Below are 57,436 nucleotides of genomic sequence, written 5' to 3'. Positions count from 1 at the left end.
CAGAAGGCCGCGCTGGCCGGGCTCCCGCTGCTGGCGGCGGTCTCCGCGCCGTCCTCGCTCGCGGTGGATCTCGCCGAGGAACTCGGCCTCACTCTGCTCGGCTTCCTGCGCGGCGAGTCGGCGAACGTCTACACCCGGGCGGACCGCGTCCACGCGAAGGCCTAACCCGGGGGCGGCGAGGACGGGCCGGAGAGCGCGACGGCGACCAGGGCGCGCAGGGCCGGGGCGATCTGACCGAGCGGCAGGGTGGCGTCGTCCGCGAAGAGTTCGAGCAACCAGCCGCCCGCCGGGTTGGCCCCGCCGGCCGCGACCATGCCCTTGTAACCACCGACCACCAGGACGGCCTCCTCCGCCGGGTCGTTGCCCGCCGAGCCGGTCCGCAGCGCGAAGGCGCCGCCGCGCACCGCCGTCGCGGTGAAGGGGTAGTGCTCCAGGTCGAAGACCGCGTCCGGCGCCTCGATCCGGGCGCGCTGGTTCTCCGCGCGGCGGGCCGCCCCCGGCGAGACCGCTCCCTCACCACGGGTGCCCGGGCCCTTGGTCATCCGGTACACCGCGTGCTGGGCCGTGTGCATCAGCTGCGAGCCGGGCGGGACGTAACTGATCCACCAGGCGACCGCGTCCAGCAGCCGCGCGGAGGTCTCGGCGACCGACGCCAGCCGGCCCAGCGTGTCGGCGGGGTGACTGGCCCGGCCGCCGCTCTGCTGGTCCAGCACGCCGAGGACGGCGGTGAGCAGCTGCCCGGGGTCGGCGCTGTGCGCGGCGCCGCGGAACCGGCGGCGGTCGCCGTGCGTGCCGCGGGCCCCCGAGCCGCCGCGGCCACGGCCGTCGGCCCGGTGGTGCGGGTCCGCGGCGTCGGCCAGCAGCACGGTGGGGTCGGGGGCCAGGCCCGGGCCGTGGCTGCGGCCGGCCACCACCGGGTGGGCGGCGCGGGCGGCCTTGGCCCGGTACTGGGCCGCGTCGGCCAGCCGGAAGAGCCGGTCGGGGGTGCTGACCGGGCCGATCGAGTCGCCGGTGGAGGCGATTCCGCAGGCCACCCCCTCGCCGTCGGCGAGTTGCAGCGCCCGGGCGCACAGCTCCTCGGCCACCGCGACCACCTCGTCGGACTTCTGACCCTCCGCCAGCAGGCAGAACTCGTCGCCGCCGAGCCGGGCGGCGAGGCTGCCGGGCAGCTTGGCGCCGGCCATCGAGAGCTGGTTGGCGAACCGTTCCAGCAGCCGGTCGCCCATCTCGTGGCCGTGTTGGTCGTTGATCCGCTTGAGACCGTTGACGTCGCAGACCACCAGCGAGACCACCGTGTTGTCCCGGTTGTGGGCGGCCAGCGCGCTCTCCAGCCGGGCGTCCACGGCCCGGCGGTTGGCCAGGCCGGTGAGCGGGTCGGTGAAGGCCAGCCGGCGCAGGTCGGCCAGCCGCTCGCTCTGCGCAAGGCCCGCCGAGATCTGGGCGGCCAACAGGGTGGCGTACTGGGCGTCGGCGTCGGTGAAGACCGGCAGGCCCTCGCCGCGGGCCAGGTAGAGCTCACCCCAGGCCTGGCCGTGCAGCACGATCGGGGCGACCAGGCAGCAGGACCGGCCGCGACGGCGCAGCCCGGCGGCGCGCTGGCGGCAGAACGCGCCGTTGTCGGCGTGCAGGTGCGCGGCGAGGCCGGCGTGCTCGCCCGGCAGCAGGTCTTCGGCGGTCTGCACCCAGGCGCGGGGCAGCCGGCTGGTGGACCAGTGTTCGTCGAGGAAGGTGACGATCTCGGGGAAGTCGGCGACCGGGTAGGACTCGTCCTCCGGGATCTCCTCCTCACCGGCGGCCAGTTCGCCGTGGTTGACCAGCACGCGCAGCCGCCCCGACTCGCGGTCCCAGACCGAGACGGCGGTCATCGAGGCACCCAGCGCCGTGGTCGCCCGTGCGGCCGCCGCCCGGACGGCCTCCAGCGCGCTCTGCGCACCGGCCATGTCCTGGGCCATCTCCACGACGGCCTGGAGGCGCTGGTCGAGGCCCGTGGCCATCGCGTCCCCCGAGCCCGCCGAGCCCGTCCCGGGATGTCCGAGTTCCGCCATCAGCTGCGCACCACCCACGCTCGCCCCAACCGTCGATTCGGCCTCGTGTCCCGTCTGAGGTCAAGATTAGGGGTGATTGCCGAGGATATGCCCGGTTTGTCGGAAAAGTACTGCCAACCGGCTCAGACTGATCGTAAACCGGTCGAGCGACCGGTTTACCGCATCGGGCCCACCCGCACCGGGCTCAGCCGTTCGGTGTACGGCTGCGCCGGCTGAGCAGCCAGGGCTCCACCAGCCCGAGCCCGCGCACCGGGCGGCGCCACATCGGCTGGAGCTGGAAGCGCGGCCCGCCGCCGGCGGCCTGCGGCTGCGCACCCATGCTGCCCAGCGGGGCACCGGAGGCGGCGGCCAACGCCTCCGCGAGCTGGGCCTGGGCCGAGCCCGAACCGTCCACGGCCCCCTGCGTCCCGGCCCCCGCCTGCTCCAGCGCGATGGCGAACTCGCCGTCGATCAGCACCGCGTCGCGCTGGGCGATCGAGGTGAGCCGGCTGGCCAGGTTGACCGTGGTGCCGAAGACGTCGCCCATCCGCGAGGTCACCGCGCCGAAGGCCATCCCGACCCGCAGCGCGGGCATGGTGTCGTCCTTGGTCAGCGTGTCGACCAGGCTGAGCGCGATCTCGGCGGCGGTCACCGGGTCCTCGGAGACGTAGAGAATCTCGTCGCCCAGGGTCTTGATCAGCCGGCCGCCCTGCCCGGCGATCAGGTCGGAGCAGGTGGACTCGAAGGTCTCCACCAGCTCACCGAGCTCCTCCTCCTCCAGCCGGCGGGAGAGCCGGGTGAAGCCGACCAGGTCGGCGAAGCCCACCGCGAGCCGGCCGCTGATGATCTCGGTGTCCTCGGCCGCCTGCACGACCCGCCCGGTGACGGCGGCCAGCTGGCGCCGCCAGACGTAGACGAGGAACTGCTCCAGCTCCGGCAACAGCAGCTCGACCAGCGGGTAGGCGACGTCGGCCCGGGTCAGGCCGGGCTCGACGGCCTGGGTGAGGTTGTCCAGGAAGGTGTCCATCTGCCAGCCCGCGAGCCGCGCGGTGGTCTGGCCGGTCGAGCGGGCCACCTGGATCGCCATCGGCTCGCTCAGCAGCCCGGACTCCACCAGGCCGGCCAACCGGCGCAGCGCGATCACGTCGCTGTCGTTCAGCGCCCGGGACTGTCCGATGTCGGGGAACCCCATGGCGCGCCAGAAGCGGGTGGCGAGCTCCATCGGGACCTCGGCGGCGCGGGCCGCCTGGTACGGGGTGTAGCGGCGCGGCGCGTCCAGGATCAGCCGCTCCAGGTCGAGGGCGACGGTGCCGTCCGCGTCCTCGGGCTCGGCGCCGTGGTGCTGAGCTTCGGCGCTGCCGTGCGGGCTTTCCTCCGGCGCCCCACCGTCGTCGTCTGCCACCGGTCCGTCCCCGTGCGGTCGTCGCACTTGCCTTGAGGTCCTGCCCTGTGCGGGACAGCGCACCGTCGCATCGACAGTGGCGCGCCTCACACCGTTGCCAGGTGGAATGGTCGCACGGAATCGCCGGATCCGGGGCATCAGGTGCCGATCGGGGCGGCTGACGCCGGGACACGCGCTACCCCGCGGGCTCCGGCCTGACGTGCACGACGTCGCCCGCGCCGACCGGCTGCCGGGTCCCGTCGGCCTTGCGCACCACCAGGCGGCCGTCCCCGTCGACCGCGACCGCCTCGCCGCGCAGCTCACGATCGCCCGGCAGCTGCACCAGGACCTGACGGCCCAGCGTGGTGCAGCGCGCCGCGTAGGCCGGCAGCAGCCCGCTGGCGTGCGGGTCGCCGGCGGCGGCCTGCCACTCGCCGTACAACTCGGCGAACTGGCGCAGCACCGCGCGCAGCAGCGTGGTCCGCTCGGTGACCTCGGCGCCGGCCAGGGCCAGCGAGGCGGCGGTCGGGACGGGCAACTCGTCGGCGCGCAGCGACACGTTCAGGCCCAGACCCGCCACCACGGCCTCGCCGGTCAGCTCGGTGAGGATGCCGCCGAGCTTGCGCTCGGCGCCGTCCACCGTGACCTGGAGGTCGTTGGGCCACTTCAGGCCGACCTCGATGCCGCCGACCCGGCTGACCGCGCCCGCGGCCGCCACCCCGACCAGGATCGGCAGCCAGCCGAGCCGCTCACGCGGCACGGTCGGGCGCAGCAGCATGGAGAGGAAGAGGCCCGACCGGGCGGGGGCGCTCCACTGCCGGTCAAGCCGGCCACGCCCGGCGCTCTGCCGCTCGGCGACCAGCACCGCTCCCTCCGGTGCCCCGGCGGCGGCCCGGGCGGTGAGGTCGCTGTTGGTCGAGCCGGTCTCGGTGACCACGTCCAGCGCCGTCCACAGGCTGCCGGGCAGCACGAGGTCGCGGCGCAGCGCGTCGGCGTCCAGCGGCGGGCGTTCGAGGTCGGTCCAGGGGGACGGGCCGTCGTGGCCGAAACCACGCAGTCCACTGCGTCGGGGGCGATCCGGCTCGGTCATGATTCCTACCCTAGGGCGAACCGCGGGTGGCCGTAGGCCGACCCATGGTCCCGCAGAAGTCCGGTGAACACACTGTGTCGCTGGCCATAACGACAGACCCGCCCGGCTGGCTACGCTACTGCGCAGTAGTTCGCGGTACCGTCCTGCCCGGACTCCCCTCGTCCACCGCGACTCTTTCGAGTGAGGAACTCCACGGGATGACCGAGGCCGTATCTCTCCCCCAGCCCGCAGCCGCGCCCCACACCACCGCCGGCAAGCTGGCCGACCTGCGCCGCAGGCTCGACGAGGCGGTGCACTCCGGCTCCGCCGCCGCCGTCGAGAAGCAGCACGCCAAGGGCAAACTGACGGCCCGTGAGCGGGTGCTGGAGCTGATGGACGAGGACTCCTTCGTGGAGTTCGACGAGTTCGCCCGCCACCGCTCGGTGAACTTCGGCCAGGAGAAGAACCGGCCGTACGGCGACGGCGTGGTGACCGGTTACGGCACCGTCGACGGCCGTCAGGTCGCCGTCTTCGCCCAGGACTTCACCGTCTTCGGCGGCTCGCTGGGCGAGGTCTTCGGCGAGAAGATCGTCAAGGTGATGGACTTCGCCCTGAAGACCGGCTGCCCGGTCATCGGCATCAACGACTCCGGCGGCGCCCGGATCCAGGAGGGCGTGGTCTCGCTCGGCCTGTACGGCGAGATCTTCCGCCGCAACGTGCACGCCTCCGGGGTCATCCCGCAGATCTCGCTGATCATGGGCCCCTGCGCCGGCGGCGCGGTGTACTCCCCCGCGATCACCGACTTCGTGGTGATGGCCGACCAGACCTCGCACATGTTCATCACCGGCCCCGACGTGATCAAGACCGTCACCGGCGAGGACGTCGGCATGGAGGAGCTGGGCGGCGCCCGGGCGCACAACACCAAGTCCGGCAACGCGCACTACCTGGCCGCGGACGAGAAGGAGGCCATCGAGTACGTCAAGAGCCTGCTCTCGTACCTGCCCTCCAACAACCTCTCGGACCCGCCGGCCTACCCCGAGGAGGCCGACCTCGCGGTGAGCGACGAGGACCTCGAACTCGACACGCTGATCCCGGACTCGGCCAACCAGCCGTACGACATGCACACCGTCATCGAGCACATCGTGGACGACGGCGAGTTCCTGGAGACCCAGCCGCTCTACGCGGCCAACATCATCACCGGCTTCGGCCGGATCGAGGGCCGTCCGGTCGGCATCGTCGGCAACCAGCCGCTGGACCTGGCGGGCTGCCTGAACATCGCGGCCAGCGAGAAGGCCGCGCGGTTCGTGCGGACCTGCGACAGCTTCAACATCCCGGTGATCACCTTCGTCGACGTCCCCGGCTTCCTGCCCGGCACCGACCAGGAGTGGGACGGCATCATCCGGCGCGGCGCCAAGCTGATCTACGCCTACGCCGAGGCGACCGTGCCGCTGATCACCGTGATCACCCGGAAGGCCTTCGGCGGCGCGTACGACGTGATGGGCTCCAAGCACCTGGGCGCGGACCTCAACCTGGCCTGGCCGACCGCGCAGATCGCCGTGATGGGCGCGCAGGGCGCGGTGAACATCGTCTACCGTCGGGAACTGGCGGCTGCGGACGATTTCGACGCCAAGCGGGCCGAGAAGCTCGCCGAGTACGAGGACACCCTGCTCAACCCGTACCTGGCCGCCGAGCGCGGGTACGTGGACGCGGTGATCGCGCCCTCCGAGACGCGTCGGCACATCGTGCGCGGACTGCGCGCCCTGCGCGGCAAGCGCGAGGTGCTGCCGCCCAAGAAGCACGGCAACATCCCCCTGTAGGCCCACTCTGCTCGGAAAGGACCCCAGATGCCCCCCATCCAGGTGCTGCACGGGCAGCCGACCCCCGAGGAGCTGGCCACCGTCCTGGCGGTGGTCTCAGCCCGGGCCGCCGCCGCACAGGCCGCCGCCGAGGCGGCCCGGCTCGCGGCGAGCGGCCCGGCCTCCCCGTGGAACGACCACGCCCGCCGGATGACCCCCACCCCGCACCCCGGCCCCACCGTCTGGCGCACCTCCGGCTGGGCGACCTGAGGCGAACGGAACCGGAGCGCCTGAGTACGCGTACTCAGGCGCTCCACCGTGTCACCGGCCAGGATGGAGACATGCTCTGGTCGGACCCACGCGAGGACGAGTCGCCGCAGGCGCGACACGCGCGGCAGATGCTGCGGCGCGCCGGGTGGCTGCTCGCGGTGGCGGCGGTGCTGGGCGCGCTGCTGTTGGTGCGGTGAGCGGGGTCCGGGGCAGGCTCCAGTGCCGCGTCAGGCCACCTTTGCCGCGGCACTAGGCTGAGCGCCATGACCGATCGCCGTACGCTCGTGCTCGCCTCCGCCTCCCCCGCCCGGCTCGGACTGCTCCGGCAGGCGGGGCTCGACCCGCAGGTGATCGTCAGCGGGGTGGACGAGGACGCCCTGACCGCCGCCACCCCCGGTGAGCTGGCGCTGGTGCTCGCGCAGGCCAAGGCCGAAGCGGTGGCGGAGCAGCTGACGGACGGCGAGCTGGTGATCGGCTGCGACTCCGTCCTGGAGCTGGACGGCCAGGCGCTCGGCAAGCCCGCCGACGCGGCCGAGGCGCTGGCGCGCTGGCAGGCGATGCGCGGGCGGGCCGGGGTGCTGCGCACCGGGCACTGCGTGATCGACACCGCGAACGGACGGCGCTCCTCGGCGACCGCCTCGACGACCGTCACCTTCGGTACGCCGGACGACGACGAGGTCGCCGCCTACGTCGCCTCGGGCGAACCGCTGCACGTGGCCGGGGCGTTCACCCTGGACGGGCGCTCGGCGCCGTTCGTGGAGCGGATCGAGGGCGACCACGGCAACGTCATCGGGCTCTCGCTGCCGCTGCTGCGCAGGCTGCTGGGCGACCTGGACGTCCGGATCACCGACCTCTGGGCCTGAGACCGACCGGCAAGCACCCCTAGGCACCCCGAAAGGGTGGGGGCCGGTGCCCTCGTCCCGCTAGGCTGACGCCCGCTGCCGAACGGGGAAGGCCGGGGGATGACCGACAGTGTGCTGAACGTCCTGCTCGGGCTGCTCACCAGCGCGATAGGTGCGGGGATCGGCTGGCTCGCGCAGTCGCTGCGCCGGCGCCGCTCGCTGGAGCGGACCCGGGCGTTCTTCGGCATGCCGGGCGGCACCGAGTGCCTGTTGGTGGTCAACCGGCACGTGGTCGCCGGCCACAGTAAGAGCGTGTCGCGCAACGACGTCTTCGCGTTGATGGAGTTGGCCGCGCTGGTCCGCGAGTGCGGCGCGCAGGCCGACATCGTGCCGCACGACCAGGTGCGCCAAGGACTGGGCGGCAAGGCCGAGTTCTGCATCGGCGGGCCGACCAGCAACGAGCGGACGGCGGCCCACCTGGACTGGCGGCTGCCCGGCGTGGCGTTCGTCGGCGACCCGGCCCAGGACTCGCCCGGCACCCTCTCGATCGGCAGCCTGGACTACCGCTTCGAGCGCAACGAGAACGGTTCCGGCGGCCGCACCTACGTCCTGCTGGCCCGGCTCGACGCCGCACCGCACGGCCGTCCCACCTTCCTGATCGCGGGTCAGACCGCCACCGCCAACCACGCCGGCGTCCGCTACCTGATGTCCCATCACCGCGCGTTGGCCCGCCGTCACGGCCGCGACGGCACGTTCGCGCTGGTGCTACGGGTCGTCAACCCCACGGCGTACGGACCGGATGTGGTCGAGGAGGTCGCCGACGTGACCCGGGAGGCGCTGACGCCGCGCGCGCCCGCCACCGCGCCGACGACCGCGCCGACGACCGTGGCCACGACCGCGCCGACGACCGCGGCCACGACCGCGCCCGACCAGCCTGCCGCAGGTCGGAACGCGTGATGTGGCCAAGCCCACGCCGGGGCCGCGGCGGCTTGAGCGGCGCTCGACCGACAGGAGATCGCCGGGCGTACCGTTGCCACCTGCGGACCTGCCGTTGCGTGCACACGTGATCACGAAATCGGGTCACGCTCCGTGTGGGCAAGCTCACCACCTGGGGCTACTCGCCGGTACCACCTCCTCATCCCTAGACTCATCGAGGTTCAAGAAGGGAGCCACAGTGCGCAAGGTGCTCATCGCCAACCGCGGAGAAATCGCTGTCCGCGTCGCCAGGGCCTGCTCGGATGCCGGTATCGCCAGCGTCGCCGTCTACGCCGAGCCCGACCGGGACGCGCTGCATGTCCGCGCGGCCGACGAGGCCTACGCCCTCGGCGGCGACACCCCCGCGACCAGCTACCTGGACATCAGCAAGGTCCTCAAGGCAGCAGCCGACTCCGGGGCCGACGCCGTCCACCCCGGCTACGGCTTCCTGTCGGAGAACGCCGAGTTCGCGCAGGCCGTCCTCGACGCCGGCCTGACCTGGATCGGCCCGCCCCCGCAGGCCATCCGCGACCTGGGTGACAAGGTCACCGCCCGCCACGTCGCCCAGCGCGCCGGCGCGCCGCTGGTCGCCGGCACCGCCGACCCGGTGGACGGGCCCGACGAGGTCGTCGCGTTCGCCCGCGAGCACGGCCTGCCGGTCGCCATCAAGGCGGCCTTCGGCGGCGGCGGGCGCGGCCTCAAGGTCGCCCGCACGCTGGAGGAGATCCCCGAGCTGTTCGAGTCCGCGGTGCGCGAGGCGGTCGCCGCCTTCGGGCGCGGCGAGTGCTTCGTCGAGCAGTACCTCGACAACCCGCGGCACGTCGAGACCCAGTGCCTGGCCGACCAGCACGGCAACGTCGTGGTCGTCTCCACCCGTGACTGCTCGCTGCAGCGCCGCCACCAGAAGCTGGTCGAGGAGGCGCCCGCGCCGTTCCTCACCGAGGAGCAGAACGCCGAGCTCTACCGGGCGTCCAAGGCGATCCTGCGCGAGGCCGGCTACGTCGGCGCCGGGACCTGCGAGTTCCTGGTCTCCAAGGACGGCCTGATCTCCTTCCTGGAGGTCAACACCCGCCTGCAGGTCGAGCACCCGGTCTCCGAGGAGGTCACCGGGATCGACCTGGTCCGCGAGATGTTCCGGATCGCCGACGGCGAGGAACTCGGCTACGACGACCCCGCCGTGCGCGGTCACTCGATCGAGTTCCGGATCAACGGCGAGGACCCCGGTCGCGGCTTCCTGCCCGCCCCCGGCACCGTCACGCTGTTCTCCCCGCCGTCCGGCCCGGGCGTGCGTCTGGACGCCGGCGTCGAGTCCGGCTCGGTCATCGGTCCCGCCTGGGACTCGCTGCTCGCCAAGCTCATCGTCACCGGACGCGACCGCAAGCAGGCGCTGCAGCGCGCCGCCCGCGCGCTGGCCGAGTTCAAGGTGGAGGGCATGGCCACCGCCATCCCGTTCCACCGCGCGGTCGTCGCGGACCCGGCGTTCGCGCCCGAGGTGCACGGCGGCGAGGGTCCGTTCACCGTCTACACCCGCTGGATCGAGACCGCCTTCGACAACACCATCGCGCCGTTCGCCGGCGCGGCGGTGGACGGTGAGGACGCGGACACCCGCGAGACCGTCGTCGTCGAGGTCGGCGGCAAGCGGATCGAGGTCTCGCTGCCGTCCTCGCTCGGCGTCTCGGCCGCTCCCGCCGGCGGTGCCGGCGCGGCTGCCAAGACCAAGCGCCGCGCGGGCGTGAAGAAGGCCGGCTCGGCGGTCGGCGGGGACACCCTGGCCTCGCCGATGCAGGGCACCATCGTCAAGGTCGCCGTCGAGGAGGGCCAGGTCGTCGAGGAGGGCGAGCTGATCGTCGTCCTGGAGGCCATGAAGATGGAGCAGCCGCTCAACGCCCACAAGGCCGGCACCATCACCGGCCTGTCGGCCGAGGTCGGCGCCAGCGTCAGCAGCGGCGCAGCCCTCTGCGAGATCAAGGACTGACGTCCGTACGTCCGTCCCTGGTGGCCCGCCGGTCCTCGACCGGCGGGCCACCGTCGTGCCGGGACCGGGCCAGGCCCGGCCGGCGTCGTACCGGGACCGCGTCGGTCAGGGGCGGACCCCGACGAAGCGGGTCGGCAGGTGTCCCGGCGGGCCGCCGTGGGTGCCCGGGCGGCGCTGGCCGGGCAGCGGCGCGGCCGGAGCGGGTCCACCGGCCGTCCGGCGCGGCACGCCGGGGGCGGGCGGGTGCTGGGGCAGGCCGACGTGGCCCGGCGGCTCGGTGGCCAGACCGAGCGGGGCCACCGAGACCTGCACCCCGCAGTCGGCCAGCGCGTCCAGCTCGCGCGCGGTCGGGTCGTGGCCGGCGGTGTGCTCGTCCGTCACCAGGCGGGTGATGGCGTCCGTCGGCACGGTCTGGAACATGGTGTCCGCGCCGAGTTTGGTGTGGTCGGCGAGGACGATGACCTCGGCGGCCGACTGCACCAACGCCCGGTCCACGCTCGCGGAGAGCATGTTGGTGGTGGAGAGCCCGCGCTCGGCGGTCAGCCCACTGCCGGAGATGAAGGCCTTGGTGACCCGCAGCCCCTGCAAGGACTGCTCGGCGCCGCTGCCGACCAGGGCGTAGTTGGACCCGCGCAGCGTGCCGCCGGTCATCACCACCTCCACCCGGTTGGCGTGCGCGAGTGCCTGGGCGACCAGCAGGGAGTTGGTGACCACCGTCAGGCCCGGCACCCGGGCGAGTCGGCGGGCCAGCTCCTGGGTGGTGGTGCCGGCGCCGATGACGACGGCGTCCCCCTCCTCGACGAGCGTCGCCGCCAGATCGGCGATGGCGCTCTTCTCGGCGGCGGCCAGGTGGGTCTTCTGCGGATAGCCGGGCTCCCGGCTGAAGCCTCCGGGGAGCACGGCGCCGCCGTGACGGCGGTCGAGCAGCCCTTCGGCCTCCAGGGCCCGGACGTCTCGACGTACGGTCACTTCGGAGGTCTGGACGACGCGGGCCAGTTCACGGAGCGACACAGCTCCGTTGGCGCGCACCATTTCGAGGATCAACTGGCGACGTTCTGCTGCAAACACAGAACCGACGGTAACCCCCCTGACCGTCTGCTTTCAGGCGTTTGCCGCTAGTAGCCGGAACTGCTCACCTGAGAGCGGCGCATGACCGTACAATGCGCGCCGCAACGCACCCGCGCGCCCTGCCGTACGGGCGAAGCGCCGGCGCGAGCGGGTGAAACGATCAGGAATCGGTCTCGGCCCGCTTGCGAATGTGCAGCTGACGGGCGGCCTCGGCGGTGGAACCGGACAGCGAGGGGTACACGGTGAACGCACTCGCCACCTGCTCGACCGTCAAGTTGTTGTCGACCGCGAGCGAGATCGAGTGAATCAGCTCGCTCGCGCGCGGCGCGACGACCACACCGCCGACCACGATGCCGGTGCCCGGGCGGCAGAACAGCTTCACAAAGCCGTCCCGGATGCCCTGCATCTTGGCCCGCGGGTTGCCGCGCAGCGGGAGCTTGACCTCGACCGCGTCCATCTTCCCGCAGGAGACGTCCGCGGCGGTGTAACCGACGGTGGCGATCTCCGGGTCGGTGAAGACGTTGGAGGAGACCGTCTTGAGGTTCAGCGGCTGCACCGCGTCGCCGAGCGCGTGATACATCGCGATCCGGCCCTGCATGGCGGCGACCGAGGCGAGCATGAAGACGCCGGTGCAGTCGCCCGCCGCGTAGACGCCGGGGGCGGAGGTGCGGGAGACCCGGTCGACCTTGATCTGTCCCCAGTCGTTGAGCTTGACCCCGGCCTCCTCCAGACCCATGTCCGCGGTGTTCGGGATCGAGCCGACCGCCATCAGGCAGTGCGTTCCGGTGATCACGGTGCCGTCACCGAGGGTGACCTCGACCCGGTCGCCCACCCTCTTGGCACCCTCGGCCCGGGTACGGCCCATCACGTTCATGCCGCGGCGGCGGAAGACGTCCTCCAGCACCTCGGCGGCGTCCGGGTCCTCGCCGGGCAGCACCCGGTCACGGCTGGAGACCAGGGTGACCTTGGAGCCGAGCGCCTGGTACGCGCCGGCGAACTCGGCGCCGGTGACGCCGGAGCCGACCACGATCAGCTCGCGGGGCAGCTCGTCGAGGTCGTAGACCTGGGTCCAGGTGAGGATCCGCTCGCCGTCGGGCGCCGCGTCGGGCAGCTCGCGCGGGTGGGCGCCGGTGGAGATCAGCACCGCGTCGGCGCGCAGCGACTGGGTGGTGCCGTCGACGGCGTCCACCAGCACCTCGCGCGAGCCGTCGGCCGCCTGGCCGCCGGTGCCGAGCCGGCCCCGGCCGCGCAGCACCGTGACGCCGGCGCGGGTCACGGACTGGGTGATGTCGTGGGACTGGGCGATCGCCAGCCGCTTCACACGGCGGTTGACCTTGCCCAGGTCGACGCTGATCGCGCGCTCGGGAGAGTCGCAGGCCAGCGTGATGCCCAGCTCGCCGTGCGAGCTGTCGAAGCCGGTCATCACCTCGGCGGTCGCGATCAGCGTCTTGGACGGCACGCAGTCCGTCAGCACCGCCGATCCGCCCAGTCCGTCGCGGTCGACGACGGTCACCTCCGCGCCGAGCTGGGCCGCCACCAGGGCTGCCTCATATCCGCCGGGTCCGCCACCGATGATCACGATCCGAGTCACGTGCACCATTGTCCCGCACGCCGAGGTGGCCGCCACCACGGGGCCGACTATTTGTGCGCTCCACCAGGCGAATGTGACGCTGCCCACATCCGGGGCGGTGTGATGTGTGACGGTGCCCACACCCGGGCCCAGCGGCGTACCGCTGCTCCCGTAGGCTGACGCCCATGTCGCTCTACGCCGCGTACGCCACCAATCTCGATGCCCGGCAGATGAGCCGGCGCGCCCCGCACTCGCCGTTGCGCGGCACCGGCTGGCTGGACGGCTGGCGGCTGACCTTCGGCGGCGAGCAACTCGGCTGGGAGGGCTCGCTGGCCACCGTGGTCGAGGACGAGAAGGACCAGGTCTTCGTCTCGCTCTACGACGTGGCGCCCATGGACGAGGACGGCCTGGACCGCTGGGAGGGCCTCCAGCTCGGCATCTACCGCAAGGTCCGGCTGCGCGCGCACACCCTGGACGGCGACATCCCGGTCTGGACGTACGTGCTGAACGACTACGAGGGCGGCCTGCCCGCGGCCCGCTACCTCGGGCTGATCGCGGACGCCGCGGAGAGCGCCGGCGCGCCCCACGACTACGTACTCGACCTACGCCGTCGCCCCTGCTGAAGGATCATCCGAAACGGCGGGTGCACAACCCGCCGTTCTTGGTGCTTTCAGGTCAATCCGGGTAACGATCCGGCACGCCATGGCGGGTGTGTCTACGCGCGTAGGAATTTCTTGTCTATCCTCGATCCGTGAACGCATCTCCGCACTCCGCCGTGTCCGCCGACCCCTATGCCGCCGCTCAGGCCGCCGCTGCCCGCCTGCGCGAGCTGACCGGTGCCGAGCGCCACGACGTCGCCCTGGTGATGGGGTCCGGCTGGCTGCCCGCCGCCGACGCCCTGGGCGAGACGGTCGCCGAGTTCCCGGCCACCGACCTTCCCGGCTTCCCCGCCCCCGCCGTCGCCGGCCACTCCGGCAAGATCCGCTCGGTGCGGATCTCCGGCGGCGACAGCGACGGCAAGCTGGCGCTGATCTTCCTGGGCCGCAACCACTACTACGAGGGCCACGGCGTGGCGACCGTCGTGCACGGCGTGCGCACCGCCGCCGCCGCCGGCTGCGAGACCATCGTGCTCACCAACGGCTGCGGTGGCCTGCGCGAGGGCTGGGTTCCCGGTCAGCCCGTGCTGATCAGCGACCACATCAACCTGACCGCGGACTCCCCGATCGTCGGCGCCAACTTCGTCGACCTCACCGACCTGTACTCGCCGCGGCTGCGCGCGCTCTGCAAGGAGGTGGACCCGAGCCTCGACGAGGCGGTCTACGTCCAGTTCCGCGGCCCGCACTACGAGACCCCGGCCGAGGTCAACATGGCCCGGGTGATCGGTGGCGAGCTGGTCGGCATGTCGACCACGCTGGAGGCGATCGCCGCCCGCGAGGCCGGCGCCGAGGTGCTGGGCATCTCGCTGGTGACCAACCTGGCCGCCGGCATCACCGGCGAGCCGCTCAACCACGCCGAGGTGCTGGAGGCCGGCAAGGCCTCCGCCGAGCGGATGGGCGCCCTGCTGGCGAAGGTCCTCGAGCGGATCTGACGCACCGGGGGTGTCTCGTCACTCCCGAACGGGGGGCTCGGGCCGGCACTGGCCCGGGCCCCCAGCCCGTTCCCCGCGGCCTCCCCGGCCACCTCTCCCGCACCAACCGACCGTCCACCGGAGAATCGCAGCATGGCTCAGGCAAGCACCCCCGACCTCCTCACCCGGGCGCAGCAGTGGCTGGCCGAGGACCCCGACCCCGACACCCGCGCCGAGCTGGCCGCCCTGCTGGCCGGACCGGACGAAGCGGCGCTGGCCGAGCGGTTCGCCGACCGCCTGCAGTTCGGCACCGCCGGGCTGCGCGGCGAGCTGGGCGCGGGCCCGATGCGGATGAACCGGGCCGTGGTGATCCGGGCCGCCGCGGGCCTCGCCGCCTACGTCCGCGCGGCCGGCGAGGGCGACCTCGTGGTGATCGGCTACGACGCCCGGCACAAGTCGTACGACTTCGCCCGGGACACCGCCGCCGTGATGGTCGGCGCGGGCCTGCGCGCCGCGCTGCTGCCGCACCCGCTGCCCACCCCGGTGCTGGCCTTCGCGATCCGCCACCTGGGCGCGGCGGCCGGCGTGATGGTGACCGCCAGCCACAACCCGCCGCAGGACAACGGCTACAAGGTCTACCTCGGCGACGGCTCGCAGATCGTCCCGCCGGCCGACGCGCAGATCGCCGCCGAGATCGACGCGGTGGCCTCGCTGGCCGACGTGCCGCTGGCGGCCGACGGCTGGCAGGTGCTCGACCACCAGGTGATGGACGCCTACCTGGCCCGCGCGCTCACCGTCGTCGACCCGGCCGGCCCGCGCGACCTCGACGTGGTCTACACCCCGCTGCACGGCGTCGGCCGCGACATCCTGGTGGCCGCCTTCGAGCTGGCCGGCTTCCCGACCCCGACCGTGGTCGCCGAGCAGGCCGAGCCCGACCCCGACTTCCCCACCGTGGCCTTCCCCAACCCGGAGGAGCCCGGGGCGATGGACCTGTCCTTCCGCACCGCCGCCGCGGTCGGACCGGACCTGGTGATCGCCAACGACCCGGACGCCGACCGCTGCGCGGTGGCCGTCCCGGACGCGTCCGCCCCCGCCGGGTGGCGGATGCTGCGCGGTGACGAGGTCGGCGCGCTGCTCGGCGCGGCGCTGGTCGCCCAGGGCGCCAAGGGCACCTTCGCGACCACCATCGTCTCCTCCACCCTGCTCGGCCGGATCGCCGCCGCGGCCGGCCTGCCGTACGGCGAGACGCTGACCGGCTTCAAGTGGATCTCCCGCGCCGAGGGCCTGCGCTACGGCTACGAGGAGGCGCTCGGCTACTGCGTCGACCCCGACGGCGTGCGCGACAAGGACGGCGTCACCGCCGCCCTGGTGATCGCCGAACTCGCCGCCGGCCTCAAGCGGTCCGGCCGCACCCTGACCGACCTGCTGGACGAGCTGGCGCTCGCGCACGGCCTGCACGCCACCGACCAGCTCTCGGCCCGGGTCGAGGACCTGTCGCTGATCGCCGACGCCATGCGCCGCCTGCGCGAGCAGCCGCCGACCGTCCTGGCCGGCCTGACGGTGGACCGCGCGGACGATCTGGCGGCCGGCTCGGCCGAGCTGCCCGCCACCGACGGCCTGCGCTACTACCTGAGCGGCGAGACGGTCCGCGCCGCGCGGATCGTGGTCCGCCCGTCCGGGACCGAGCCGAAGATCAAGTGCTATCTGGAGGTCGTCCTCCCGGTGGAGTCGGCCGACGGTCTCGCCGCCGCCCGGGAGCGCGCCGCCGAGCTGCTCGCGGCACTCAAGCGGGACGTCGCGGCCGCCGCGGGGATCTGACCGACGCAGCGTACGACGGAGGCCTCCGACCCACCCGGGTCGGAGGCCTCCGTGATGCGATCAGAGCGACACGATGGCGATCAGCGCGGCCAGGCAGACCAGTGTCGGCGCGATGACCCACCAGCACCAGGACACCTGCACCTCGCCCTGCGCGGTCGGGCGCGCCGCGTTCTCGCGGGCCGACTCCTTGAGCAGGTCGACAATCTGGTCGGACCAGGCGCGGGTGGGGTCCGGGGCGCCGGGAACCGCTCCGCGGGTGGGCAGAGCGCCCGGGCTGCGCCGCGCGGGGGCCGTCCGGTTGGCCTTCTTGCGCTGCCGCAGCGAGACCGGGACCGCCCAGAGCTGGTAGGTCTTGCCGCCCGCGGTGAGCTCCGCCGAGTAGGTCGACCGCAGGTCCTCGACCTGCGACCACGGCACGACGAGCGTGCGCAACGGGTTGCGGACCAGCAGCCGGTCCCGGCTCACCAGCACGGCCGGCCGCAGGGTGTAGGCGATCACCGGGAGCGCGAACACCGGGGCGGCGGCCAGCGCGACCCAGGGCGTCTTGCCCGAGCTGCTGATGATGGCGTCGACAATCAGCCAACCGGCGATCGCCAGCAGCAGGACGCCGGAGATCATGCCGGGGCTCGAGCGGTAGACGCTGTCGGCGTACTTCGGCTCGTCGGCGGGGGCGGCAGGGCCGGGGTCGGGCGTGCCGTCGGATTCGGTCATGAGGACGATTCTGCCGCATGGGCCTCGCCTTCCCCGGGGTCACGCCGGTCACTTTTAGGCCGCAACACTGACATTCCCGCCCCGGCGGACCGGACTGCGGGCCGGACCGGCGGGCGGGTGGTCAGGCCGTACGGCGGCGCAGCGTGACGGCGCCGAGGCCGAGCGCGAGCAGGGCGGCGGCGGCGATCACACTCAGGTCGCGCAGCACCGCGCCGCTCACCCCGGCGGAGGTCGTCAGCCTGGTCATCGCGTCCACCGCGTAGGAGAGCGGCAGGACGTCGGAGGCCAAGCGCAGCCCGTCGGCCATCCGCTCGCGCGGCACGAAGAGCCCGCAGAGCAGGAGTTGCGGCAGCAGGGCGGCGGGCAGGAACTGCACGGCCTGGAACTCGGTGGTCGCGAAGGCCGAGACGAACAGGCCCAGCGCCATCCCCAGCAGGCCGTTGCCGAGGGCCACCGCGAAAAGCAGCCAGGTCGGTCCGGCCACCTTGAGGCCGAGCAGGCCCAGCGTCAGCGCCGAGGCGGCCGCCGCCTGCAACAGCGCGACGGCGCCGAACGCGAACGCGTAGCCGAGCAGCAGGTCCAGCTTGCCGAGCGGCATGGTGAGCAGCCGTTCCAGGGTGCCGGTGGTCCGCTCGCGCAGCATCGCGACCGAGGTCACCAGGAACATCACCAGCAGCGGGAACACCCCGAGCAGGGCCGCGCCGATCCGGTCGAAGGCCTGCGGCTGCCCGTCGAACATGTACTTGAGCAGCGTCAGCAGCACGCACGGGACGACCAGCAGCAGCGCGAGCGTGCGGGGGTCGTGGCGCAGTTGGGCGAGCACGCGGCGGGCGGTGGCAAGGGTGCGGGACGGGTTCACGAGAGCACCTCCGGTCGGGCGGTCGGGCCGGTGGCGGCGACCAGGCGCAGGAAGGCGGCGTCGATGTCGGCGGCGCCGGTGCGGTCCAGCAGCGCCTGCGGGCTGTCGTCCGCCAGCAGCCGCCCGTCGCGCATCAGCAGCAGCCGGTCGCAGCGGACGGCCTCGTCCATCACATGGCTGGACACCAGCAGGGTGGCTCCGGCGTCGGCCAGCTCGCGGAAGAGCCGCCAGAGCTCGCTGCGCAGCACCGGGTCCAGGCCGACGGTCGGCTCGTCCAGGACGAGCAGCTCGGGCGCGCCCAGCAGGGCGGCGGCGAGCGAGACCCGGGCGCGCTGACCGCCGGAGAGCCGGGAGACCAGGTCCTGTTCGCGCCCGTCCAGTCCGACCTGGGCGATCACCCGGGCGGGGTCGCTCTTGGGTACGCCGAGGACGGCGGCGAAGTAGCGCAGGTTCTCGGCGACCGACAGATCGGCGTAGACCGACGGTGCCTGGGTGACGTACCCGACCCTGCTGCGCAGCGCCGCGCTCCCGGCCGCACGGCCCAGCACCTCCACCCGGCCCGCCGTACCGCGCTGGACGCCGACGATCGAGCGCAGCAGCGTGGTCTTGCCGCAGCCGCTGGGGCCCAGCAGACCGGTGATCGAGCCGCGGGCGACGTCGAGGTCGATGCCATGCAGCACCGGTCTCCCGCCGCGGACCACGGTCAGGGCGGCCACCCGGATCGCCGGGGTCCCGCCTTCAGAGGAATTCATCATGTGTTGAGTTTCTCGCCGCAGACGTCTGCCGTCAAGCGACCCGCGGGGGTTGTCGCCGCCTCCCGCCGGCCCGCCCTACTCGCCGGTGAGGTACCGCTGGAAGGTCGGCGCGAGCAGCGGCAGCAGCTCCTCACGCGTCGCCGAGGCGAGCGGCTCGACCCCGATCACATAACGCGCCATGGCCAGGCCGACGATCTGCGAGATCATCAGCTCGGTGCGCAACTCGGGCCGCTCGACGTCCAGTTCGACCGCCACCCGGCGCACCAGCTCCTCCTGTACGAAGCCCCGCATCAGCTGCGCGACCTGCTCGGTGGTGGCCGCGACGCGCACCAGCGCGAGCATCCGGGTCAGCACCTCGGGCTGCTCCCAGAGCCCCAGCACGAACCCCGCCACCCGCTCGCCCACCGTCGCCCGGTCCCCGGCGATCACCTGTTCCACGACCATCTGCGGATCCACCGGGAACTCCAGCGCCGCCAGGAACAGCCGGTCCTTCGTCCCGAAGTAGTGGTGCAGCAACGCCGCGTCCACCCCCGCCGCCCGCCCGATCGCCCGCATGCTCGCCTTCTCGTACCCCCGCGCCGCGAACTCCGCCCGCGCCGCCTCCAGGACGACGAGCCGGGTGTCGGCCGACCCGGGACGCCGGCCGACCTTCTTACGGGGGGATGCGGGCTGCTCTGCGCTGGTCACCCGTCCATTCTCCGCGCAGGCAGTGCCGCACTCGCCAGTAGCCCGGGTTCCGGAGCGGCAGTCCACCGCTTCGCGCGCCGGGTGGCCAGATCTCGTTCCCGCATCGAAGCGGGGGCCCGCTAGCGGACGGCTACGCGCGTAGATATGCTCATCTGGTGACTATGTCCACTGTTGCAGCCAACGCCCCCGGCGCTGCGGGCGGCGGCCTGAGCGACGTCGCCGCGTCCGAGGCCTCGCTCCGCCGCTTCCTGCACGGCCTGCCCGGCGTCGACGCCGTCGGCCTGGAAGCCCGCGCCGCCACCCTCGGGACTCGCTCGATCAAGACGTCGGCCAAGGCCTACGCGATCGACCTCGCCATCTCGATGATCGACCTGACCACGCTGGAGGGCGCGGACACGGTCGGCAAGGTGCGCGCCCTGTGCGCCAAGGGGAGGCACCCCGACCCGGGCGACCCGGGTACTCCCCAGGTCGCCGCGATCTGTGTCTATCCGGACATGGTCGCCACGGCCAAGGCGGCCCTGGCCGGCACCCCGATCCAGGTCGCCTCGGTCGCCACCGCCTTCCCCGCCGGGCGCGCCGCACTCCCGGTGAAGCTGGCCGACACTGCGGACGCGGTGGCCGCCGGCGCCGACGAGATCGACATGGTGATCGACCGCGGGGCGTTCCTCTCCGGCCGGTACATGGACGTCTTCGCGGAGATCGTCGCCGTCAAGCAGGCCTGCCTGCGTGCCGACGGGACGTCCGCGCACCTCAAGGTGATCTTCGAGACCGGCGAGCTGCAGACGTACGACAACGTGCGCCGCGCCTCCTGGCTGGCCATGCTGGCCGGCGCCGACTTCATCAAGACCTCCACCGGCAAGGTCGCGGTCAACGCCACCCCGCCGGTGACCCTGCTGATGCTGGAGGCGGTCCGCGACTTCCGGGCGCAGACCGGTGTGCAGATCGGCGTGAAGCCGGCCGGTGGCATCAAGACCACCAAGGACGCCATGAAGTACCTCGTCATGGTCAACGAGACCCTGGGTGACGACTGGCTGTCCGGGCACTGGTTCCGCTTCGGCGCCTCCAGCCTGCTCAACGATCTGCTGATGCAGCGTCAGAAGCTGACCACCGGCCGGTACTCCGGTCCCGACTACGTGACGGTGGACTGAACCCCATGGCCAAGAACAAGAAGACCGAGACCACGACGGTGACCGAACCCGTGCGCACGAGCGGCCTCTTCGCGTACGCCCCGGCGCCCGAGTCCCCCGCCGCGGCCGGCGACATCGCCGGCTCGTACGGCCACTTCATCGGCGGCGAGTTCGTCGACAGCAGCGGCAGCGAGGCCCTGAAGACCGTCAACCCGGCCACCGAGCAGGTGCTCGCCGAGTTCGCGCAGGGCACCGACGAGGACGTCGACCGCGCGGTCAAGGCCGCCCGCAAGGCGTTCGGCGACTGGTCCGCGCTGCCCGGCAGCGAGCGTGGCAAGTACCTGTACCGGATCGCCCGGATCATCCAGGAGCGCTCGCGCGAGCTGGCCGTGCTGGAGTCGATCGACAACGGCAAGCCGATCCGCGAGACCCGCGACTTCGACCTGCCCACGGTCGCCGCGCACTTCTTCTACTACGCGGGCTGGGCCGACAAGCTGGACTACGCCGGCTTCGGCCGCAATCCGCAGCCGCTGGGCGTGGCCGCGCAGGTCATCCCGTGGAACTTCCCGCTGATGATGCTGGCCTGGAAGATCGCCCCGGCGCTCGCCACCGGCAACACCGTCGTCCTCAAGCCGGCCGAGACCACCCCGCTGACCGCACTGCGGTTCGCCGAGATCTGCCAGCAGGCCGGTCTGCCCAAGGGCGTGGTGAACATCGTCACCGGTGACGGCCGGACCGGCGCCGCGCTGACCTCCCACCCGGAGGTCAACAAGGTCGCGTTCACCGGCTCGACCAACGTCGGACGCTCGATCGCCCGTCAACTCGCAGGCAGCCGGAAGAAGTTGTCGCTGGAGCTGGGCGGCAAGGCGGCGAACATCGTGTTCGACGACGCGCCGATCGACCAGGCCGTCGAGGGCATCGTCAACGGCATCTTCTTCAACCAGGGCCATGTCTGCTGCGCGGGTTCGCGGTTGCTGGTCCAGGAGTCGGTCCACGACGAGGTGCTGGACGCGCTCAAGCGCCGGATGGCCACCCTGCGGGTCGGCGACCCGCTGGACAAGAACACCGACATCGGTGCCGTCAACTCCGCCGCGCAGCTGGCCCGGATCACCGAGCTGACCGACGCGGGCGAGGCCGAGGGCGCCGAGCGCTGGTCGCCGTCCTGCGAACTCCCCTCCGCCGGCTACTGGTTCGCGCCCACGCTGTTCACCGGCGTGACCCAGGCCAACCTGGTCGCCCGCGAGGAGATCTTCGGCCCGGTGCTCTCCGTGCTGACCTTCCGCACGCCGACCGAGGCGGTCGAGAAGGCCAACAACACGCCGTACGGGCTCTCCGCGGGCATCTGGACCGAGAAGGGCTCGCGCATCCTGTGGATGGCGAACCAGCTCAAGGCCGGTGTGGTGTGGGCCAACACCTTCAACAAGTTCGACCCGACCTCGCCGTTCGGCGGCTACAAGGAGTCGGGGTACGGCCGCGAGGGCGGTCGCCACGGCCTGGAGGCGTACCTCGATGTCTGATGTCATCCGGCTTGACGTGATGAAGACCTACAAGCTGTTCGTCGGTGGGAAGTTCCCGCGTTCCGAGAGCGGACGGGTGTACGAGGTGAGCGACAGCAAGGGCCAGTGGCTGGCGAACGCGCCGCTCGGCACCCGCAAGGACACCCGGGACGCCGTCCTGGCCGCCCGCGCGGCGGTCAAGGGCTGGGCCGGCACCACCGCGTACAACCGCGGCCAGGTGCTGTACCGGATCGCCGAGATGCTGCAGGGCCGACGCGAGCAGTTCGCCGCCGAGGTCGCCGCCGCCGAGGGGATCGGCGCCAAGAAGGCCGCCACCCTGGTCGACCAGGCCATCGACCGCTGGGTCTGGTACGCGGGCTGGACGGACAAGGTGGCGCAGATCGCCGGCGGCGCCAACCCGGTGGCGGGGCCGTACTTCAACCTCTCCGTGCCGGAGCCGACCGGCGTGGTGGGCATCGTGGCGCCGCAGGCGGGGTACGGGCACTCGTTCCTCGGCCTGGTCTCGGTGATCGCCCCGGTGATCGCCACCGGCAACACCGCTGTGGTCGCCGTCGCGGCCGACGCCCCGCTGCCCGCGCTCTCGCTGGGCGAGGTGCTGGCCACCTCGGACCTCCCGGGCGGCGTCGTCAACCTGCTGTCCGGCCGCACCGCGGACATCGCGCCGACGCTGGCCTCGCACCAGGACGTCAACGCGCTGGACCTGGCCGGAGCGATCGCGCACGAAGGACCCGGCGCGGCTACTGTCCTGGAGGCCTCGGCTGCGGATACGCTGAAGCGAGTGCTGTGGCCGGCGGTCGATCCGGCGGCCCAGGACTGGACCGTTGCTCCCGGCACCGAGCGGCTACTCTCCTTCGTGGAGACGAAGACGGTCTGGCACCCGATGGGCCAGTAGCCCACGCTGCACGGCCCCCGGCCACGCCGGAACAACTCCATAAGCTGGCCGTCCCCAGTGCCCCTACCCCCCCAGGGGCCCGGACGCGCCACTGACGGGCCCGCGCCTCACCCCCCCCTGGCGCGGGCCCGTCCTCATGGCCCGCCGTCACGACCCGAACGACATGCCCCCGAACGACCGCGAAATGCGCCAAATCACTGTCGCAAGGGTTCCGAGCACCCCGTCCTATGCATCAGACTGGTGTCTCGTGAGTGACTCCCCGCTGAATCCCGTACCGACCACCCGTGCCCGCGTGGTGCTGCTCTCCGGGCCCTCGGGATCCGGGAAGTCCTCGCTGGCCGAGCGTGCCGGGCTGCCCGTGCTCCAGCTCGACGACTTCTACAAGGACGGCGACGACCCGACCCTGCCGCAGCTCCCCGAGGGCGGCACCGACTGGGACTCCCCGCTCTCCTGGCACCGCGCCGAGGCGCTGGCCGCCATCCGTCGCCTGGTCGAGGCCGGCCGGGCCGAGGTGCCGGTGTACTCGATCCCCGCCAACGGCCGGGCCGGCAGCCGCGTGCTCACCCTGGCCGGCGCGCCCGCCTTCATCGCCGAGGGCATCTTCGCCGCCGAGCTGGTCGCCCAGTGCGAGGCCGAGGGCCTGCTCGGGGACGCCCTGTGCCTGCGCAACCGCCCGCTGACCACCGCCTGGCGGCGCCTGCGCCGCGACGTCCGCGAGGCCCGCAAGCCGATCCCGTACCTGCTGCACCGCGGCTGGCGCCTGATGCGCGCCGAGCGCGGCATCGTCGCCCGCCAGGTCGCCCTCGGCGCCCACGCCTGCGCCGGCCCCGAAGCCGCCCGCCGCGTCCACCAGGTAGCCGCCCACCGCCCCGCCCCGCAGGCCCTCACCGCCTGACGCCCGCCGGTCACCAGTTCGCCGGGCGGAGAAACGGTTCGCCACTCGAGGCCACGCCCTAGGCTGGACGCAGTTGCTGTCAGACCGCAGCAATTGAGGGAGGTAGCCATGACCGCCGAGCCGATCGACTGGATGCACCCGCCGGCCCACGGCTGGACGTACGAGCAGGTCAAGGACTGGGACCTGCCGTTCGAGTTCGATCTGGTGGACGGGGCGATCGTGGTACGAGGCATGACCAGCCACTGGCACAACACCGTGCGGGACGAGCTCTACTTCGCCCTCAGAGCCGCCCGCCGGGCTCCGTACGCAGTGAACTCCGAGCAGTGCGTGCTGGTCGACGAGTACAACCCGCCCAAGCCCGACGTCGTGGTCTTCGACAAGACCGGCCTGGACGTGTTCACCCTGGAGTGCCTGCCGGTCACCTCGGTCGCTCTCGCCGTCGAGGTGGTCTCTCCCGGCTCGCGCGCCGACGACCGCTTCCGCAAGCCCGGGCTGTACGCCGAGGCCGGGATCCCGTACTACTGGCGGGTCGAACGCGGCGCGGACGATCTTCCCGAGGTCTACGAGTTCTGGCTCGACCGGGAGTCCGGCGTCTACGCACCCGCTCCCGACGGGGCGTTCCACTCCGGGGAACTGAAGGTCGAGGTGCCGTTCCCGGTGTCGATCGACCTCGGGCGGCTGCTCGATCTCTGAACTTTCCCGCGCATGCAGCTGGGCCCGGCGTCTTCTCCCAAGGACGCCGGGCCCAGCTGTTTACCTCGCGATCACGGGTTTCCCCACCGGTGGCGACTCCCCCGAGCCGGTACCGACGCCCCGCGACCTGCTACCCGTCCCCCGACGGGAAGTTCTGAGTTACGCGACCAGCTCGCCGAAAGCGAAGGCGGTGTCGCCGGTGCGGTTGAGCTGCTCGTCGTCGCGCAGGCGGCGCAGCGAGCGCCAGATGCTGCTCTTGACGGTGCCGACGCTGATGCCGAGGATGTCGGCGATCTCCGGGTCGGTGCGGCCCTCGTAGTAGCGCAGGACCAGCATGGTGCGCTGGTTCTCCGGGAGCTTGGCGAGCGCCTGCCAGAGCACGGCGCGCAGCTCGGTGCCACCCATCGCGTCCGTGTCGCCGACCGTCTCCGGCAGCTCCTCGGTCGGGTACTCGTTGAGCTTGCGGCGGCGCCAGGCCGAGATGTGCAGGTTGGTCATGGTGCGGCGCAGGTAGCCGCCGACCGCCGCCTTGTCGGTGATCCGGCCCCAGGCGCGGTAGGTGCTGAAGAGCGCGCTCTGCAACAGGTCCTCGGCCTCGAAGCGGTCACCGGTCAGGTGGTAGGCGGTGGCGTACAGGGAGGCGCGACGCTCGCGTACGTACGCGGTGAACTCCGCCAGGTGTTCGTCCGCGGCGGGCGAGGGCTCCCCCTGCGCGCCTCCCTGTCCGCCGGGCCGGGTGTGGTCCTCGACCGGCGCGAGCCCGAAGAGGGTCGCCCCGGCGACCGGTCCGACCGTCGGCTCCCCCGAGCCGATGGCCTGCGGACCACTCCCGGGGCCCCCCGGGAGGTCCTGTCCCTGGACGTGCACGGGAGTTATCCCGCGCAGCGTCAGGGTCTGGGTGGTCTCGGTCGCGCTCCCCGCGCGGCCGATCCCGTACAACTCACCCGTCCTGCTCCCGCCGCTCACCCGGCGGGCCCCCGTGCAGTGCTCGATCCGCGTGCGACCCGACGGACGAGCGCCGCGGACGGCCGGGTTGTGTGCATCCGAGATGCCCCGGGTCTGAAGCGTTGCGTTCATCGTGCGCCCCCATGATCGGTACGAGCGGGTTCCTTGTCCCTGTCGCCGTTCCGGGGCCGCTGAGCTGCTCTTTCGAGCCGCTCAGCTGCCGTTCCGTTGCGGCGACATGGAAAATCTTGCCCGCCGCCCGTCTTGGCGGTGTCCGCCGTCTGTCACAGCGGTGTCACAGGAAAAGGTCTTTGGTCCCGCACTACCGGTCGGACTGGGAGACGTGGGTCCGGCCCCGGCGGTTCCCGCAGCTCACGGGGTGAGCCAGAATGAGCGGGTGCCTTTCCTCCTACTGATCGAGGACGACGACGCCATCCGGACCGGCCTCGAACTCGCTCTCACCCGCCAGGGCCACCGTGTGGCCGCCGCAGCCTCCGGCGAAGACGGCCTCCGGCTCTTCAAGGAGCAGCGGCCCGACCTCATCGTGCTGGACGTGATGCTGCCCGGGATCGACGGTTTCGAGGTCTGCCGGCGTATCCGGCGCACCGACCAACTGCCGATCATCCTGCTCACCGCCCGCTCCGACGACATCGACGTGGTGGTCGGCCTGGAGTCCGGCGCCGACGACTACGTGGTCAAGCCGGTGCAGCCACGCGTCCTGGACGCCCGGATCCGCGCCGTGCTGCGCCGCGGCGAACGGGAGAACTCCGACTCCTCCGCGTACGGTTCGGTGGTGATCGACCGCTCGGCGATGACGGTCACCAAGGACGGCGAGGACCTCCAGCTGACCCCGACCGAGCTGCGGCTGCTGCTGGAGCTCAGCCGCCGTCCCGGCCAGGCGCTCTCCCGCCAGCAGCTGCTGCGACTGGTCTGGGAGCACGACTACTTGGGCGACTCCCGGCTGGTGGACGCCTGTGTCCAGCGGCTGCGGGCGAAGGTGGAGGACGTGCCCTCGGCGCCGACCCTGATTCGCACCGTGCGCGGCGTCGGCTATCGTCTGGACCCGCCCGCCTGACCCCTCTGCTGATAGCGAATCCGACACGTGACTGACCATCAGAACGGCCGCCGCCTCGCCTCCGGCCCGTGGCGGCGGCTGCGACTGAGCTCGCTACGGGTGCGGCTGGTCGCGGTGTTCGCCGTGGTCGCGCTGGCCGCCGCCTCCTCCGCCTCCGGGATCGCCTACTGGCTGAACCGGGACGCGGTGCTCAAGCGCGCCCAGGACAACGCGCTGACCGACTTCCGGGGCTCGCTGACCCGCAACGTCTCGAACCTGCCGCTCGGCGCGAGCTGCGCCGACCTCGCCCAGTTCGCCTCGGACGTGGCGACCTTCGGGCTGAGCTACAGCGTGGTCGTGGTGGACCGGAACCAGCCGGACTGCGTCGCCGACTCCACTCCGCGCTTCACCATCAACCAGGTGCCGCCGACGCTGGTGGCGGCGGTCGCCAAGGCCCGTCCGGTCGGCGCCGGAAACGACTTCGCCCACCACCTGTACTGGCAGCGGGTGAACATCGGCGGCGAACCGTTCGTGGTGGGCGGGACGGAGATCGTGCCGACCGGCCTGACGGCGTACATGTTCAAGTCCCTGGACAACGAGCGGGCCGATCTCAACACCCTGGGCTGGTCGTTGGCCGTGGCCACGCTGCTCGCGCTGATCGCGGCCACCCTGCTGGCCCAGGCCGCCTCGGCGACCGTCCTCCGCCCGGTGCGCCAACTCGCGGACGCGGCAAAGCGGTTGGGTGAGGGGCAGCTGGACACCCGACTGGAGGTCAGTGGCGCGGACGAACTCTCGGACCTGGCACGGACGTTCAACCGAACCGCGGAGGCCCTGCACGGCCAGGTCGAGGAGTTGAGCGCGCGCGAGGCGCAGAGCCGGCGGTTCGTCGCCGACATGTCGCACGAGCTGCGCACGCCACTGACCGCGATGACCGCGGTCACCGACATCCTGGAGGACGAGGCCGAGTCGCTGGACCCGATGATCGCGCCGGCCGTCCGGCTGGTGGTCAGCGAGACCCGGCGGCTGTCCGACCTGGTGGAGAACCTGATGGAGGTGACCCGCTTCGACGCGGGGACCGCCCGGCTGGTCGCGGACGAGATGGACATCGCCGACCTGATCATGTCCTGCATCGACGGCCGTGCCTGGTACGACGCCGTGGAGGTGGACGCCCCGCGCGGCGTGCTGGCGGTGGTCGACCCGCGCCGGCTCGACGTGGTCTTCGCCAACCTGATCGGCAACGCCCTCAAGCACGGCGGCTCGCCGGTCCGGGTCAAGGTCACCCAGCTGCCGCAGGAGATCGTGGTGGCGGTCTCGGACAGCGGCCCCGGCATCCCGGAGGACGTGCTGCCGCACGTCTTCGACCGGTTCTACAAGGCCGACAAGGGCCGGGCCCGCTCGGAGGGCAGCGGACTCGGCCTCTCCATCGCGATGGCCAACGCCCAGATCCACGGCGGCACCATCACCGCCGCCAACGCGCCGGCCGGCTCCGGAGGCGGCGCGGTGTTCACCCTGACGCTGCCGGTGGCGCCCCCCGAACCCGGCGGCGCGGCGGCGGCAGGCGAGGATGGGACAGCAGGAACCAGAGGGGCGACAGGGACCACTGGGACGACGGACGGAACCGAGCGGAGGCCCAGGCGGTGAACCAGACGAACAAGGTGAACCAACCGGCCGGCACGACGCGCTGGGTCGTGGCGCTCGGTGCAGCGGCGTTCACCGCGCTGCTGGCCACCGGCTGCGGGATCCGCCCGACCGCCGTCCCCGTCGACGCCGGCGCGCCCGCCAGCCGGACGGCCTGCCCGAGCCCGGTGCACGTACCGGCCGCAGCGTCCACCCCGGCGCCCGCACCGCACAGCCCGGGCCTCCCCCGCCCGGTCGCACCAGGCGTCATGCCCTCGACGGCGCCGCCCACCGGCAGCCTCTTCAGTGCCCTCCCGACGCCGAGCCCGACCCCGAGCAGCCCGCCCAGCTGCGGCTGACCCGCCCGGGCGCACGCCCGGGGGAACCGCGACGGCGGATCGCCGCGTCCTGGGAGACGTGCAGCGAGATGGCACCAGCGCGCGACCAGCGCGCGACAGCGTGCGGATCGGATCCCGTCGGCAGGGCGCAGGCGCCCTGCCGGAGGCAAGCGCTTCCCCCGGGCAGAGCCCCTGGCGCCCACGGGATCCGCTTGGCCCGACGCCCTCGCCGGCGCCCTCCGCCGCGCCCTCGCCCGACGCGGTCTCCCGGACCGCCCGGACCGCCGGGCTGGTGCTGCTCACGCTCTTCCTCGCACTGAGCTGCTGGCTGGCGCTGCGTACCAGCGGGGCAGGCTGGGCCTACGACACCACCTTGACGCCCTTCGGCTCGGTCCGCCGCGCCTTCGCGGAGGGCGGCGGCGCCGGACTGCGGCGGCTGGCCGACGGCCTGCTGCCGCTGGCGCCGCTCGGCGTACTGCTCCCCCTGGCGGGCGGACGGCTGCGGACTGCCTGGCTGCCCTCGTTCGCGCAGGTGGTCGGGGCCACCACGGTGATCGCCACCACGCTGGAGTTCCTCCGGACCTCGTGGGCCGGACAGGTGCTGAACGTCGACGACATCGTGCTCGGGGTGATCGGCGCCGCACTGCTGCATCTGGCGGCGGTACCCGGCGGGCGCGCGATGCTGCGGGCACGCCTCTCGGCCGAGCACGCGCCGGGCGGGTCCGAGCCGGCCGCGCCGCAGGCACCCAGCGCACCGCCGGTACCCGTCGCCCGTCATGAAGCGCCCACCGCGGCGCGGCTCCCGGTCGCCCTGCCCGGCAGCCCGCTGGTCGCCGCGCCGCGCCCGCCGAGCCTGGTCAAGGCCGGCCGGGGCTGAGCCCACGGCACTAGCCGACGACGGGCTCCGGGACGACCCTGACGGTGACCCCGAGAAGCGGCCGCCGCACCCCGGGAAGACACCGGGGTCGCGGATCGACACTGCGGCCGACGTCCGATCGGGCCCGCCGCCGCAGGATGGTGACAGGCCCCCGGACCAGTCGGGACAAGGCCGACCGGACCGCACGACCACTCGGAGCCCGCTATGCGCACCCTCGCCCGCCCCCGTCACCACCGCGTCATCGCCGGCGTCTGCGCCGGGATCGCCGAGCGCTTCGGCCTCGCTCCGTGGACGGTCCGGCTGATCTTCCTGGCGTCCTGCCTGCTGCCCGGACCGCAGTTCCTGATCTACCTGGCGCTCTGGCTGCTGCTCCCGCAGGAGCCGTGACCGCCCGCCGGGCTCCGCGCCCGCCGCGAACGGCCGAGGGGGCCGTCCGTTCTGCGCCGAGCAGAACGGACGGCCCCCTCGCCTGTGACGACCGGCTCAGCCGCCGAGGCCGGGCAGGCCGCCGCTGACCGGGGAGACTCCACCCACCAGACCGGCGACCGGGCCCTGCGCCTTGCCGGCCAGACCGGTCAGCGCGCCGGTGGGCAGGCCCGTGGCACGCGTCGCGGCCGGGGCGGCGGCGTCGGCGACCGGCGCGGCGGCGGCCGGGGCACCGGCGCTCGGGTTGAGCGTGCCCATGGTCTGCGCGACCGGGCCGCCGACCGCGGGGGCCTTGCTCAGGCTGCTGGTGGCCGTGCCGGTCAGCCCACCGTCCGTCAGTGCGGTGGTGGGGAGCCCGAGACCGCCGGCGCCGGCGGCAGCGGAGGCGGAACCGGCCGCGACCGCAGCGATGGCGACGCCGAGCGCGGCGGTACCGGCGACCTTGAGAGTGGCCTGCTTCATGAGTGCGTCCTCGTGTCCTCGTCGGGCCGGCGCACCGACGGCCGCCAGGGCGGTCGTCGAGGCGGCCGCCGAGGCGAACGCCGTTGCACCGTGTCATCGTGACTGGCCCACCGTAGGCACGACGCAGTGCGTGGACCAAAGGCGTGTAACCCGTTCGGATTACTCGTCAGACCGTCCGACTAGCCGACATTCACGCGGACTTGACGTTGCCTCAGGCAGAGGTTCCGAACAGCCACTCGGCCTTGAGCTCGGCATAGCCGGGCTTGATCACGTCGTTGATCATGGCGAGCCGCTCGTCGAACGGGAGGAACGCCGACTTCATGGCGTTGGTGGCGAACCAGGACATGTCGTCCAGGGTGTAGCCGAAGGCCTCCACCAGGTGCGCGAACTCCTGGCTCATGCTGGTCCCGCTCATCAGCCGGTTGTCGGTGTTGACGGTGACCCGGAACTTCAGCCGGCTGAGCAGCCCGATCGGGTGCTCGGCGTACGAAGTCGCCGCCGCGGTCTGCAGGTTGGAGGTCGGGCACATCTCCAGCGGGATCCGCTTGTCGCGCACGTACGCGGCCAGCCGGCCGAGCGTGACGGTGCCGTCCTCGTGCACCGTGATGTCGTCGATGATCCGCACGCCGTGGCCGAGCCGGTCGGCGCCGCAGCACTGCAGGGCCTCCCAGATCGACGGCAGACCGAAGGCCTCGCCCGCGTGGATGGTGAAGTGGTTGTTCTCGCCCTTGAGGTAGTCGAAGGCGCCCTGGTGACGGGTCGGCGGGTGGCCGGCCTCCGCGCCCGCGATGTCGAAGCCGACGACGCCCTGGTCGCGGTAGCGGTTGGCCAGCTCGGCGATCTCCTGCGAGCGCGCGGCGTGCCGCATCGCGGTGAGCAGGGTGCCGACCCGGATCCGGTCGCCGTTCGCGCGGGCGTTGGCCTCGCCGAGGCGGAAGCCCTCGTTGACCGCCTCGACGACCTCGTCGAGGGTCAGCCCGGCCTCCAGGTGCTGCTCGGGGGCGTAGCGCACCTCGGCGTAGACGACGCCGTCGGCGGCCAGGTCCTCGGCGCAGTCGGCGGCGACCTTGATCAGCGCCTCACGGGTCTGCATGACGGCGCAGGTGTGCGCGAAGGTCTCCAGGTAGCGCACCAGCGAACCGGAGTCCGCGGCCTCGCGGAACCAGACGCCCAGCTTGGTCGGATCGGTGGTGGGGAGCCCCTGGTAGCCGCAGGCGGCGGCCAGTTCGACGATGGTCTCGGGGCGCAGGCCGCCGTCCAGGTGATCGTGCAGCAGCACCTTCGGCGCGCGCTTGATCTGGTCGGCGGTGGGGATACGCGGGGCCGTGGTGCCCGCGGGGACTGAGATCTGCTTTTCCATTGCGGGAGTGTAGCCCCTACGCGCGTAGATTCCTACCCGCCACGCGGCTCCGGGGCGATCCGTCCACCCTCGGGCGGCAGCGCCGCGCCGCCACCGTCAGTCGTGCTCCAACAGGCGTCCGCGCCGGGCCAGGACGAAGTCCCGGAACGCCTCCACCGGCGGGGTCAACGGCCGGCCCGCCGGCCAGGCGAGACCGATCGCGCGCCGGGTCCGCGGCGCCGTCACCTCCAGCTCCACCACCCCCGGACGCGGCACCAGCCCCGGCGGCAGCAGCGCCACCCCGAGACCCGCCGCGACCAGCCCGCGCAGCGTCTCGACCTCCTCCCCCTCGAAGGCGATCCGCGGCGCGAACCCGGCCTGCGCGCAGAAGTCGGCGGTGATCTGCCGCAGTCCGTACCCCGGCCCGACCGCGACGAACGGCTCCTCGGCGACCTCCGCCAGCCGGATCCGGCGCCGCCCCGCCAGCCGGTGGTCGGAGGGTACGGCCAGGTTGAGCCGCTGCTCGTCGAGCGGGCGGGTGACCAGATCCGGCTCGTCCGGGATCGGCGAGACCAGGCAGAGGTCCAGCTCGCCGGCCCGCATCCGGGCCAGCATCGCGACCACGTAGTCCTGCACCAGCTGGAAGCGCACCTGTGGATACTCGGCCCGGAAGCCGCGCAGCAGCGCCGGGACGGCGTCCGTCCCCAGGGTGTGCAGAAAGCCGAAGGCCACCCGTCCCGACGCCGGGTCGGCCTCCGCGCGGACCGCCTCCGCGCCGCGCTCGACCTCCGCCAGCGCGCGCTCCACCGCGTCGAGCAGCATCCGCCCGGCCCGGGTGAGCCGGACCGTCCGGCCCTGCCGGGCCAGCAGCGCGACGCCGAGGTCGTCCTCCAGCCGGGCCACCGCCCGGGAGAGCGTGGGCTGCGGCATGCCGAGCAACTGGGCGGCCCGGGTGACGTGTTCGAGCCTGGCCACTGCGGCGAACTGGGCCAGCCGCGGCGCGAGCAGCACCGCCGGGGCGTCCGGCTCCAGATCGGCGGGGCGGCGCTGCGGGGCGGCGGAGGATGATTCATACGTCACCGCATCAATGATCCGCCATCGATGTATTGGACGCATCAGAAGAGCCGGGTCTAGCGTCAGTGGCATGTCTCCCGCCAGTACCGGGGCAGCCACTGCTACCGCCGTGGATGCCCTGTCCCTGCCGTCCACCACCACCGACCGACGACTGCGCCCCGGCTCGCGCGCCTTCCGGCGCTCCAACCTCGCGCTGTTCGCCGCCGGCATCGCCACCTTCGTCCTGCTGTACTCCACCCAGGGCCTGCTGCCGCTGCTCTCCAGCAGCCTGAACCTCACTCCCGGACAAGCCAGTTGGACGGCCTCGGCGGCCACCCTCGGACTCGCCCTGGCGCTGCTCCCGGCCAGCGCGCTCTCCGACCGGTACGGGCGCACCGCCGTGATGACCTGGTCGGTGGTCGCCGCCTCGCTGATCGCGCTGGCCCTGCCGTTCGCCCCCGGACTCGGCGCACTGGTCGCCCTGCGGGTGCTCCAGGGCGCCGCGCTGGCCGGCCTGCCGGCCACCGCGATGGCCTACCTGGCCGAGGAGGTCCACCCGAGCGCGCTGGCCTCCGCCATGGGCCTGTACGTGGCCGGGAACAGCATCGGCGGGATGGGCGGGCGCCTGGTCTCCGGCTGGGCCGGCGCCGCCTGGGGCTGGCGCTGGGGACTGGCCGTCTCCGCGCTGCTGGCCCTGCTCGCCGCCGCCGCGTTCCGGCTGCTGATCCCCGCCGCCCAGCACTTCCGGCGCACCCCCGTGGACGCCCGCGCCCTGGCCGGCACGGTCTCCGCGCACCTGCGCAACCCGCTGCTGCTGCGGCTGTACGCGCTCGGCATGCTCTTCATGGCGGTCTTCGGCGCGGTCTACAACACGGTGGGCTTCCGGCTGATCGCCGCACCCTTCGACCTGCCGCAGTCGGTCGCCGCCTCGATCTTCGTGGTCTACCTGGTCGGCACCGCCTCCTCGGCCGGCGCCGGCCGCCTGGTCGCCCGCCTCGGCCGACGCGGCGCGCTCTACGTAGCGATCGGCCTGACCACGGCCGGGCTGCTGCTCTCGCTGGCCGAATCGCTGCTCTGCGCCCTGCTCGGCCTGGTCCTGATCACCGCGGGCTTCTTCGCCGGCCACGCCACCGCGTCCTCCTCCGTCGGCCGCACCGCCCAGCACGGCCGCGCCCAGGCCTCCGCGCTGTACCTGATCGCCTACTACCTCGGCAACAGCCTCGGCGGCACCATCGGCGCCGACGCCTACCACGCGGTCGGCTGGTCCGGCTCGGCCACCGTCGGCCTGACGGCGATGGCCCTGGCGGCGGGCGTGACGCTCTACGCGACCCGGCGCGCGATCGTGAGCCGGCGACTCTCACCCACGGCTCCCCTGCGCACATGAGCACCGATCCGGCGGTGTACGCCAGACTCCGCGCCATCGCCGACCGCCTGCCAGAGCTTCCCGGCGCGGGAAAAGTCGAAATCGCCGACGTTGGGATCGTCCTGACCCCCTCGCCGGTCCGGCACCACGAGCTGGCCGTCCTCCGGATCGCCCGCCAGCTGAACGCCCAGCCGCCGAAGACCCGCCCCGGCCACTCAGCGCCGCAGGGTCAGGGCCAGGAGGATGGCGAGGATGGCGGGAGCCCCGGCGAGGGAGACGGCCGAGTTCAACTCCGCAGCGGAGGCGGCCGCCTGGCGACGCTGGAAGTTCACCGGGTCAGCTCGATCCAACGGACGTCGACCGCCCACTCGACGCCCCCGCGCGCGCGGGGCGGAGGTAGATCAGCGGACCGATCTGCTCCATGAAGACGCCGGGGCGGCCGTTGAGCGCGTCGTGGACCAACTCCCCCACCCGGGAGAGCGTGTAGCAGTCGCCCGGCGGACGGGCACCGGGCGGCGGAGTGAGCACGGGGTACGGCGACACCAGGCGGAGGGCGGCCTCCTCCACGATCTGGTGCTGCGCCATGCCGGCCCGGTCCGCCACTTCGAGCCGCGACAAGCCCAGCTCGGTACGCCGGTCGTAGAGGGCCTGCGGGAGTGGTTCACCGCAGCTCCTCCTTCGCGATCGCCCGCCTGGACTCCCCGACCCATGCGCGCCGGGCCTCCTCGATCTCCCCTCGAACTGCTCGCCCAGCGCTGTGTTTTCAGTCGCCATGCCCCCACGATGCCACGGACGATGCGACAGGCGGGACGCACAACGCCGCGCCCTCCCCCCCAGGGTGGGCGCGGCGTCGGTTCGGCCGGCGGATCCGGGTTACGCGATGCGGTCCAGGATGATCGGCGCCGGGGTGAACTCCGTGCCCGCCGGGGCGACCTCGATGCCGCCGGTCAGGGCGGCCAGCGCGTAGTCGTAGCGCTCGGGGGTGTCGGTGTGCAGGGTCAGCAGGGGCTGGCCGGCCACCACCGTGTCGCCGGGCTTGGCGTGCATCTCGACGCCCGCGCCGGCCTGCACCGGGTCCTCCTTGCGGGCGCGGCCGGCACCCAGGCGCCAGGCGCAGACGCCGACCGCGTACGCGTCCAGCGCGGTGAGCACGCCGGAGGCGGGGGCAGTGACGATGTGCTGCTCGCGGGCGACCGGGAGCGGGGCGTCCACGTCGCCGCCCTGGGCGCTGATCATGCGGCGCCAGTGGTCCATGGCGGAGCCGTCCTTGAGCGCCTCGGCCGGGTCCTTGCCGTGCACGCCGGCGGCCGCGAGCATCTCGCGGGCCAGCGCCACGGTCAGCTCGACGACGTCGGCCGGGCCGCCGCCGGCCAGCACCTCCACCGACTCGCGCACCTCCAGCGCGTTGCCGGCGGTCAGGCCGAGCGGGGTGGACATGTCGGTCAGCAGCGCCACGGTGTTGACGCCGGCGCCGCGGCCCAGGCCCACCATGGTGCGGGCGAGTTCGCGGGCGTCGTCCAGGTTCTTCATGAAGGCGCCGGAGCCGACCTTGACGTCCAGGACCAGCGCGCCGGTGCCCTCGGCGATCTTCTTCGACATGATCGAGCTGGCGATCAGCGGGATCGCCTCGACCGTGCCGGTGACGTCGCGCAGCGCGTAGAGCTTCTTGTCGGCGGGGGCCAGGCCGTCGCCCGCCGCGCAGATGACCGCACCGGCGGAGTGCAGCACGTGCATCATCTCGTCGTTGCTGAGCAGCGCACGCCAGCCGGGGATGGACTCCAGCTTGTCCAGGGTGCCGCCGGTGTGGCCCAGGCCCCGGCCGGAGAGCTGCGGGACGGCCGCGCCGCAGGCGGCGACCAGCGGAGCCAGCGGCAGCGTGATCTTGTCGCCGACGCCACCGGTGGAGTGCTTGTCGGAGGTCGGGACGCCGAGCGCGGAGAAGTCCATCCGGACGCCGGAGCGGATCATCGCGTCGGTCCAGCGGCTGATCTCGCGCAGGTTCATCCCGTTCAGCAGGATGGCCATCGCCAGCGCGGACATCTGCTCGTCGGCCACCTCACCACTGGTGTAGGCGTCGATCACCCAGTCGATCTGATCATCGGTCAGTTCGTGGCGGTCACGCTTGGCCCGGATGACGGAGATGGCGTCCATGAGGTGCTCCTGATGGGGACGGAAAAGGAAAGACGCGGGGGCGGCCACTGCTCAGGGCCGCCCCCGCGTCACTCTACGCGCGTCGCTCTACGCGCGTCACTACCAACACGGTCACAACCGTGCAGTCACAACCGCTCCGGACCGAACGCGTCCGGCAGGACCTCCGTCATGGGCTTGATCCCCGACGGCAGATCCACCAGCAGCTCGGGCCCGCCGTGCTCGTAGAGCAGCTGGCGGCAGCGCCCGCAGGGCATCAGCAGCTCGCCCGCGCCGTCGCAGCAGGTGAAGGCGACCAGCCGGCCGCCACCGCCCGCGTGCAGCGCCGAGACCAGCCCGCACTCGGCGCACAGCGCCAGCCCGTACGAGGCGTTCTCCACGTTGCAGCCGGTCACCACGCGCCCGTCGTCGACCAGCGCGGCCGCGCCGACCGGGAACTTGCTGTACGGGGCGTACGCCCGGGACATCGCGTCCCGGGCCGCCTCGCGCAGCTTCTCCCAGTCGGGAGCCGGGGCCGTCACTTGCCCTGCCCCTTGCGGTAGATCTGCCCGTCGGCCTTCGGCGGCCGCAGCCGCTGCGCGGACAGCGCCAGCACGACGAGCGTGATCACGTACGGCGTGGTCACGATCAGCGGGCGCGGCACGGCGTCCGAGGCCGCGTACCAGACGAACAAGCCGACCGCCGCGGCCAGGCTGACCGCTGCGGGGACCAGCTTGCGCCGGTAGCCGTGCCAGGCCGCCAGCAGCGTCATCACGATCGCGACGACCAGCAGCAGGACGTGCACCGAGCCCGGGTCGCGCAGCTGCAGGCTGTCGGTGAAGCCGAACAGACCGGCGCCGACGGCCAGGCCGCCCGGCATCCAGTTGCCGAAGATCATCGCTGCGAGGCCGATGAAGCCGCGGCCGCCGGTCTGGCCGTCCCGGAAGACGTTCGAGGCGACCATGGACAGGTACGCCCCGCCGAGGCCCGCGAAGCCGCCGGAGGCGATCACCGCGATGTACTTGTACTTGTAGACGTTCACGCCCAGCGACTCGGCCGCGATCGGGTTCTCACCGCAGGAGCGCAGCCGCAGGCCGAAGGTGGTGCGCCAGAGCAGGAAGTAGCTCGCGACCAGCAGCGCGGCCGCCAGCAGCGTCACCACCGAGAGGTTGGTGACCAGGCCGCCGATCACGCCCGCGATGTCCGAGACGAGGAACCAGTGGTGCTTCTCGATGCTCGCCAGCCCGCTGGAGAGCCCGGGGATGGTGATGGACGGCAGCGAGTTGGTCGGCGGGGACTGCGAGGCACCGGCGCCGGCCGAGACGTAGTCCGGGAAGTAGATCCGGTTGATGTACAGGCAGATGCCCGGGATCAGCAGGTTGATACCGACACCGGAGACGATGTGGTCCACGCCGAAGCCGACCGTGATCACCGCGTGCAGCAGGCCGCCGGCCGCGCCGGCCGCGATACCGGCCAGCAGGCCGACCCAGGGGTTGACCAGGTAGCCGGTCCAGGCGCCGGCGAAGGTGCCGGCGACCATCATGCCTTCGAGGCCGATGTTGACCACGCCGGCCCGCTCCGCCCAGAGGCCGCCCAGACCGGCCATGCCGATCGGGACCGCTGCGCCGAGCGCGGCGGCGATCTGGCCGGCCGAGGTCAGACTGTGGTTGCCGGTCGCCGCGCCCACTGCCGAGAAGAGCAGCAGAGCGCCGGCGATCAGCAGCAGCAGGACGGGCAGCGAGAGCTTGGGGATGGCAACGCGCTTACCCAGCGGGGCGGTTACGTGATCAAGGTACTTCGACTGGTCAGTCTTGCCGCTCATGCCGCGACCTCCTTCTTCTCGGCCGAGGCAGCCTGCGCCGCGAGCTGTGCGCCGACCCGCTGCTGCTGGCGCTTGAGGCCGTAGCGGCGCACCAGCTCGTAGGCGACGACGACGCAGATGACGATGGTGCCCTGCATGACGTTGACGATCTCCGGCGGGAAGTTCCCCTGCAGCGGCAGCATCACGGCGGTGGTGTCCAGGAAGGACCACAGCAGCGCGGCGAAGCCGATCCCGATCGGGGTGTTGCGGCCGAGCAGCGCGATCGCGATACCGGTGAAGCCGAGACCCGGCTGGAAGTTCTGGCCGAAGTAGTGCGAGTCGGTCAGCAGGTCGGGCATGCCGATCAGACCGGCCAGCGCACCGGAGACGCACATGCTGGTCAGGATCATGCGCTTGACGTTCACGCCGCTGGCGGACGCGGCCGACTCGGAGCGGCCGGTGGCGCGCAGGTCGAAGCCGAACCGGGTGCGGCTGAGCGTCAGCTGGAACGCCACGCCGACGACCACCGCGAGGATGACGAAGCCGTAGAGCGAACCGCCCTGCGTGGTGATCGTGAAGAAGTTGCTGCTGGCGGCCATCGTCTTGGTCTGGATGCTGTTGCTGACCCCGCCGGCGTTGCCCGGCGCGAAGATGCCGGGCACCAGCAGCACGCCGATCACGCCGGTGGCGATGGCGTTCAGCATGATCGTGGAGATGACCTCGCTGACGCCGCGGGTCACCTTGAGGATGCCCGCGATGGCGGCCCAGAGCCCGCCGACCAGCATCGCGACGATCAGCAGCAGCGGGATCTCGATGAACGAGGGCAGGTTCACCGCGCCGCCGACGTACGCGGCGAACAGCGCCGCGAGCCGGTACTGGCCGTCCGCGCCGATGTTGAACAGGTTCATCCGGAAGCCGAAGGCCACCGCCACACCGGCGAGGTAGTAGGTGGTCGCCTTGTTGAGGATCTTCACCTGGCCGTCGGAGGCCGAGGCGAAGTTCGTCATGATGTGGAACGCGTCGATCGGGTTCTTGCCGGACGTGGCCAGCAGCACCGAGCAGATCAGCACCGAGATGACGATGGCGAGCACCGGCGCGGCGAGCGCCAGGATCAGCCGCTCGCGGTCGATCCGCTGCAGGAACCCGCGCTTGGCGGGTTGGGTCGTGGTCATGTGGGTCACTCCCCCGCCTGCGCGTCGTCCGCAGGGGTGTCGGTGGTGTCGGTGTCCCCGAGCGGGGTGTCGGACCGGCCGAGGTCCTGGTCGGCGATCACGGCGGCCTCGGCCAGCGCGCTCTCGTCGGACTCGATGTGCCCGCGCGCGGCGCCGGTCATCGCGGTGCCGAGGTCCTCGGCGGTCACGGTGGCCGGGTCGGCGTCGGCGACCAGCTTGCCGCGGTAGATCACCCGGATGGCGTCGGACAGGCCGATCAGCTCGTCCAGGTCGGCCGAGATCAGCAGGACGGCCAGGCCCTCGCGCTGCGCGGAGCGGATCTGCTCCCAGATCTGCGCCTGCGCGCCGACGTCGACGCCGCGGGTGGGGTGCGCGGCGATCAGCAGCTTCGGCTGGTGGCTCATCTCGCGGCCGATGATCAGCTTCTGCTGGTTGCCGCCGGAGAGCGAGGCCGCGGTGACCTCGATGCCGGGGGTGCGGACGTCGTACTCCTGGACGATCCGCTGGGTGTCCTGGCGGGCGGCGGCCGGGTCGAGCCGGAAGCCCTTGGAGTTCGGCGCCTCGGTGACGTGGCCCAGGATCCGGTTCTCCCAGAGCGGGGCCTCCAGCAGCAGGCCGTGCCGGTGGCGGTCCTCGGGGATGTAGCCGATGCCGGCCTCGCGGCGGGCCCGGGTGAGCTCGCGGGTCACGTCGGTGCCGTCGAGCGTCACGGTGCCGGCGTCAAGCGCCAGCATGCCCATGATGGCCTCGACCAGTTCGGCCTGGCCGTTGCCCTCGACGCCCGCGATGCCGAGGATCTCGCCCTTGTGGATGGTGAGCGAGATGTCGTCCAGGACGACGCGCTCGATGCCCTCGGCGTCGGCCTTGGCGATCCGCAGCGAGTCGACCTTGAGCATCTCGACGTCGGTGACGGTGCTCTCGCGGCTCTGCGGCGACGGCAGCTCGCTGCCGACCATCAGCTCGGCGAGCTCGCGGGCGGTCACCTGCTTGGGGTCGGCGTCGCCGACCGTGGTGCCGCGGCGGATCACGGTGATCGCGTCGGCGACCGACAGCACCTCGTGCAGCTTGTGCGAGATGAAGATGACCGTGACGCCCTCGGACTTGAGCTCGCGCAGGTTGCCGAAGAGCGCGTCGACCTCCTGCGGGACCAGCACGGCGGTCGGCTCGTCAAGGATCAGGATCCGGGCGCCGCGGTAGAGCACCTTGAGGATCTCGACCCGCTGGCGCTCGGCCACGCCGAGGTCCTCGACCAGGGCGTCCGGGCGGACGTTCAGCCCGTACTGGTCGGAGATCTCCTTGATCTTCGCCTTGGCCTTGGCGCCGATGCCGTACAGGCTCTCGCCGCCCAGGACGACGTTCTCCAGCACGGTGAAGTTGTCGGCCAGCATGAAGTGCTGGTGGACCATGCCGATGCCGCGCGCGATGGCGTCACCGGGGGTGTTGAACTCCACCTGCTCACCGTTGACGGCGATGGTGCCCTCGTCGGGGCGCTGCATCCCGTAGAGGATCTTCATCAGCGTCGACTTGCCGGCGCCGTTCTCGCCCATCAGGGCGTGCACGGTGCCGCTGCGGACGGTGATGTCGATGTCGTGGTTGGCCACGACTCCGGGGAAGCGCTTGGTGATGCCGCGCAGTTCGACGGCCGCGGTCGCCGTCCCCACGCTGGGGCTACCCCCCTTGCTGAGGGAGGGTTCGGAAGCGGTGATGGCGATCTCCTGGGGGTGAGCAGGCGCATCGTTGCGCTGGGGAGGCCGAGGTTCTGCGACGGGCGCTGTGGGGCGCCGGGGCCCTCGGGGATGCGGGCGGACCGCCTCGAACGGCGTTCCAACCCCTCCGGGGGATGGCAGGGGCCCGGTGGAGTGCGCTCACGCGCGACCCACCGGGCCCCTCCCCTTGCTTGTCTTGCCTACGTGCTTGCTACTGCGGTGCGGCTGATCAGCCGGCCGGCGGAGCGGTCGGGACGGTGGTCGCACCCGAGGTGATCTGCTGGGTGGCGGCGTCCAGCTTCGCCTTGATGTCGTCGATGTGGCCGCCGGTGGTGGCCAGGCCGACACCGCCCGACTTGAGGTCGAAGCGCTGCACGCCGGTGAGCGGCGCGTTGTTCTTGATGCTCTGGATGTACGAGTACACCGCGGTGTTCACGTTCTTGAGCGCCGAGGTCAGGATCGAGCCCTGGTACTTCGCCAGCGCCGGCTGCTTGGCCTGGTCGGTGTCGACACCGATCACCCAGGCGCCCTGCTTGGCCGCGACGGCCTGGATCGCACCGGTACCGGAGGCACCCGCCGCCGCGTAGATGACGTCGTCACCCTTGTCGAGCTGGCCCTGGGCGGCTTCCTTGCCCTTGGCCGGGTCGCTGAAGCCGCTGAAGTCCGGCGGGGTGGTCAGGTAGGTCACGTCGACGCTGATGCTCTGGTCGACGGAGGCGACGCCCGCGCGGTAGCCGGCCTCGAACTTCTTGATCAGCTCGGACTGCACACCGCCGATGAAGCCGACGTGCTTGGTCTTGGTCTTGCTGGCGGCGGCGATGCCGGCCAGGTACGAGCTCTGCTGCTCGGTGAACTCCAGCGAGGTGACGTTGGTCGGCTGGGTCGGCGAGTCGGAGTCGATGATCGCGAACTTGACGTTCGGGTGCTCCTTGGCGACCTTCTCGACCGCGGTCTGGTAGACGAAGCCCACCGCGACGATCGGGTTGTAACCGGCGGTGACCAGGGTCTCCAGGCGGGTCTGCTTGTCGGAGTCCGCCTCACCGGTCTTGGCCTCGGCCTCGGTGGTCTGGATCCCGAAGTCGGCCTTGGCCTTGTCGAGACCGGCAGCCGCCGAGTCGTTGAAGCCCTGGTCGCCACGGCCGCCGACGTCGTAGGCCATGCCGACCTTGATGCCGGAGCCGCCGGAGGAACCAGCGGTGGTGGTGTCGCTGCTCTTTGCGCCGCAAGCGGCGAGCGAGGCAATGCCCAGGGAACCCGTGAGCACAACCGCGGCGAGCTTTACTGTACGGCGCAAGGGAGTATCTCCTTCTCACACACCCGTTTGGCGTGGTCGGACGCCACCGTAACGCGCGTAGAACACGGTTGGGTTACGGGCCGCCGGGCCATTCGGGTTGTTATCAAACCGTGGCGCTTCGGCCCACCAAACTAGGACATATCCCCATGGCTGACCAATCGGCCCGGTTCCGGGGCATCCCGACCCACCCCTGACGGCCTCCGCCCCGCCGCACCGGCGGGCCCCCGCCGGTGCGGCGCGCTCCCCCTTCCGCCCGGGCATCCACCCCCACGCACCCCGGGTGGCATTCGCTCCGAGCTCCGAACGGGAATTCCGCGACGCCCGCCCGACACCCCTATTCCTGACGCCTTGGCAGACATGTTCGCGACAGCGCACTCTACCAAGTCGGCCATTCTGACAATCGGTCACCCGGGAGAAGGGGGAAGCCCACCGCGAAAACAGATGACACCGAATCAGATCCGGCGCCTAGACCTGGGCGTGTTCCAGCGCGAGCGAGGCGAAGAGTTCGACACCGACGGCGATCGCCCGCTCGTCCACGTCGAACCGCCCCTGGTGGAGGTCACGCACCGCGGTCTCGTCCGGGGCCCGGACGCCGAGCCGGGCCAGCGCGCCCGGCGCGTGCTCCAGGTACCAGGAGAAATCCTCGCCCCCCAGGCTCTGTTCCGTCTCCTCCACCACTTCTTCACCACCGCCGCCGAACTGACGGATCATCGCCTTTTCCAACTGCGCGATTGAGACAGCCTCGTTGACCACCGGCGGCACACCGCGGTGGTAGTCCAGGCTCCACTTCGCCCGCCCGGTTTCGGCCATCTTGGCGATCAGCTCGTGCAGCACGTCCGGCGCCTCGCGCCAGCCGGGAAGCTCCAGGCAGCGCACGGTGCCCTCCAGCTCGGCGTGCTGCGGGATCACGTTGGGCGCGGAGCCCGCGGCGATCCGCCCCCAGACCAGGCTGACGCCCCAGCGCGGGTCCATCCGGCGGGACATCGCGCCGGGCAGGTCGGCGGCGAGCCGGGCGATCACGGTCACCAGGTCGGTGGTCAGGTGCGGGCGGGCGGTGTGCCCGCCGGGGCCGTCCAGGCTCAGCACCAGACGGTCGCAGGCCGAGGTGATCGCGCCGACCTTCAGGCCGACCTTGCCGACCTCCACCTTGGGGTCGCAGTGCACCGCGAAGATCCGGCCGACCCCGGCCATCCCGTCCGCCTTGATCACGTCCAGCGCCCCGCCGGGCATGACCTCCTCGGCGGGCTGGAAGATCAGCCGCACCGGCTGCCGCAGCTTGCCCGCACGCATCGCGTCCGCCAGCACCAGCGCGGTGCCGAGCGCGATGGAGGTGTGCACGTCGTGGCCGCAGGCGTGCGCCCGGCCGGGCACCGTCGAGCGGTACGGGACGTCGGTCTTGGCGTCGTCGATCGGCAGGGCGTCGATGTCCGCGCGGAAGGCCAGCAGCTTGGTGCCGGCCGGGGTACCGGGCGGGACGAGGTCGACGATCAGACCGGTGCCGCCGGGCAGCACCCGGGGGCTCAGACCGGCCAGGACCAGGCGGTCGACGAGCAGGCCCGTGGTGCGGAACTCCTGGCGGCCGAGCTCCGGGTGACTGTGCAGGTCGCGTCGGAAGGCGATCAGCTCCGCGTCGTACGTCCGGACCTCCGCGCGCAGCGCGCGGACGTCGAAGCCCGGCCGGCCGAGGACGGCCGGGCGGCGGTCGGCGCCGCCCTCCGGCATCGGCCTGCGGTCGGCGGCGGGACGTTCCTGCGGGGTCGCCTGCTCGGCGGGCTGAGGATGGTTCACCTCAACAAGGATATGGCCGCGGCTGGAGTTTGGCCTGACTTCCGCAGAAGAAGTACCCGGATTGGCGCATAGTGAGCCAGAGGGTGGGTATGACATCTCGTTTCGGCCGCCTTCCCCGATGCCGCCGCCGTGGGCGATGAACCTGTGCAACGACCAGCTCGCCCGCAGGTCACGTCACCGCGCCGGAGCCCCCGCGGGCGCCCTCGTCCGCCAGACACGGCCTAGCACGGTGCCAGCACGGACGACTACCACCATGCGACTGGAAGATCACCTCCATGTGGCGGCAGTGTTGCCGGTTCCGGACGCAAAGGTCATGTGCAGGTAAAAGATTCAGACGAAGTCTTGAGGTTCGACCGTCCGAGCGAATAGACAACGACCACACAGGCAGCGTTTCGCGCCCACCGAACCCCCCGTCAGGGGCGTGTTCTGGCGGGGCGATCCGCCATGCCCGCGTCCGGTCGCCTTACAAGGCGATCCCGAAACGCTGTCAACATCCCTGCACCGCAGGCGATGTGGCCCGTCATGAGAGTGGGGAACCCACGTGCCAGCAGCTGTTCGCAGCCGGCTCTCCCGGATAGCAGTGGCGGCTCCGGCCGCTGCCGCGCTCGTTCTGGGGACGTTCGCCGTCGCCAATCCCGCGATGGCGGCCGACCAGAGCGTCGCCAAGGAGCTCGTAGGCTCCAGCCCCGCCTGGGCCACCTCGCAGGCCGACGCCGGTGCGGTGCCTGACAGCACCCCGGCGACCGCCCGCATCTACCTCGCCGGCCAGGACCCGAAGGCGCTCGCCGCCCTCGCGCAGGCCGTGTCGGACGAGAACTCCCCGCAGTACGGCCAGTACCTCTCCGCCGCGGACGCCAAGGCGAAGTTCGACGCCAGCGACGCGCAGGTCAAGGCCGTCACCGCCTGGCTGACCGGCGCCGGCCTGAAGGTCACCTCGACCACCACGCACTACGTCGAGGTCTCCGGCCCGACCGGTGCGCTGGCCAAGGCGCTCGGCACCCAGTTCCACAACTTCCGTACCGCGACCGGGGTCCGCCGGGCCCCGGCGAAGAACGCCGTCGTCCCGGCCGCCGTCGCCGACGACGTCCTCGCGGTCGGCAACCTGGTCGACGACCCGTCCCAGAAGGCCTCCTCGGACGCCGTCTCGGTCGCCGCCGCCGACGCCAAGGCCGAGAACGCGGCCACCGCCGCCGCCCGCGCCGCCGCCCCGGACGTCGCCGCCCCCGACAAGAAGGCGCCGGCCACGCTGCCGACCGTGCCGACCTGCTCGGCCGACGGCTACGACTCGGACATCGCCAAGGGCGCCCCGGCCGGCTACGAGAAGAACGAGCCGTTCGCGCCCTGCGCCTACGTGCCGAGCCAGCTGCGCAAGGCGTACGGCGTGACCGACTCGAAGGTGTCCGGCAAGGGCGCCACCGTGGCGATCATCGACGCGTACGGCTTCGCCAGCATGCAGGCCGACGCCAACACCTTCGCGACCGCCCACGGCGACAAGCCGTTCGCGCCCGGTCAGTACAAGGAGGTCGTGACTCCCGCCCAGTGGAACAGCCAGGCCGACTGTGGTGACTGGTCGGGCGAGGAGGCGCTGGACGTCGAGATGGTGCACGGCCTCGCGCCGGACGCCAACGTCGTCTACGTCGGTGCCAACTCCTGCCAGGACGCCGACCTGGACGCCGCGCTGGCGAACATCGTCGACAACCACCTGGCCGATGTCGTCTCCAACTCCTGGGGCGAGATCATGCACGGCAAGAGCGGCGACATCGACCCGGCCGTGGTCGCGGCCGACAACCAGATCTTCCAGCTCGGCGCCGTCGAGGGCATCGGGTTCACGGTCTCGGCCGGCGACTGCGGCGACAACTCGCCGGGTGCCGCGGCCACCGGCGTGAACTGCCAGGCCGACACCAACCAGGCGCAGGCCCAGTGGCCGTCCTCCTCCCCGTGGGTCACCGCGGTCGGCGGCACCGCCCTGGAGCTGATGAACAAGAAGGGCGCCTACGCCGACGAGGTCAGCATGGGTGACCAGCGCTCGGTGCTCTCGGCCGACCAGAAGTCCTGGACCCCGATGCCCGGCGCGTTCTACTTCGGTGGTGGCGGCGGCGTCTCGGCCGACTTCGCGCAGCCGTGGTACCAGAAGGACGTCGTCCCGGACTCGATCTCCAAGGTGGCCGCGAACGGCACCAAGTCGGCGACCCCGCTGCGCGCCACCCCGGACATCGCGATGAGCGGTGACCTGGTGGCCTCGACCCTGGTCGGCTACACCCCGGCCGGCGGCGCCTACAGCGAGGGCGGCTACGGCGGCACCTCGGTCTCCTCCCCGGAGACCGCGGCCATGCTGGCCAACGCCATCCAGGAGCGCGGCGGCAAGGCGATCGGCTTCGCCAACCCGGCGCTCTACAACCGGGCCAACAACGACAGCATCTACAACGACGTCGACGACAACCCGAACCACGGCAAGCTCGGCAACGTCGTGGACCTCGGCATGGTCGGCGGCGCGCTGAAGGTCCGCCTGTACAAGATCGGCTCGGACTTCGGCCTGCGGGCCGGCGAGGGCTACGACACCGCGACCGGTCTCGGCAGCCCGGGCATGGGCTTCCTGAAGTCGTTCAAGCACTGAACCGACTGCGGTACTGACTGAACGGGCGGGGCCCGGAGTCCACTGGACTCCGGGCCCCGCCCGCGTTTCCGGGCCCGCGTCTGGCACGGCTGCGATGATGACCTCGCACGCACGACGGACAGTGGAACAGAAGGGCTGGCGACATGGGGACCGAGCAGCAGAAGGTGGCCGTGGTCACCGGGGCGAGTAGCGGGATCGGCGCGGCGACCGCACGGCGGCTCGCCGCCGAGGGCTTCTCGGTGGTCCTGACCGCCCGCCGCACCGACCGGATCGAGGCGCTGGCCAAGGAGATCGGCGGCCGGGCGCACACCCTGGACGTCACCGACCGCGCGGCCGTGGACGCCTTCGCCGCCACGCTGGACCAGGTGGACATCCTGGTCAACAACGCCGGCGGGGCGATCGGCGCCGAGTCGGTGGAGAAGGGCGACCCGGCCGACTGGCTGGCGATGTACCAGGTCAACGTGCTCGGCGTGCTGAACGTGACGCAGGCCCTGCTGCCGGCCCTGCGGGCGAGCGGCGACGGCACCGTGCTGATCCTCTCCTCGACCGCCGGGCTGGCCGCCTACGAGGGCGGCGGCGGCTACGTGGCCGCCAAGCACGCGACCCACACCATCGCCGCGACGCTCCGCCTCGAACTGGTCGGCGAGCCGATCCGGGTGATCGAGATCGCCCCCGGCATGGTCAAGTCGGAGGGCTTCGCGGTGACCAGGTTCCGCGGCGACGAGGCGAAGGCGGAGGCCGTCTACGCCGGGGTGTCGCACCCGCTCACCTCGGAGGACATCGCGGACACGGTGGCCTGGGCGGTCACCCGTCCGTCGCACGTGAACATCGACCTGCTGGTGGTCCGGCCGCGGGCGCAGGCCTCGAACTACAAGGTGCACCGGGACTGACACCCCGGATCCGGCGGCGGGAACCAGGTGCTACACATGTTCGGTGACGATCTCCTGGTTCCCCCGCTGCGCCGTACCCGTGACCCTCGCCTCGCTCCTGCTGGCCGGGTGCAGCGGCGGCGGCGCGGGCGCACCGGGGTCGCCGGCACCGTCCACGGCCGGCCCGGCGGCCGCCCGGCCCGCCGCGTCGTCGCCCGGCGGAACGGATCCGGCGCTGGCGACCTTCTACGGCCAGCGGATCGCCTGGTCCGCCTGCCCGGCCGACGAGAGCGGCCTGCAGTGCGGCAAGCTGCACGTGCCGCTCGACTACACGCACCCGGCCGCCGACGCGCTCGATCTGGCGCTGATCCGTGAACCCGCCGCCGACGCCGCGCAGAAGGTCGGCTCGCTGGTGGTCAACCCGGGCGGCCCCGGCGAATCCGGCGTGGACCTGGTGAAGAACGCCCACGGCGACTTCGAGGGACCGCTGCACGACCGTTTCGACGTCGTCGGCTTCGACCCGCGCGGCACCGGCGCCAGCTCGCCGATCCACTGCCTGACCGACCAGCAGCGCGACGCGCTGGACCAGCAGGACCCGCCGGCCGACCCGACCGCCCGCAAGGCCCTGAGCGACCAGCGCGCCAAAGACTACGCGGCGGCCTGCGAGGCCGCCGCCGGCAAGCTGCTGCCCTTCGTCGGCACCCGCGACACCGCCCGGGACATGGACGTGCTGCGCCAGGCCCTGGGGCAGGACAAGCTCGACTACCTCGGCATCTCCTACGGGACCTACCTCGGCGCGCTCTACGCCGAGCAGTTCCCCGGCCGGACCGGCCGGCTGGTGCTGGACGGCGCGATCGACCCGGCCGCCGACAAGCTGGACAGCAACGTCCAGCAGCAGATCGGCTTCGAGAAGTCGTTCGAGCGGTTCGCCGCCGACTGCGTCACCAACCATCCCGACGAATGCCCGCTGGGCAGCGACCCGGCCACCGCCGGCAAGAGGGCCGCCGACTTCCTGGACGGGCTGCGCGACAAGCCGCTGCGCACCGACGGCAGCCGCCGGCTCAGCTCCACCCTGGGCTGGACCGGCACGCTGCTCTTCCTCTACGGCGACGAGCAGACCTCCTGGCCGCAGCTGCGGCGCGCGCTGACCGCAGCGATGCAGCAGGGCGACGGCAGCAGCCTGCTCGCGGCGGCCGACTCCTACAACGGCCGGGACCAGGACGGCCACTACAACGCCAGTGACGACGCCCAGGTGGCCATCTCCTGTGCCGACGGCGCGAGCGCCGCGCCCTCGCCGGCCCGGGTCCAGCAGGTGCTGGCCCAGCTCAAGCAGGGCGCGCCGCTGCTCAACAGCGACACCGCAGCCGAGGACCTCAGCAGCGCGAGCTGCGCGAACTGGCCGTTCCAGAGCCCGGAAAAACCGCACACGATCCGCGCCGAGGGCAGCGCACCGATCCTGGTGATCGGCACCACCGACGACCCCGCCACCCCGTACGCGGCGGCGCAGAACCTCGCGAAGGGCTTCGCGAACGCCACGCTGCTCACCCGTGAGGGTGAAGGGCACGCCGCCTTCGGCAGTGGGAACGCCTGTGTGACCCAGGCGCTTGATGCGTACCTGGTCAACGGCACGATGCCCGCCCAGCAGACCCGCTGCGCGCAGTAGCCCGTCACCCGGACTGATGGTCCGATGGTGTGCGGGTCACAACTTGATAGCTCGTCAGGGTGAATTCTGCGAGCACTCTCCCCAACTGATGAGCGCTCAACTACCGTGGTGCCGCTGCCTGGGAGACCCGCAGCAGCAGCCGGGCAGGCACGCCCGGGCCAGCCGTCGCACGCCTCGCACGCAACCAGCGCCCGCAGGCCTTCGTCATCGCCGTCGTGGATCGTCCGTGATCCATGCTTGTCCCATCGACACCGGCACATCCTCGGACCCTCCCCCGGATCCGGGACACCCTTCGGATCCACCCAGTCCATCGCTCTCCAGGCGCGGCGCGACGAACGCCCTCTCCCCTGTGCGCCGCTCGCCCCCTTCCCGCCCTCACGAGGAGGACCCGCTGGCCAGCGACTCTCCGGCCGACAGTTCGACGGACCGAAACGTCGAACAGCCCTCGACCGGCATTCCTCCGCAGCGGCCCGACACTTCCGTAGCAGCCCTCGCCACACCGGCTGCCGCCGTCGGGCTCCACCGCTTCAACGAGGCCGACCCCGGCGCAGCCGAGGAGGCCCTGCTGGCCTGCTGCGGCAGCCACCGCTGGGCGCTGCGGCTGACCCTGCACCGCCCGTACCCCGATCTGGAGTCCCTGCTCGCCGCCGCCAGCGAGGCGTCGTACGACCTGCGGCCGAGCGACCTCGCCGAGGCGCTGGCCGACGAGAGCTGGATGCCGCAGCCGCTGCTCGGCATGCGCGCACCCGGCAGCCAGGCCGCGCACACCGCGCTGCGCGCCGCCCACGCCGCCTACGAGGCGCGGTTCGGACACGTCTTCGTGGTCTGCCTGGACGGCATCGACCCCGAGGAGATGCTCGACGCCGTGCTGACCTCCATCCGCACCCGACTCGCCAACGACCCCGACGAGGAACGACTGGTCGCCTCGGACGAACTGCGCCGGATCGCCCTCAACCGGCTGGAACACCTGGTGGCCAGTCACACCGCCGGGGCGCACTAGGCGACCGGCTGCCATCACCCCTGCGCGGCCCGCAGCTTGCGGGTCTGCGCCAGGACCACCGCCGGGTCGGGCGCGGCGGCCGGCTCCTTCCCCGAGCCCACAGTGGAGAAGACGGCCAGCGCCGTGCCGACCCGGACCACCGTCGCGTCCTGGGAGAGCGCCGCCACGCCCGGGTCGCCCGGCGTCGTGCTGCCACTCGTAAGGGTGAAGGCGGTGGCGCCGTCCGCTCCCTCCGGGGTGGGCGTGTCGGCACGCGCCAGCCGGTGCTGGGTCTTGGCACCCTTGCGGCTGCCGGTGCCCGTCGCGGTGGAGGTGAACGTGCCGCAGCGCGCCAGCACCTGGTCCAGCAGCGACTGCAGCAGGGCCGCCCGGCCGGGCGGGTAGGCGAGCAGGGCGGCGTAGACGTCGGCGCCCGGGGCACCGGCCCGGGTCAGGCTCAGGTCGGTCTCCGCGGTCGGCTCGCCGGTCGGGTTCGCCGGACCGATCGCGTCCAGCACCGGCTGGCAGGCGGGCACGTCGGAGGTCTCGTGCTCCGCCGAGGCCGGCCCGGCGGAGCCCTGACCAGGGGTCACGACGGTAACGGTCCAGCCCGGGGCGAGGTCCTGGCCGGCCAGCGCGGCGGCCCGCAGCGCGGCCGCCGTCAGCGCGCGCGGCGCGGCCGCTGACGGGGTGGCGGCTGACGGCACGCCCGCCGGCGCGGTGACCGAGGACCGGACGGTCGCCGCGGCGGAGGCCGTCGCGGCCCGGTCGGCGGACCCGGCGGGGCCCACCGTCGTACAGCCGGCCAACGCCAGCGCGACGAGAGGCAGCAGGGTCGGGGCGAAGCGAGGAGGCATGAGGCCCTCGGGAGGGTCGGCGGCGGGGAAGTCCGTCACCGTACCGGAGCACCACCGTGACTCAGCGTCACAGTTGGGCGCCGCGTTACGCCGCCCGTGCCTGATTGATCACAATCAAACCCCCCGGAGGCGGTTCCCGACACGGCGTCGATAGGATGTCCGCGGCCGGTGGACCGTACCCGGCCGGGCTGACCGACACCGAAGCCGGCCGAGCCCTTCATCCGCTTCCGGAGGGTTTTCCGTGCCGGCTGGAACGCTGTACCGCGGCCGGGAAGGCATGTGGAGTTGGGTGGCTCATCGAGTCACCGGCGTCCTCATTTTCTTCTTCCTGTTCGCTCATGTCCTCGACACCGCGCTGGTGCGCGTGTCCCCACAGGCGTACGACTCCGTCATTCAGACGTACAAGACGCCCCTGGTGAACCTGATGGAGTACGGCCTCACCGCCGCCATCCTGTTCCACGCCCTGAACGGCCTGCGGGTCATCGCGGTGGACTTCTGGTCGAAGGGCCCGAAGTACCAGAAGCAGATGCTCTGGAGCGTCGTCGGCGTCTGGGTCGTCCTGATGGCCGGCGCCTTCTACCCGATCCTCCAGCACACCCTGCTCTCCTGGTTCGGGAAGTGATCCGGCATGTCGACTGACACCTCTGACATCGAGCTGGTCTCCTCTTCGCAGGCGCACACCGGCAAGGGACTCGGCACCGGTAACCCGGCCGACGAGTTCGTCATCCAGCCGCCGCGTACGCGCTCGACGAAGACCCCTCGTCGCACCCGCACCAACTTCGAGATGCTCGCCTGGCTCTTCATGCGCCTGTCGGGCGTCGTGCTGGTCGTGCTGATCCTCGGCCACCTGCTGATCATGCTGGTGCTCGACGGCGGCGTCTCCAAGATCGGCTTCGCCTTCGTGGCCGGCCGCTGGGCCTCGCCGTTCTGGCAGGGCTGGGACCTGCTGATGCTCTGGCTCGCCATGCTGCACGGCTCCAACGGCATGCGCACGGTCATCAACGACTACGCCGAGAAGGACTCGACCCGTCTCTGGCTGAAGACCCTGATGGGTGCCGCCACGGTGTTCACCGTGCTGCTGGGCACTCTGGTGATCTTCACCTTCGACCCGAACATCTAACTCGGCTAGAGCCAGAGGCGACTGACACACCATGCAGATTCACAAGTACGACACCGTCATCGTCGGCGCGGGCGGCGCCGGCATGCGCGCGGCCATCGAGTCGACCCAGCGCAGCCGTACCGCCGTGCTGACCAAGCTCTACCCCACCCGGTCCCACACCGGCGCGGCCCAGGGCGGCATGTGCGCCGCCCTCGCCAACGTCGAGGAGGACAACTGGGAGTGGCACACCTTCGACACGGTCAAGGGTGGTGACTACCTGGTCGACCAGGACGCCGCCGAGATCATGTGCAAGGAGGCCATCGACGCGGTCCTCGACCTCGAGAAGATGGGCCTGCCCTTCTCCCGTACCGAGGCCGGCCGGATCGACCAGCGCCGCTTCGGCGGTCACACCCGCAACCACGGCGAGGCGGCGGTCCGCCGCTCCTGCTACGCGGCCGACCGCACCGGTCACATGATCCTCCAGACGCTGTTCCAGAACTGCGTCAAGCACGGCGTCGAGTTCTTCAACGAGTTCTACGTGCTGGACCTGCTGATCAACGACGGCAAGACCGCGGGCGTCGTCGCCTACGAGCTGGCCACCGGCGAGATCCACGTCTTCCAGGCCAAGTCGGTCGTGTTCGCCTCCGGCGGCACCGGCAAGTTCTTCAAGGTGACCTCCAACGCCCACACCCTCACCGGTGACGGCCAGGCGCTGGTCTACCGCCGCGGCCTGCCGCTGGAGGACATGGAGTTCTTCCAGTTCCACCCGACGGGCATCTGGCGGATGGGCATCCTGCTCACCGAGGGCGCCCGCGGCGAGGGCGGCATCCTGCGCAACAAGGACGGCGAGCGCTTCATGGAGCGCTACGCCCCGGTCATGAAGGACCTCGCGTCCCGTGACGTCTGCTCGCGCGCGATCTACACCGAGATCCGCGAGGGTCGCGGCTGCGGCCCCGACGGCGACCACGTCTACCTGGACCTGACGCACCTTCCGCCGGAGCAGCTGGACGCCAAGCTCCCGGACATCACCGAGTTCGCGCGCACCTACCTCGGCATCGAGCCCTACACGGACCCGATCCCGATCCAGCCCACCGCGCACTACGCGATGGGCGGCATCCCGACCAACGTCGAGGGTGAGGTGCTGCGCAACAACACCGACGTGGTGCCCGGCCTCTACGCGGCCGGCGAGGTCGCCTGCGTCTCGGTGCACGGCGCCAACCGCCTGGGCACCAACTCGCTGCTGGACATCAACGTGTTCGGCAAGCGGGCCGGCATCGCCGCCGCCGAGTACTCGTCGACGGTGGACTTCACGCCGCTCCCCGAGAACCCGGCCGAGAAGGTGCAGGCGATGGTCGACGGCCTGCGCGACTCCACCGGCACCGAGTCCGTCGCGCAGATCCGCAAGGAGCTGCAGGAGACCATGGACACCAACGCCATGGTCTACCGCACCGGCGCGACCCTGAAGCAGGCGGTCTCCGACATCGCGGCCCTGCGCGAGCGGTACAAGAACGTCGCCATCATGGACAAGGGCTTCCGTTACAACACGGACCTCCTGGAGGCCGTCGAGCTGGGCAACCTGCTCGACCTGGCCGAGGTGCTGGCGGTCTCCGGACTGGCCCGCGAGGAGTCGCGCGGCGGTCACTTCCGTGAGGACTTCCCGACCCGTGACGACGTGAAGTTCATGCAGCACACCATGGCGTACCAGGAGGTCGCCGCGGACGGCACGACCTCCATCCGCCTTGACTACAAGCCGGTCGTCACGACCCGCTACCAGCCGATGGAGCGTAAGTACTGATGAGCGCCCCCACGATCGACGCACCGCACTCGGCGGCGCTGGACGCGGCCGAGAGCGGCGGCGTGCAGCTGATCACCTTCACCCTCCGCATCCGCCGGTTCAACCCGGAGGAGCACCCGGAGCCGGTGTGGGTGGACTACCAGCTCACCATGGACCCGAAGGAGCGCGTCCTGGACGCCCTCAACAAGGTCAAGTGGGAGCAGGACGGCACCCTCACGTACCGGCGCTCCTGCGCGCACGGGATCTGCGGCTCGGACGCGATGCGGATCAACGGCCGCAACCGCCTGGCCTGCAAGACCCTGCTGAAGGACGTCAACCCGGAGAAGCCGATCACGATCGAGGCCATCAAGGGCCTCGCGGTCCTCAAGGACCTGGTCGTGGACATGGACCCGTTCTTCCAGGCGTACAAGGACGTCATGCCGTTCCTCGTCACCAAGGGGAACGAGCCGACCCGCGAGCGCCTGCAGTCCGCCGAGGACCGCGAGCGCTTCGACGACACCACCAAGTGCATCCTGTGCGCCGCGTGCACGTCGTCCTGCCCGGTCTTCTGGAACGACGGCCAGTACTTCGGCCCGGCCGCCATCGTCAACGCGCACCGCTTCATCTTCGACTCGCGCGACGAGGGTGCCGAGCAGCGCCTGGAGATCCTGAACGACCGTGAGGGCGTGTGGCGTTGCCGCACCACCTTCAACTGCTCGGAGGCCTGCCCCCGTGGCATTGAGGTCACCAAGGCGATCCAGGAAGTCAAGCGCGCCCTCGTGACGCGCCGCTTCTGACACTCCGCCCGAAGCACCACCACTGCGCCCCGCCGGTCCTCCGACCAGCGGGGCGCAGCGCTGTCCGCGGCCCCGGCTCCCGTACCGGACGGAAACCACCCAGGAGGATCGCCCACCCCCGGCGGCTGACCCGGGGGGCGTGGCCCACATACTGGAGGAACCGCCCACCCCGTCTGAAGGACCACGCCCATGAAGCTCACCGGCCGCCTCTCCTGGTTCCTTCTGGCGTTCGGCGCGTGGTCGTGGATGGTCTGGGTGACGTTCGCCAAGAACCTCTGGGCGGACTCCGCCCACCAGGCCTTCACCAATGGCGATCACTCCCACCCGACCGCCTTCTTCTGGATCCACCTGGCCCTCACCATCGTCTCGTTCGCCCTCGGCACGGCCATCGGCGTCATCGGCCTCCGGGGCGTCCTCGCCGCCCGTCGCGCCACCCAGTAGGCAGAGCAGCCGGGCCGGTCGGAGAGTCAGCCGATCAAGTGATCCGGCTCGTCCAGGTCGACGACCAGTGGGAGCCGGATGGCGCAGGTGGCGGTACCCGTTCGGGGGACGTCGGCGGCGAGCCGGGGGCGGGGGGCGGGGGGTTGGGTACGGTCGCCAGGTGCGTTCAGCTGATCACCTGATGTGTCGTACTGGTAGTCGTCGACGGGCCGCCGCGTTGGCAGCGGCCCTGGTGTGGTGCGCGGCCCCGCTCGCGTCGGCCGCGCCCCCGGCGGAGCCGCCGCCGGTCGGGGCGGCGGTGGGCGGTGAGCGGCTTGGCCAGCAGGGGGTGCAGGTCATCCCCACCGGCGGGACGCCTCGGTTGCCCACCGGGCTGACCGGGATGTCCTGGCTGGTCGCCGACGCCGGGACGGGCAATGTGCTGGCCGCCTACAACCCGCATCTGCGGCTGCCTCCCGCCAGCACCCTCAAGATGCTCTTCGCCGATACCGTCCTGCCCAAGTTCGACCGGTCGGCCGTCCACCGGGTGACGCCGTCCGAGCTGGCCGGGCTCGGGGCGGGCAGCAGTCTGGTGGGCGTCAAGGAGGATCTGGACTACAAGGTCGAGGACCTGTGGCGGGGCGTCTTCCTGAGCTCCGGCAACGACGCGGTGCACGTGCTGGCGAACATGAACGGCGGCATCGAGCAGACGGTCCGTCAGATGCAGGAGCGGGCCGGGGTGCTGGGCGCCGCGGACACCCACGTGGTGTCGCCCGACGGGTACGACGAGGACGGGCAGCTCACCTCGGCGTACGACCTGACGCTGTTCGCCCGGGACGGGCTGCGCAATCCCGACTTCCGCTCCTACTGCGCGACCCGGGACGCCCAGTTCCCCGGGGCGGTGGACAAGAACACCGGGCAGCGCGGCACCTTCGGCATCCAGAACACCGACCGGCTGCTCGGGAAGTACCCGGGGCTGCTCGGGGTCAAGAACGGCTACACCACGAACGCGGGCAGCACCTTCGTCGGCGCGGCCGAACGCGACGGCCGGACGCTGCTGGTCGCCGTGATGCATCCGACGACGTACATGAAGGTCTACGACGAGACGGCCGCGCTGCTCGACTGGGGGTTCGCGGCAGCGGACAAGGTCGCGCCGGTCGGCGTGCTGGTGCAGCCGAAGACCGCCAGTACCGGCGACGCGGCGGCCGCGGCGAGTGCGGGCGCCTCCGCACCCGCGAAGGCGCCCGCGAAGGCAGCGGCGAACCCGGCCGCGAAGGCGGCCGGGCGGTTGCCGCAGGCCGGGCCGCCCGAGGGCGAGTCCTCCGCGCGCGGGGTCCGCTCCTGGTCGGCGGTCGGGGCGGCGGTCGCCTGCGCGGTGGCCGCCGGGTTCTGGGTGGCCGGCCGGCGGCGACGGCGCTGGGCGCGCGGAGCCGTCGCCACGCTCCCCGCCGCCTCCACCGTCGGCGGGTCGACCGCCCTCGGCGCGAGCGCGAGCGACCCCGAAACGGCGGGTCCGGCGGGCGCGACAGCGATCGGGCGCCGCGACTAGCGACCAGCGATGAGCGATGAGCCGGGGCGGGTACGGCCGGCCGGCCGTACCCGCCCCAGGAGCCCCGGGAGCCCCGGGAGCCCCGGGAGCTACGCCCTGCGCTCACGGGCGCTGCGCAGGCCGCGCCGCACCGCCCTGGTCGCGATCGGCGGCAGCAGGTCCAGCGCCAGCCGACGGGCCGCGCTCCGGCCGGCCGGGCGGGGCGGCGCCGCCGACCGTCCGTCGCGGTGGATGCCGGACGGCATCAGTTTCGCCACCCCGGGCCCGGAGAACCGGAGCACCTGATGCCCGCGGATGATGTCGATGTCCAGGTTGCAGCCGTCGACGTCACCGTCCAGCTGGAGCAGCTCGCCCTGCAGGGTCCCCGGGTCCGCCCAGGTGCCGTAGAGCTTCTCCGGTGTCAGGCAGATCGGGCGCAGGCCGTGGTCGAAGACGGCCTCCCAGGTGGCGGCGGCCACGCCGGGGGTGTGCGGTGAGCGGAAGTCGTCCAGCACCACGATGCCGTCGTCGGCCAGCGCCGCCCGGGCCGTCTGGATGTCGCCGGCCACGTGCTCGTAGAGGTGGGAGGCGTCGATGTGGGCGAAACGGCAGCTGCCGGGCGCCAGCACGTCGCCCGCCAGGGCGGAGGTCGGTGCCTGCACGATGGTGGGCAGCTCGGCGTGGAAGGCCAGGTAGTTGCGTTCGAAGGCGGCGCGGGTGAGCGTCTCGCGGTACGACATCGTCATCTCGGCGGCGTTGTCGCCGTCCGGGGCGTCGGAGTCGAACAGGTCACAGATCGTGAACGCCTCACCGGGTTGCCGGTGGCGTCCGATCAGGATCGCGCTGCGTCCCAGGTAGCTGCCCATTTCGAGCAGGTCGCCGTGCTGGCCGACGGCGGTCTGGCGTTCGAGCAGCCAGCTGAAGAGCTGCTGGTCCAGCGGCCAGAACCAGCCGGGGACGTCGTCCGGGCTCTTGGGCACGGC

General features: G+C 72.2%; 53 protein-coding genes and 1 pseudogene (2 of these 54 only partly in view). 31 read left to right on the top strand and 23 right to left on the bottom strand.

Annotated elements, in window-relative coordinates; genetic code table 11:
- A protein-coding gene (fdhD, locus tag BS80_RS25985) for a formate dehydrogenase accessory sulfurtransferase FdhD (RefSeq protein WP_035801053.1) crosses the window boundary here: on the top strand, positions 1–165 show its 3' portion. Its footprint begins 663 nt before the window's first position; the window shows 165 of its 828 coding nt (coding positions 664–828); the start codon falls outside the window, past its left edge; its stop codon occupies positions 163–165.
- Between the two features lie 596 nt (positions 166–761).
- On the opposite strand, the pseudogene BS80_RS43045 reads toward fdhD, so the two are convergent.
- From BS80_RS43045 to BS80_RS25970, 3 genes and pseudogenes are all read right to left on the bottom strand, one after another.
- Positions 762–1,994: pseudogene (locus BS80_RS43045) on the bottom strand (diguanylate cyclase domain-containing protein); the annotation flags it as partial.
- 235 nt (positions 1,995–2,229) lie between these two features.
- Positions 2,230–3,426: an adenylate/guanylate cyclase domain-containing protein gene (locus BS80_RS25975; protein WP_035801051.1), complete on the bottom strand. Its 1,197-nt coding sequence runs from the start codon at positions 3,424–3,426 to the stop codon at positions 2,230–2,232.
- Positions 3,427–3,601: 175 nt separating this feature from the next.
- Entirely contained in the window at positions 3,602–4,495 is an 894-nt protein-coding gene (locus BS80_RS25970) for a biotin--[acetyl-CoA-carboxylase] ligase (RefSeq protein ID WP_051967064.1), read from the bottom strand.
- A gap of 197 nt (positions 4,496–4,692) precedes the next feature.
- Between BS80_RS25970 and BS80_RS25965 the strand changes: the two genes are divergently transcribed.
- From BS80_RS25965 to BS80_RS25945, 6 genes are all read left to right on the top strand, one after another.
- Positions 4,693–6,291: an acyl-CoA carboxylase subunit beta gene (locus BS80_RS25965; RefSeq protein ID WP_035801050.1), complete on the top strand. Its 1,599-nt coding sequence runs from the start codon at positions 4,693–4,695 to the stop codon at positions 6,289–6,291.
- Positions 6,292–6,318: 27 nt separating this feature from the next.
- Positions 6,319–6,540 carry an acyl-CoA carboxylase subunit epsilon gene (locus tag BS80_RS25960; protein WP_035801048.1) on the top strand — a complete coding sequence of 74 codons (222 nt, stop codon included), beginning with the start codon at positions 6,319–6,321 and terminating at the stop codon, positions 6,538–6,540.
- 71 nt (positions 6,541–6,611) lie between these two features.
- On the top strand, positions 6,612–6,737 hold the full coding sequence (mmpB, locus tag BS80_RS43610) for a morphogenic membrane protein MmpB (protein ID WP_269676115.1): 126 nt from the start codon (positions 6,612–6,614) through the stop codon (positions 6,735–6,737).
- A 66-nt stretch (positions 6,738–6,803) separates the two neighbouring features.
- Positions 6,804–7,403, top strand: coding sequence for a Maf family protein (locus BS80_RS25955; protein ID WP_083975218.1), 600 nt, complete (start codon positions 6,804–6,806; stop codon positions 7,401–7,403).
- Positions 7,404–7,502: 99 nt separating this feature from the next.
- Positions 7,503–8,339 (top strand): hypothetical protein, encoded by an 837-nt coding sequence (locus BS80_RS25950; RefSeq protein WP_063772052.1) that lies wholly within the window; start codon positions 7,503–7,505, stop codon positions 8,337–8,339.
- Positions 8,340–8,556: 217 nt separating this feature from the next.
- Positions 8,557–10,332 (top strand): acetyl/propionyl/methylcrotonyl-CoA carboxylase subunit alpha, encoded by a 1,776-nt coding sequence (locus tag BS80_RS25945; protein WP_035801045.1) that lies wholly within the window; start codon positions 8,557–8,559, stop codon positions 10,330–10,332.
- Positions 10,333–10,437: 105 nt separating this feature from the next.
- Here the strand turns inward: BS80_RS25945 and BS80_RS25940 are convergent, their stop codons facing one another.
- Both BS80_RS25940 and BS80_RS25935 read right to left on the bottom strand, forming a co-directional pair.
- Positions 10,438–11,364: a DeoR/GlpR family DNA-binding transcription regulator gene (locus tag BS80_RS25940; protein WP_051967062.1), complete on the bottom strand. Its 927-nt coding sequence runs from the start codon at positions 11,362–11,364 to the stop codon at positions 10,438–10,440.
- Between the two features lie 196 nt (positions 11,365–11,560).
- Complete coding sequence (locus tag BS80_RS25935; RefSeq protein WP_035801043.1) at positions 11,561–13,000, bottom strand: NAD(P)H-quinone dehydrogenase; 1,440 nt, start codon at positions 12,998–13,000, stop codon at positions 11,561–11,563.
- Between the two features lie 155 nt (positions 13,001–13,155).
- Here BS80_RS25935 and BS80_RS25930 point away from each other — a divergent pair, with 155 nt between their 5' ends.
- The 3 genes from BS80_RS25930 (at position 13,156) to BS80_RS25920 (ending at position 16,355) form a co-directional block, all read left to right on the top strand.
- The gene (locus BS80_RS25930; protein WP_035801042.1) at positions 13,156–13,593 is read left to right on the top strand and encodes a gamma-glutamylcyclotransferase; all 438 of its coding nucleotides are present in this window, start codon (positions 13,156–13,158) and stop codon (positions 13,591–13,593) included.
- A 128-nt stretch (positions 13,594–13,721) separates the two neighbouring features.
- Positions 13,722–14,558, top strand: a complete 837-nt coding sequence (locus BS80_RS25925) for a purine-nucleoside phosphorylase (RefSeq protein ID WP_035801041.1) — start codon at positions 13,722–13,724, stop codon at positions 14,556–14,558.
- A 132-nt stretch (positions 14,559–14,690) separates the two neighbouring features.
- Positions 14,691–16,355 (top strand): phospho-sugar mutase, encoded by a 1,665-nt coding sequence (locus BS80_RS25920; RefSeq protein WP_035801039.1) that lies wholly within the window; start codon positions 14,691–14,693, stop codon positions 16,353–16,355.
- Between the two features lie 60 nt (positions 16,356–16,415).
- Here BS80_RS25920 and BS80_RS25915 read toward each other — a convergent pair whose 3' ends face one another.
- From BS80_RS25915 to BS80_RS25900, 4 genes are all read right to left on the bottom strand, one after another.
- Positions 16,416–17,066, bottom strand: a complete 651-nt coding sequence (locus tag BS80_RS25915; RefSeq protein WP_035801037.1) for a PH domain-containing protein — start codon at positions 17,064–17,066, stop codon at positions 16,416–16,418.
- A gap of 121 nt (positions 17,067–17,187) precedes the next feature.
- A complete protein-coding gene (locus tag BS80_RS25910) occupies positions 17,188–17,925 on the bottom strand; it encodes an ABC transporter permease (protein WP_035801035.1) in 738 nt (245 codons plus the stop codon).
- Positions 17,922–18,680 carry an ABC transporter ATP-binding protein gene (locus BS80_RS25905; protein ID WP_035801033.1) on the bottom strand — a complete coding sequence of 253 codons (759 nt, stop codon included), beginning with the start codon at positions 18,678–18,680 and terminating at the stop codon, positions 17,922–17,924. The genes BS80_RS25910 and BS80_RS25905 overlap by 4 nt, the downstream gene beginning before the upstream one ends.
- A 75-nt stretch (positions 18,681–18,755) precedes the next feature.
- Positions 18,756–19,367, bottom strand: coding sequence for a TetR/AcrR family transcriptional regulator (locus BS80_RS25900; protein WP_035801031.1), 612 nt, complete (start codon positions 19,365–19,367; stop codon positions 18,756–18,758).
- A 161-nt stretch (positions 19,368–19,528) separates the two neighbouring features.
- Here BS80_RS25900 and deoC point away from each other — a divergent pair, with 161 nt between their 5' ends.
- The 5 genes from deoC (at position 19,529) to BS80_RS25875 (ending at position 24,491) form a co-directional block, all read left to right on the top strand.
- A complete protein-coding gene (deoC, locus tag BS80_RS25895; protein WP_083975215.1) occupies positions 19,529–20,515 on the top strand; it encodes a deoxyribose-phosphate aldolase in 987 nt (328 codons plus the stop codon).
- Positions 20,516–20,520: 5 nt separating this feature from the next.
- On the top strand, positions 20,521–22,011 hold the full coding sequence (locus BS80_RS25890; protein WP_083975214.1) for an aldehyde dehydrogenase family protein: 1,491 nt from the start codon (positions 20,521–20,523) through the stop codon (positions 22,009–22,011).
- Positions 22,004–22,903 carry an aldehyde dehydrogenase family protein gene (locus tag BS80_RS25885; RefSeq protein WP_035801029.1) on the top strand — a complete coding sequence of 300 codons (900 nt, stop codon included), beginning with the start codon at positions 22,004–22,006 and terminating at the stop codon, positions 22,901–22,903. Before BS80_RS25890 ends, BS80_RS25885 begins: the two co-directional genes overlap by 8 nt.
- A 247-nt stretch (positions 22,904–23,150) precedes the next feature.
- Entirely contained in the window at positions 23,151–23,798 is a 648-nt protein-coding gene (locus BS80_RS25880) for an ATP-binding protein (protein WP_083975212.1), read from the top strand.
- 108 nt (positions 23,799–23,906) lie between these two features.
- Complete coding sequence (locus BS80_RS25875; RefSeq protein WP_035801023.1) at positions 23,907–24,491, top strand: Uma2 family endonuclease; 585 nt, start codon at positions 23,907–23,909, stop codon at positions 24,489–24,491.
- A gap of 159 nt (positions 24,492–24,650) precedes the next feature.
- On the opposite strand, the gene BS80_RS43040 is transcribed toward BS80_RS25875, so the two are convergent.
- On the bottom strand, positions 24,651–25,382 hold the full coding sequence (locus tag BS80_RS43040) for a SigE family RNA polymerase sigma factor (RefSeq protein WP_083975376.1): 732 nt from the start codon (positions 25,380–25,382) through the stop codon (positions 24,651–24,653).
- Between the two features lie 451 nt (positions 25,383–25,833).
- Here BS80_RS43040 and BS80_RS25865 point away from each other — a divergent pair, with 451 nt between their 5' ends.
- The 5 genes from BS80_RS25865 (at position 25,834) to BS80_RS25845 (ending at position 29,709) form a co-directional block, all read left to right on the top strand.
- On the top strand, positions 25,834–26,511 hold the full coding sequence (locus BS80_RS25865) for a response regulator transcription factor (protein ID WP_035801021.1): 678 nt from the start codon (positions 25,834–25,836) through the stop codon (positions 26,509–26,511).
- 27 nt (positions 26,512–26,538) lie between these two features.
- A complete protein-coding gene (locus BS80_RS25860) occupies positions 26,539–28,131 on the top strand; it encodes a sensor histidine kinase (RefSeq protein ID WP_051967060.1) in 1,593 nt (530 codons plus the stop codon).
- Positions 28,128–28,466, top strand: a complete 339-nt coding sequence (locus tag BS80_RS25855) for a hypothetical protein (RefSeq protein WP_035801015.1) — start codon at positions 28,128–28,130, stop codon at positions 28,464–28,466. The genes BS80_RS25860 and BS80_RS25855 overlap by 4 nt, the downstream gene beginning before the upstream one ends.
- Positions 28,467–28,566: 100 nt before the next feature.
- Positions 28,567–29,322 carry a VanZ family protein gene (locus BS80_RS25850; RefSeq protein WP_157536568.1) on the top strand — a complete coding sequence of 252 codons (756 nt, stop codon included), beginning with the start codon at positions 28,567–28,569 and terminating at the stop codon, positions 29,320–29,322.
- Positions 29,323–29,526: 204 nt separating this feature from the next.
- On the top strand, positions 29,527–29,709 hold the full coding sequence (locus tag BS80_RS25845) for a PspC domain-containing protein (protein ID WP_035801014.1): 183 nt from the start codon (positions 29,527–29,529) through the stop codon (positions 29,707–29,709).
- A gap of 96 nt (positions 29,710–29,805) precedes the next feature.
- Here BS80_RS25845 and BS80_RS38060 read toward each other — a convergent pair whose 3' ends face one another.
- The 3 genes from BS80_RS38060 to BS80_RS25830 all read right to left on the bottom strand — a co-directional run bounded on the left by BS80_RS38060 (position 29,806) and on the right by BS80_RS25830 (position 32,629).
- Positions 29,806–30,210, bottom strand: coding sequence for a hypothetical protein (locus BS80_RS38060; RefSeq protein ID WP_051967056.1), 405 nt, complete (start codon positions 30,208–30,210; stop codon positions 29,806–29,808).
- A gap of 211 nt (positions 30,211–30,421) precedes the next feature.
- Positions 30,422–31,570: an adenosine deaminase gene (locus BS80_RS25835; protein WP_051967054.1), complete on the bottom strand. Its 1,149-nt coding sequence runs from the start codon at positions 31,568–31,570 to the stop codon at positions 30,422–30,424.
- Positions 31,571–31,666: 96 nt separating this feature from the next.
- A complete protein-coding gene (locus tag BS80_RS25830; RefSeq protein WP_035801012.1) occupies positions 31,667–32,629 on the bottom strand; it encodes a LysR family transcriptional regulator in 963 nt (320 codons plus the stop codon).
- A gap of 64 nt (positions 32,630–32,693) precedes the next feature.
- Between BS80_RS25830 and BS80_RS25825 the strand changes: the two genes are divergently transcribed.
- Positions 32,694–33,986 (top strand): MFS transporter, encoded by a 1,293-nt coding sequence (locus tag BS80_RS25825; protein ID WP_035801010.1) that lies wholly within the window; start codon positions 32,694–32,696, stop codon positions 33,984–33,986.
- Positions 33,987–34,301: 315 nt separating this feature from the next.
- Here the strand turns inward: BS80_RS25825 and BS80_RS42025 are convergent, their stop codons facing one another.
- From BS80_RS42025 to BS80_RS25785, 8 genes are all read right to left on the bottom strand, one after another.
- Positions 34,302–34,583, bottom strand: a complete 282-nt coding sequence (locus tag BS80_RS42025; RefSeq protein ID WP_035801008.1) for a hypothetical protein — start codon at positions 34,581–34,583, stop codon at positions 34,302–34,304.
- Between the two features lie 255 nt (positions 34,584–34,838).
- Positions 34,839–36,116, bottom strand: a complete 1,278-nt coding sequence (locus BS80_RS25815) for a thymidine phosphorylase (protein WP_035801006.1) — start codon at positions 36,114–36,116, stop codon at positions 34,839–34,841.
- Positions 36,117–36,241: 125 nt separating this feature from the next.
- Positions 36,242–36,634: a cytidine deaminase gene (locus BS80_RS25810; RefSeq protein ID WP_035801004.1), complete on the bottom strand. Its 393-nt coding sequence runs from the start codon at positions 36,632–36,634 to the stop codon at positions 36,242–36,244.
- Positions 36,631–37,914, bottom strand: a complete 1,284-nt coding sequence (locus tag BS80_RS25805) for an ABC transporter permease (RefSeq protein WP_051967053.1) — start codon at positions 37,912–37,914, stop codon at positions 36,631–36,633. The genes BS80_RS25810 and BS80_RS25805 overlap by 4 nt, the downstream gene beginning before the upstream one ends.
- Entirely contained in the window at positions 37,911–39,065 is a 1,155-nt protein-coding gene (locus BS80_RS25800) for an ABC transporter permease (protein WP_051967051.1), read from the bottom strand. Before BS80_RS25800 ends, BS80_RS25805 begins: the two co-directional genes overlap by 4 nt.
- Positions 39,066–39,070: 5 nt before the next feature.
- Positions 39,071–40,612 (bottom strand): ABC transporter ATP-binding protein, encoded by a 1,542-nt coding sequence (locus BS80_RS25795; RefSeq protein WP_051967209.1) that lies wholly within the window; start codon positions 40,610–40,612, stop codon positions 39,071–39,073.
- 388 nt (positions 40,613–41,000) lie between these two features.
- Positions 41,001–42,065 carry a BMP family lipoprotein gene (locus BS80_RS25790; RefSeq protein ID WP_035801002.1) on the bottom strand — a complete coding sequence of 355 codons (1,065 nt, stop codon included), beginning with the start codon at positions 42,063–42,065 and terminating at the stop codon, positions 41,001–41,003.
- 465 nt (positions 42,066–42,530) lie between these two features.
- Positions 42,531–43,853 carry an amidohydrolase gene (locus BS80_RS25785; RefSeq protein WP_232246598.1) on the bottom strand — a complete coding sequence of 441 codons (1,323 nt, stop codon included), beginning with the start codon at positions 43,851–43,853 and terminating at the stop codon, positions 42,531–42,533.
- Between the two features lie 541 nt (positions 43,854–44,394).
- On the opposite strand from BS80_RS25785, the gene BS80_RS25780 reads away from it, so the two are divergent.
- The 4 genes from BS80_RS25780 to BS80_RS25765 all read left to right on the top strand — a co-directional run bounded on the left by BS80_RS25780 (position 44,395) and on the right by BS80_RS25765 (position 49,999).
- The gene (locus BS80_RS25780) at positions 44,395–46,467 is read left to right on the top strand and encodes a S53 family peptidase (RefSeq protein WP_157536567.1); all 2,073 of its coding nucleotides are present in this window, start codon (positions 44,395–44,397) and stop codon (positions 46,465–46,467) included.
- Between the two features lie 143 nt (positions 46,468–46,610).
- The gene (locus tag BS80_RS25775) at positions 46,611–47,357 is read left to right on the top strand and encodes an SDR family oxidoreductase (protein ID WP_035800993.1); all 747 of its coding nucleotides are present in this window, start codon (positions 46,611–46,613) and stop codon (positions 47,355–47,357) included.
- Between the two features lie 43 nt (positions 47,358–47,400).
- Positions 47,401–48,999 carry an alpha/beta hydrolase gene (locus BS80_RS25770; RefSeq protein WP_063772051.1) on the top strand — a complete coding sequence of 533 codons (1,599 nt, stop codon included), beginning with the start codon at positions 47,401–47,403 and terminating at the stop codon, positions 48,997–48,999.
- Between the two features lie 349 nt (positions 49,000–49,348).
- Entirely contained in the window at positions 49,349–49,999 is a 651-nt protein-coding gene (locus BS80_RS25765; protein ID WP_232246597.1) for a 2-oxo-4-hydroxy-4-carboxy-5-ureidoimidazoline decarboxylase, read from the top strand.
- A 14-nt stretch (positions 50,000–50,013) separates the two neighbouring features.
- Here BS80_RS25765 and BS80_RS25760 read toward each other — a convergent pair whose 3' ends face one another.
- Complete coding sequence (locus tag BS80_RS25760; RefSeq protein ID WP_035800991.1) at positions 50,014–50,874, bottom strand: hypothetical protein; 861 nt, start codon at positions 50,872–50,874, stop codon at positions 50,014–50,016.
- A 202-nt stretch (positions 50,875–51,076) separates the two neighbouring features.
- Here BS80_RS25760 and sdhC point away from each other — a divergent pair, with 202 nt between their 5' ends.
- The 6 genes from sdhC to BS80_RS25730 all read left to right on the top strand — a co-directional run bounded on the left by sdhC (position 51,077) and on the right by BS80_RS25730 (position 56,474).
- Complete coding sequence (gene sdhC, locus BS80_RS25755; protein WP_035800990.1) at positions 51,077–51,457, top strand: succinate dehydrogenase, cytochrome b556 subunit; 381 nt, start codon at positions 51,077–51,079, stop codon at positions 51,455–51,457.
- A gap of 6 nt (positions 51,458–51,463) precedes the next feature.
- Positions 51,464–51,955 carry a succinate dehydrogenase, hydrophobic membrane anchor protein gene (gene sdhD, locus BS80_RS25750; protein ID WP_035800989.1) on the top strand — a complete coding sequence of 164 codons (492 nt, stop codon included), beginning with the start codon at positions 51,464–51,466 and terminating at the stop codon, positions 51,953–51,955.
- Positions 51,956–51,986: 31 nt separating this feature from the next.
- A complete protein-coding gene (gene sdhA / locus BS80_RS25745; RefSeq protein WP_035800982.1) occupies positions 51,987–53,729 on the top strand; it encodes a succinate dehydrogenase flavoprotein subunit in 1,743 nt (580 codons plus the stop codon).
- Positions 53,729–54,505: a succinate dehydrogenase iron-sulfur subunit gene (locus BS80_RS25740; protein ID WP_035800980.1), complete on the top strand. Its 777-nt coding sequence runs from the start codon at positions 53,729–53,731 to the stop codon at positions 54,503–54,505. Before sdhA ends, BS80_RS25740 begins: the two co-directional genes overlap by 1 nt.
- 189 nt (positions 54,506–54,694) lie before the next feature.
- Positions 54,695–54,946: an SCO4848 family membrane protein gene (locus tag BS80_RS25735; protein ID WP_035800977.1), complete on the top strand. Its 252-nt coding sequence runs from the start codon at positions 54,695–54,697 to the stop codon at positions 54,944–54,946.
- 181 nt (positions 54,947–55,127) lie between these two features.
- Entirely contained in the window at positions 55,128–56,474 is a 1,347-nt protein-coding gene (locus BS80_RS25730; protein ID WP_083975204.1) for a D-alanyl-D-alanine carboxypeptidase family protein, read from the top strand.
- Between the two features lie 89 nt (positions 56,475–56,563).
- Here BS80_RS25730 and BS80_RS25725 read toward each other — a convergent pair whose 3' ends face one another.
- Positions 56,564–57,436, bottom strand: partial view of a class I SAM-dependent methyltransferase gene (locus BS80_RS25725; protein WP_232246596.1) — the 3' portion only. 33 nt of this gene lie beyond the right edge of the window; 873 of the gene's 906 nt are visible here — the last part of the coding sequence; its start codon lies beyond the right edge, outside the window; it ends in the stop codon at positions 56,564–56,566.

This window comes from Kitasatospora mediocidica KCTC 9733, from assembly GCF_000744225.1.
Taxonomy (GTDB): Bacteria; Actinomycetota; Actinomycetes; order Streptomycetales; family Streptomycetaceae; genus Kitasatospora; species Kitasatospora mediocidica.
Note: the sequence above shows the minus strand (reverse complement) of the source record. Positions and strands in the feature narration are given on the sequence as shown.

Coding starts and splice junctions, on each gene's coding strand:
- BS80_RS25915 (WP_035801037.1), bottom strand. CDS start 17,066: ATGACCGAATCCGACGGCACGCCCGACCCCGGCCCTGCCGCCCCCGCC.
- BS80_RS25890 (WP_083975214.1), top strand. CDS start 20,521: ATGGCCAAGAACAAGAAGACCGAGACCACGACGGTGACCGAACCCGTG.
- BS80_RS25845 (WP_035801014.1), top strand. CDS start 29,527: ATGCGCACCCTCGCCCGCCCCCGTCACCACCGCGTCATCGCCGGCGTC.
- BS80_RS25960 (WP_035801048.1), top strand. CDS start 6,319: ATGCCCCCCATCCAGGTGCTGCACGGGCAGCCGACCCCCGAGGAGCTG.
- BS80_RS25905 (WP_035801033.1), bottom strand. CDS start 18,680: ATGATGAATTCCTCTGAAGGCGGGACCCCGGCGATCCGGGTGGCCGCC.
- BS80_RS25950 (WP_063772052.1), top strand. CDS start 7,503: ATGACCGACAGTGTGCTGAACGTCCTGCTCGGGCTGCTCACCAGCGCG.
- BS80_RS25835 (WP_051967054.1), bottom strand. CDS start 31,570: ATGGAAAAGCAGATCTCAGTCCCCGCGGGCACCACGGCCCCGCGTATC.
- BS80_RS25795 (WP_051967209.1), bottom strand. CDS start 40,612: ATGGGCGAGAACGGCGCCGGCAAGTCGACGCTGATGAAGATCCTCTAC.
- BS80_RS25885 (WP_035801029.1), top strand. CDS start 22,004: ATGTCTGATGTCATCCGGCTTGACGTGATGAAGACCTACAAGCTGTTC.
- sdhD (WP_035800989.1), top strand. CDS start 51,464: ATGTCGACTGACACCTCTGACATCGAGCTGGTCTCCTCTTCGCAGGCG.
- BS80_RS25965 (WP_035801050.1), top strand. CDS start 4,693: ATGACCGAGGCCGTATCTCTCCCCCAGCCCGCAGCCGCGCCCCACACC.
- deoC (WP_083975215.1), top strand. CDS start 19,529: ATGTCCACTGTTGCAGCCAACGCCCCCGGCGCTGCGGGCGGCGGCCTG.
- sdhA (WP_035800982.1), top strand. CDS start 51,987: ATGCAGATTCACAAGTACGACACCGTCATCGTCGGCGCGGGCGGCGCC.
- BS80_RS25875 (WP_035801023.1), top strand. CDS start 23,907: ATGACCGCCGAGCCGATCGACTGGATGCACCCGCCGGCCCACGGCTGG.
- mmpB (WP_269676115.1), top strand. CDS start 6,612: ATGCTCTGGTCGGACCCACGCGAGGACGAGTCGCCGCAGGCGCGACAC.
- BS80_RS25735 (WP_035800977.1), top strand. CDS start 54,695: ATGAAGCTCACCGGCCGCCTCTCCTGGTTCCTTCTGGCGTTCGGCGCG.
- BS80_RS25800 (WP_051967051.1), bottom strand. CDS start 39,065: ATGACCACGACCCAACCCGCCAAGCGCGGGTTCCTGCAGCGGATCGAC.
- BS80_RS25815 (WP_035801006.1), bottom strand. CDS start 36,116: ATGGACGCCATCTCCGTCATCCGGGCCAAGCGTGACCGCCACGAACTG.
- BS80_RS38060 (WP_051967056.1), bottom strand. CDS start 30,210: ATGAAGCAGGCCACTCTCAAGGTCGCCGGTACCGCCGCGCTCGGCGTC.
- BS80_RS25940 (WP_051967062.1), bottom strand. CDS start 11,364: ATGGTGCGCGCCAACGGAGCTGTGTCGCTCCGTGAACTGGCCCGCGTC.
- BS80_RS25930 (WP_035801042.1), top strand. CDS start 13,156: ATGTCGCTCTACGCCGCGTACGCCACCAATCTCGATGCCCGGCAGATG.
- BS80_RS25935 (WP_035801043.1), bottom strand. CDS start 13,000: ATGGTGCACGTGACTCGGATCGTGATCATCGGTGGCGGACCCGGCGGA.
- BS80_RS25970 (WP_051967064.1), bottom strand. CDS start 4,495: ATGACCGAGCCGGATCGCCCCCGACGCAGTGGACTGCGTGGTTTCGGC.
- BS80_RS25740 (WP_035800980.1), top strand. CDS start 53,729: ATGAGCGCCCCCACGATCGACGCACCGCACTCGGCGGCGCTGGACGCG.
- BS80_RS25825 (WP_035801010.1), top strand. CDS start 32,694: ATGTCTCCCGCCAGTACCGGGGCAGCCACTGCTACCGCCGTGGATGCC.
- BS80_RS25730 (WP_083975204.1), top strand. CDS start 55,128: ATGTGTCGTACTGGTAGTCGTCGACGGGCCGCCGCGTTGGCAGCGGCC.
- BS80_RS25775 (WP_035800993.1), top strand. CDS start 46,611: ATGGGGACCGAGCAGCAGAAGGTGGCCGTGGTCACCGGGGCGAGTAGC.
- BS80_RS25955 (WP_083975218.1), top strand. CDS start 6,804: ATGACCGATCGCCGTACGCTCGTGCTCGCCTCCGCCTCCCCCGCCCGG.
- BS80_RS25805 (WP_051967053.1), bottom strand. CDS start 37,914: ATGAGCGGCAAGACTGACCAGTCGAAGTACCTTGATCACGTAACCGCC.
- BS80_RS25920 (WP_035801039.1), top strand. CDS start 14,691: ATGGCTCAGGCAAGCACCCCCGACCTCCTCACCCGGGCGCAGCAGTGG.